Raw genomic sequence first — 56,071 nt, 5'->3', positions numbered from 1 at the left:
TCCCGTGGGAGCACGAGCCCAACAGGGGCTTCCTGCGCTGCCTGTACGCGTTGTCCCGTGCCGCGCAGGCGATCGGTGAGAAGGACGAGGCCGAACGGTGTCTGCAGTTCCTCAAGGACAGCACGGAAACGGGGTACGACGCGCTGACCAAGGGATAGCTCTTGGGACGAATAGACACGTTCGGGTAGTCTCTCTACGCAAGAGCCCCTGCCGCGCTTGCGTCAGGGGTTTTCGTTTTGTGCTCGGGAGACTGAACCATGCCGGCTGCCGTTCTCGTTGGTGCCCAGTGGGGCGATGAGGGCAAGGGCAAGGCCACCGACCTGCTCGGTGGCGACGTCGACTACGTCGTCCGCTATCAGGGTGGCAACAACGCGGGACACACCGTGGTCATCGGTGACCAGAAGTACGCGCTGCACCTGCTGCCCACCGGGATCCTGTCGCCGGAGGTGGTCCCCGTCATCGGCAACGGGGTGGTGATCGACCCGGGCGTGCTGCTGGGCGAGATCGACGGGCTGGCCGAGCGGGGCATCTCCGCCGAGCGGCTGCTGATCTCGTCGAACGCGCACCTGATCATGCCGCACCACAAGGCCCTCGACAAGGTCACCGAGCGCTACCTCGGCAAGGCCAAGATCGGCACCACCGGGCGCGGCATCGGTCCCGCGTACGGTGACAAGATCGCCCGCATGGGTGTGCGCGTGCAGGACCTGCTCGACCCGGGCATCCTGGCCAAGAAGATCGAGGTCGCCCTGACCGAGAAGAACCAGGTGCTGACCAAGGTCTACAACCGGCGCGGCATCGAGCCGGCCGCCGTCCTCGACGAATACCTCGCCTACGCCGAGCGGCTCAAGCCACACATCGCCGACACCTCGCTGGTGCTGTCCAAGGCGCTGGACGACGGGAAGTTCGTGCTGCTGGAGGGCGGGCAGGGCACGCTGCTCGACATCGACCACGGCACGTACCCGTTCGTCACGTCGTCCTCGCCCACCTCGGGCGGCGCGTGCGCGGGCGCCGGCATCCCGCCGAACCGGCTGACGAAGATCATCGGCATCCTGAAGGCGTACACCACCCGCGTCGGCTCCGGCCCGTTCCCGACCGAACTGACCGACGAGATGGGCGACTGGCTGCGCCAGACCGGCGGCGAGTACGGCGTCACGACCGGCCGCAACCGCCGCTGCGGCTGGTTCGACGCGGTGATCGCCCGGTACGCGACCCGCATCAACGGCGTCACCGACTACTTCCTGACCAAGCTCGACGTGCTGTCGGGCCTGGAGCGGATTCCGGTGTGCGTGGCCTACGAGGTGGACGGGGTCCGGCACGACGAGATCCCGATGACGCAGACCGACTTCCACCACGCCAAGCCGATCTACGAGGAGTTCCCCGGCTGGCAGGAGGACATCACCAGCGCCAAGGCGTTCGACGACCTGCCGCCGAACGCGCAGGCGTACGTGCGGACGCTGGAGGAGATGAGCGGCGCCCCGATCTCCGCCATCGGCGTCGGCCCCGGCCGCGACCAGACCGTCGTGGTCCGCCCCCTGGTCTGAGCTCCCTCCGAGGGACCGCGCGTCGTTCAGGCGGAGGTCAGGACGGCGGCGGTCACCGGGGTGTGCAGGCGCCAGCCGAGGGTTTCGTACAGGGCCTGGCCCTGGGCGGTGGCGACCAGGACGCCGGTGCGGGCGCCTCGCAGGGCCGCCGTGGCCGCGATCGTCTTCATGACGATCGTGCCGAGGCCGCGGCGGCGGTGGCCGGCCGCCGTCTCCACCCGGTCCACGACCGCCGTCGTGCCCGCCACCGCGAACTGGCCCCGCGCCGCGACCTCGCCCGCCGCCGTGAGCAGGCGGGCGACGGTGACGCCCGATCGGGTGGTGACGGCCAGGGTGTAGCCGGGGGGAGCGGCGGGGGCGTCACGGACGAGCGGGGTGGTCATCATGTACTCGGGCTCCTGCACGGCCCAGCCGGGCGGCAGGTGCGGGGCGACGGACTCGACCGGGGCGCACAGCTTGAGCCAGGTGCCGGGGACGGTGAGGGTGCGGGTCAGGTGGCGGAGGATCTCGGGCGTCGGGGTGGCCAGGACGTGGCGGGCCACATGACCGGGCAGGCCGACGTCCACGCGCAGACCCCACGGCTCGCGTACGGGCCGGGGGACGCTGCGGGAGATGACCCATCCTTCAACCCATGCCCGAACTACGGGGGAATGGGCTTGTTTGAGAACCTCCGTCATGGAGAACAGCCTATTGTCTGCCCAGATTCATCCGACCGGGCGTAGCAGGATAAAAAGGACACGGCGTGGCGGCGCCTGGTCGTGCCCCGCGCCAGGTAGGGTCCCGGTTGTGCACGTTGAGATACATGGCCACCGGGGGGCTCGCGGCCTCTGGCCGGAGAACACCCTGCCGGGGATGAGCCGGACGATGGAGCTGGGCGTGCATGCGCTCGAGCTCGACGTCGCGCTCACCGCCGATCGGCGCCTCGTGCTCACGCACGACCTCACGGTGTCGGCCGTGACCAGTGCCGACCGGCGTCCGGTCTACGCCGGCGACCCGCTCTACCCGTACGTCGGCAAGCCCATCAACGCACTCACCCTGGCCCAGCTGCGCATGCTCGACGTCGGCGTACGGCTGCCGCGCCACCCCGACGACCCGTTCGCGCTGACGCAGGTCCCCATGCCCGAGACCCGCATGCCGACGCTCGGCGCGGTGCTGGGGCTGGTCAACGCCTACGAGGCGGAGAGCGTACGGCTGCACGTCGAGCTCAAGTCCGACCCGACGCGGCCTGAGGTCACCCCCGACCCCGAGCTGTTCACCGCGCTGGTCGTCGAGGAGCTCGACCGGCACGGCCGGCTCGACAACGTTGCCATCCTCAGCTTCGACTGGCGGATCATCACGCACGCCGCCGAGCTGGCGCCGGGCACGCGGCGCTTCGCGCTGATCGAGCTGGACACCCTGCACTGGAACGACGGCGTGGGCGACGACGTGCCCGCCGCCGCGCGTGCGGCCGGGGCCACCACGCTCTCGCCCGAGCACATCATGGTGGACGAGAGCCTGATGGCGCAGGCCGAGGCGGCCGGGCTCGACGTGGCGGTCTGGACGGTCAACGAGCCCGAGCTGGCGGCCAGGATGCTGGACCTGGGAGCGGCCGGGATCGTCACCGACTATCCCGACCGGATGCGGGAGCTGTGGCGGGAGCGGGGGCTTCCGCTGCCCCTGCCGGTCGCCCCGCTCCGGCCTGTGAGCGTCTGAGCCGACCGGCGGGTTCCGCCTGTCAGAGCCAGCCGTTGCGGCGGAAGCCGCGGTGCAGCAGGACGCAGGCCGTGATCATGACCGCGAGCACGGCCGGATAGCCCCAGACCTGCTTGGTCTCCGGCATGAAGTCGAAGTTCATGCCATAAATTCCGGCGATCATCGTGGGCACGGCCAGGATGGCCACCCAGGAGGAGATCTTGCGCATGTCCTCGTTGGCCAGCGCGTTGGAGCGGGCCAGCGCGGCCTGGAGGATCGAGCTGCACAGCTCGTTCGACGCCTCGACCTGCTCGCACACGCGCGACAGGTGGTCGCCGACGTCGCGGAAGTATTCACGCATGGCGGAGGGGACGACCCGGCGCTGGGGCAGCGCCGACAAGGGGGCCTGGAGCGGGGTGACGGCCCGCTTCATCTCCAGCATCTCGCGCTTGAGCTGGTAGATCCGGTTGATGTCACGGGAGCTGACGTCGGCGAAGACGGTCGCCTCGACCTCTTCGAGCTCCAGCTGCATCAGGTCGGCCACCTGGAGGTACTGGTCGACCACGTGGTCGGCGATGGCGTGCAGGACGCCGGCCGGACCCCGGTCCATCAGCTTGGGCTCGTCTTCGAGGCGCTCGCGGACGCCGGTGAGCGGGCAGTGCTCGCCGTGCCGCACCGTGACCACGAAGTCCACGCCGAGGAACACCATGATCTCGCCGGTGGCGATGATCTCGCTGTTGGCGGTCAGCTCGTCGTGGTCGAGGTAGGCGATGGTCTTGAGCACCATGAACAGCGACTCGCCGTAACGCTCGACCTTGGGCCGCTGGTGGGCCTTGACGGCGTCCTCGACGGCCAGCGGGTGCAGCCCGAAGACCTCGGCCAGCCACTCCACCTCGGGGGCGGCGGGCTCGTGCAGCCCGACCCAGACGAACGCGTTGACGCCGTCGGAGCTCTTGTTGTGCTCACGGACGAGGTCGAGCGCCTCGACGATGCCGGAGGCGTCGACCTTCTCGCCCTGTACGTAGGCGCCGAACTCGACTATCGAGTCGACGGGCGGCACGCACACCTCGCGTACGGGCTTGACGAGCTGGTGCGGAACCCGCGTGGGCACGGGGTGCCGGTTGATGCGACGGAAAAGGGTGGACGAGCGCATGGCAGTCCCTTTCCGCCCGACCAGGGACGCTCCACGCGCGATGAAGTCACCTCAATCAACACAGATTGCGTGGAGGCACGATCAGGCTGCCGAATTGGAGTGGTCGGGGGTATTCAGGTCGTACGTGTGCGAGCACGTACTGCTGGGATCACCAGGATTCATCCCGGACCACCTCCAATCGCATGGGGACGCCGCGAAGCCGCCTCAAGCTACCACAGGCGGGTGAACCTCAATGACGATACCCGCCCGCAGTCCTTCCGCTCAGGTAGAACTCCACAAAGTTTCTTGCCTATTCCGGCAGATGCCGTCCCAACCCGTCCGGCGGACGCTGATCGTGCCGTCCAGCGGGCGCCGTCCTCGGTGACCGGAGGGCGCGTCAGGCGGCGGGCCTGCGACAATGGAGCGCGTGCGCGTTCTAGTCATTGGATCCGGTGGGCGTGAGCACGCCCTGTGCCGTTCACTCAAGCTCGATCCCCAGGTCAGCGAGCTTCACTGTGCGCCAGGCAATCCTGGCATCGAGGAGGTCGCGACCGTCCATCCGGTCGATCCGCTCGACCCCGGGCAGGTGGCCGAGCTGGCGGCGCGGCTGCGGGTCGACCTCGTCGTGGTGGGGCCGGAGGCTCCGCTCGTGGCGGGCGTGAGCGACGCGGTGCGCGAGGCGGGCTTCGCCTGCTTCGGGCCCTCACGTGACGCGGCCATGATCGAGGGGTCGAAGGCGTTCGCCAAGGAGATCATGCGGGCGGCCGACGTGCCGACCGCGCGGGCCAGGACGTGCGAGACCGAGGAGGAGGCCGCCGCGGCGCTCGACGAGTTCGGCGCCCCCTACGTGGTCAAGGAGGACGGGCTGGCCGCGGGCAAGGGCGTGGTCGTCACCGACGACCGCGACAAGGCGCTCGCCCACGCGCGGGCCTGCGAGCGGGTGGTGATCGAGGAGTTCCTCGACGGGCCCGAGGTGTCGCTGTTCGCGCTGTGCGACGGGAGCACGGCCGTGCCGCTGCAACTGGCGCAGGACTTCAAGCGGGCCTACGACGGCGACGAGGGTCCCAACACCGGCGGCATGGGCGCCTACACGCCGCTGCCGTGGGCGCCGGAGGGGCTGACCGAGCAGGTCATGCGGGAGGTCGTGCATCCGACGATCGGCGAGCTGGCCCGGCGCGGGCTGCCGTACCAGGGGGTGCTCTACGTGGGCCTGGCGCTGACCGCGAAGGGGCCGAAGGTGGTCGAGTTCAACGCCCGCTTCGGCGACCCGGAGACGCAGGTGCTGCTCGACCGGCTGGAGACGCCGCTGGGCGGGCTGCTGATGGCCAGCGCGACCGGTGAGCTCGGGCTCGACCCGGTCTTCCGCGACGGCGCGGCCGTGACCGTGGTGATCGCGGCCGAGGGCTACCCGGAGTCGCCGGCCAAGGGCGACGTGATCACGGGGCTGCGCGAGACCGCGAACGCGTACGTCATCCACGCCGGCACGAAACGGGCGGGCGACGACATCGTCTCCAACGGCGGGCGGGTGCTCAACGTGGTCGGCCACGGGCCCGACCAGGAGAGCGCGCGTCGGGCGGCCTACGACCTGGTCGCCGGGATCGGCCTGCGCGGCTCCTTCCACAGAACGGACATCGCCCGATGAAGCGTGTGCACTCCGGCAAGGTACGCGACCTCTACGAGACCGACGAGGGCCTGCTGCTCATGGTCGCCTCCGACCGGATCTCGGCCTTCGACTATGTCATGGAGCCCGACATCCCCGACAAGGGGGCCATCCTCACGCAGATGTCGCTGTGGTGGTTCGACCAGCTCAAGGACGTCGTGCCCAACCACGTCGCGGGCCGCGGCGACGACTCCCGCAGCGTGCTATGCCGGCCGCTGAAGATGGTCCAGGTCGAGTGCGTGGCCAGGGGCTATCTGGCGGGCGGCGGGCTGAACGAATACCGCGCGAGCGGCACGGTGTCCGGGGTGGCGCTGCCGCCCGGGCTGGAGGACGGCTCGCGGCTGCCCGAGCCGATCTTCACGCCGTCCACCAAGGCGCCCCAGGGCGAGCACGACGAGCCGATCTCGTACGAGCAGGTCGTGGCGCTGGTCGGCGCGGAGACGGCCGCGAAGCTGCGGCGGATCACGCTGGCGGTCTACACGCGCGGCGCGGAGATCGCCAGCGAGCGGGGCATCATCGTGGCCGACACGAAGATCGAGCTGGGCTGGGACGCAGACGGCGTGCTGACGCTGGGCGACGAGGTGCTGACGCCCGACTCTTCGCGGTTCTGGCCGGCCGACGAATGGAAACCCGGCCGTTCCCAAACGTCGTTTGACAAGCAATTTGTACGTGATTGGCTACTATCGCCCGAATCTGGATGGGACAAAGACTCAGGAAACCCCCCACCTCGGCTCCCCGACCACATCGTCGAGCTGACCAGGCAGCGATACCTAGAAGCGTATGAGCGCATCACGGGGGCTTCCTTTAGCGGATGATTCGGCTGGGTCATGTGGTGTGAGCGACTACTGTTGGCCCGATCGAGCCTCACCGCCAGAATCAAGGAGCCGCACGAATGGTCCGTTACCGCGTGCGCGGTGGCAACGCACTGCGTGGAACCGCGTTCATCCAGGGCGCGAAAAACGCCGTGCTTCCCATGATCGGCGCGGCTCTGCTCGCCCCGACGGGCCGCACCGTCCTGCGCAACGTGCCGATCATCGAGGACGTCCGCCGCGCGGTCGAGCTGGCCGAGGCGATCGGCGCGTACGTCGAGCTGCACGAGTCCGAGCGCACGCTGGTCATCGACGCCTCCAAGGTGAACAGCCCGGTCCTGCCCGCCGAGATCGCCCGGCGCTTCCGCGGCTCCGTGCTGTTCACCCCCGCCCTGCTCCACCGCCTCGGCGAGGCGATCGTGGAGGGGGTCGGCGGCTGCAACCTGGGCAGCCGTAACCTCGACTTCCACTATCTCGGCTACAAGCGGCTGGGCGCGATCGTGGACGAGGGCGAGACCGTCATCCACGTCAAGGCCTCCGGCCTGACCGGCGCCACCCTCTACCTCGACACCCCCTCCCACACCGGCACCGAGAACCTCATCATGGCCGCCGCCCTGGCCAAGGGCACCACCGTGATCGAGAACGCGGCGCTGGAGCCCGAGGTGCTCGACGTCATCGACATGCTCACCAAAATGGGCGCGCGCATCAGCGGCGGCGGCACCGGCTTCATCACCGTCGAGGGCGTCGAGGAACTGCACGCGGTCGAGCACACGGTCATGCCCGACCGCCTCGACGCCGGCGTCTTCGCGATGGCGGCGGCGATCACCGGCGGTGAGGTCAGCCTCGTGGGCACCGACCTCGACCTCGGCGTCGTGCGCTACAAGCTGGAGCAGATGGGCGTGGAGTTCCACCGCCAGGGGGCTGTTCTACACGTACGCTGCGGCGGCCCGCTGCGGCCGATCAACATCATCACCGACACCTATCCGGGCTTCGCCACCGACCTGCAGTCCCCGATGATGACGGTCGCGGCGCTCGCCGACGGCACCAGCTACATCCATGAGCGCATCTTCGACGGTCGCTTCGCACTGGCCGGCGAGCTGAACAAGATGGGCGCCAACGTGGAGGTCGAGGGGAGCAGGGCCGTCGTCCGCGGCCGCACCCCGCTCACCGGCACCCAGGTGACGGCGCACGACCTGCGTTCGGGGATCGCGCTCGTTCTCGCCGGCCTGGCCGCCGAAGGGGAGACCCAGATCGACTCGGGATACCTGATCGATCGCGGCCACGCGCATCTCGCCGCGCGAATGCGCGCACTCGGCGCGGACATTACACGAGAGATTTCAGAGCGCTAAAAAACGGTAGAAAATCCGCTTTGAGCTGCCAGAACATCATGTCGGGCGGTCAACCAGAACGGCTTTCCGGAAAAGTCGGGCGTGACATTACGGCCCCCGCGAGCGATCGTTCCAAAAGAGAGCACTGCAACGGACGGCAGGATGGGACGAACATTGGTCGAGAGGGCCGAAGAAACTCCCCGAGTGTCACGCCCGGGCGCTATGACACCGGACCTCACCATCGGCGTGGTCGGACCCCACGACCTGGTCGAGCGAGTCATGCTGATGGGTCACGCCGCGGCGCCGCTGCCGTGTCGCCTGGTCGCGGCCGCGTACCGCGACGAACAGGAGGCGCCCGACAAGGTGACGCGGCTCGGTCCCGGTGTCGACGCATGTCTGTTCGCCAGCCCGGTCCCCTATGACCTGGCCAGGCGATCCGGCGTGCTGACGATGCCCGCGACGTACGTGCAACTCGGCGGAGCCGCACTGGTGGCGGCGTTGGCCAAGGCCGCGCTGGACACCCGGATGGATCCCCAGAAGGTCAGCATCGACGTGGTCAGCAGGGCCGATGTCGAGGAGGCGTACACCGACCTCGGCATCCCCGCCGCGGACGTGCACAGCCGCGACGAGCCGGGAGCCACCGGCACGATCGCGGCCTACCACGAACGCCTGGCCCGTCAGGGAGCCACCACGGGAGCGCTGACGTGCCTGCCCGCGGTGGCCGAGCGCCTGCACGCGGCGGGCGTACCGGTCATCAGGATCAGGCCGACGTCGGCTGCGGTCCGAACGGCGCTGCACACCGCGGCGCTGCTCGGGGCGCATCACCGGCTGGAGGAGTCACAGCTCACGGTCGTGCTGGTGGAGGTGCCGACGCTGCGCGAACCCGTGCGCCGCGCCGCCCCCCGCTACTGGCGCGACGAGCTGCGGCTGTCGCTGCACCGGCTCCTGGTCCAGGAGGCGAACCGGATCAACGCCACCGTCTGGCCCATCGACGATCACAGCTATCTGGTGACCGCCACCAGGGGCTCGATCGCCGCTGCGACGGACGGATTCAGGGTGTTGCCCTTCGCCGCCAGGATCAGGGACGAACTGGGGCTGGCGGTCGAGGTCGGCGTGGGCATGGGGCGTACGACGCATGACGCGGAGTCGCACGCCAGGGCCGCGCTCGCGCGGACCCAGGCGGGTAAACAAGCACAGGGATTCGCGGTGGATCGCGAGGGGCGGGCGCTCATCCCGGCCCCCCGGATGCCCCCTACCGGGGCCACCGCACTCAAGCCCAAGGGGGTGGAGGTACTGGCCAGGCTGGCGGCGAAGCTCGAAGGCGGCGACACCGTGGTCGATGCCGAGGGCGCGGGCAAGATGCTCGGCGTCACGCCCCGTACGGCCCGGCGGTTGCTGCGCACGTTGGTTGACGAGGGACTCGCGTGGCCGCTTCCGCCGAACCGTACGCCGCAACCCGGGCGTCCCAGGCAGCTGTACCGGCTGATCGTGGAGAAGCTGGGGCCCCGCTGAACCTGGGGCTGACCCTGGGGCTGACCTGGGGTGGAAGTATGGCCCGCCGTGTCGCGGCACGGCGGGCCCGCACCCTCGCGTGACCACTGCATTGACGGAGGGTGTCAGGACAGCCAACAAGAACGTTGACTCTTGTGAACTAATTGGTTGACGAGGGTGAATGGAGGGTATGTTCTCCCACGCCCCCGATCGACGCGATTCGGACGGGGGCACCAAATCCCCTCTTCCTGCCGCCACGACGCAGCCTTACGGCCGCCTTTGGCGGCATTTCGGGCCTTTCGGACCACCTCCCCCCGCGTGAAGGGCTGCTGCGCGGGGCTGTGGGGTAGCTGGGAGCGCTTCCGTGGCGACAGTGGCTCCAGGTTCTGCGGGCGCGCACAAGGCCCGCCATCGAGGCCGTCAGCGCTTGCGGAGAACGCGCGCCGTCGGCCCGGCGCATGCCGAGTCCGATACCCGCTGGGATTCTGTCGGAGACACTCGGTAGAGTCACGAGCCATGAGTTCAAACGCTACTGACAGCCGGTCTCCACTGCTTGTCTGGGGCGCCCTGGCGATCGTCTACGTGGTGTGGGGCTCGACCTACCTCGGCATCAGGATCTCCATCGAGACCCTGCCGCCGATGCTCCAGGGCACACTGCGGTTCGTGACGGCCGGGCTGCTGCTCGGCGGGTTCCTGATGATCAGGAAGGGCCGGGGGGCGTTCAGGATGTCCTGGCGCCAGGCCGGCGGCGCCGCGCTCGTCGGAGTGCTGCTGCTCACCGGCGGCAACGGCATGGTCGCCGTGGCCGAGCAGCACATCTCCTCGGGCCTGGCCGCGCTGCTCGTGGCCGCGGTGCCGCTCTGGCTGGTAGTCCTCAGACTCGCCTTCAGAGACCGGCCCGCCGTGCTGACCCTGGCCGGGGTGCTGGTCGGGTTCTGCGGGGTCGCGGCCCTGTCGCTGAACGGCGGCGGCGAGGCGGCCGACACCAGCGGGATCGTGGTGATCCTGCTGGCGTCGGTGTCGTGGTCGGTCGGCTCGTTCCTGGCCGGCCGGATCCCGATGCCCCGCGACGCCTGGACCGCCAGCACGATCGAGATGCTGGCCGGCGGCCTCGGGCTGGCCGTGGCCGGCCTGTCGCTCGGCGAGCGGCTCGACCTGACCGCCGTCTCCGGGCGGTCGTGGCTGGCGCTGGCCTACCTGGTGCTGGTGGGCTCGCTGGTCGGCTTCACCGCCTACACCTGGCTGCTCGGCAACGCGCCGATCTCACTCGTCTCGACGTACGCCTACGTCAACCCGATCGTGGCCGTCGTCCTCGGCGTGCTCGTGGTCGACGAGCACGTGACGCCCCAGATCCTGGTCGGCGGGCTGGTGATCCTGGTCGGCGTCGCCCTAGTGGTCTCCACCGAGCGACGCGGACGATCCAGGACTCCCGCCGTCACCACCGAGCCCGCGCCCGTGAGCAGCCCGACCTCCCCTTGAGCGGCGAGCGGCCGTGACCGGCACCGTCACCAGGCGGCGAGCGGCCGTGACGGCCGCCGCCGCCTGACGGCCAACAGCTCGCGGCTAACGCCGGAATGCCTGGGCGGCGGCGAGGAAGGCGTCGTTCGCCTCGGGCGTGCCGATCGACACCCGCACCCCCTCCGGCTGGAACGGTCGCACCGCCACGCCCTCGGCCGCGCAGGCCGCGGCGAAGTCGAGCGTGCGCTCGCCGAGGCGCAGCCAGACGAAGTTCGCCTCGGTGGGCGGCACCGTCCAGCCCTGCGCGATGAGCGCCTCACGCACACGCGTGCGCTCCTTGACCACTCGCTCCACCCGTTCGAGCAGCTCGTCCTCGGCCTTGAGCGAGGCGATGGCGGCGACCTGCGCGAGGGCGTTGACCGCGAACGGGATGATCGTCTTGCGCACCGCCGTGGCCACCGGCTCGGGCGCGATCAGGTAGCCGACGCGCAGCCCGGCCAGCCCGTACGCCTTGGAGAACGTGCGCAGCACGCAGACGTTGGGCCGGTCGCGGTAGAGAGTGAGCCCGTCGGGCACGTCCTCGTCGCGCACGTATTCGTGATACGCCTCGTCGATGACCACCAGCACGTCCTCGGGCACCCGGGCGAGGAACGACTCCAGCCCGTCGCGGCGGATGGCGGTGCTGGTCGGGTTGTTGGGGTTGCACAGGAACACCATGCGGGTGCGCTCGTTGATCGCCGCGGCCATGGCGTCGAGGTCGTGATCCTCACCCGCCAGCGGCACGGTGACCGAGGTGACCCCGGCCAGGTCGGCGAGGAGCGGGTAGGCCTCGAACGAGCGCCACGCGTAGACGACCTCGGCCCCGGGCTCGCCCACCGCCTCGAACAGCTGCTGCGCCACGGTGACCGACCCCGCGCCCAGCGCGATGTGGTCGAAGGGCACGCCGAACCGCTCCGCGATGGCCTCGGTCAGCTTGACCGAGCCGGGGTCGGGGTAGCGGTTGATCTCCCGCGCCGCCTCGGCGATGGCCTCGACCACGGAGGGCAGCGGATCGTAGGGAGATTCGTTGGAGGACAGCTTGTAGGAGCGCCCGTCGGGAGCGACGACCGCTTTGCCCGCCTTGTAGGCAGCCATGGTGTCCAGGATCTGGCGGAAACGAGGCATGCCCTCACCTTAGAAGGCAAGGGGCGATGAGGCATCCTCCGGGCCCGCCGCTCACTCCTTGAGGCTGCGCAGCATGGGCGGATGCAGCAGCTCGGCGGGGCCGCGGCGGTAGAGCTTGGCCGGCCGGCCGCCGTCTCTGGTCGTCGTGTCGCCGGTCTCCAGCAGGAAGTCCTTCGCCTTGGTGACCTTGCGGTGGAAGTTGCGCGGGTCGAGCGGACGGCCCCAGACGATCTCGTAGACCCGCCGCAGGTCGGCCACGGTGAACTCCGGCGGGCAGAACGCCGCCCCCAGCGAGGTGTACTCCAGCTTCGCCCGGGCCCGCTCGATCCCGTCGAGCATGATGCGCCGGTGGTCGAAGGCCATGACCGTGAGCGAGCCGACCGGCTGCCAGCTCATGTGGGCCTTCTCCGAGGCCGGCAGGTCGGGGGCGAGGCCCAGGTAGGCGACGCTCAGCACGCGCTGGCGGGGGTCGCGGTCGGGGTAACCGTAGGTCTGGAGCTGCTCCAGGTGCACCGGCGCGCCGGGGAGGCCGGCCCGCTCGGCGAGCACGCGGTGGGCGGCGGCGGGCAGGTCTTCGTCGAGCTGGATGAAGCCGCCGGGCAGCGACCAGCGGCGCAGGAACGGCGGATTATCGCGGCGCCACACGAGGGCGCTCAACGCCTGGTTACGCACAGTGAGCACGACCAGGTCGACACTGACCGGGATGCTCGGGACCATGGCAGGCACGTTACACGCAGTCGTGGGCGGGCAGCGAACCGTGCGCCCCGGCCTGCTGGGCCACCGATCCGGACCCGCGCCCCTGAGCGCCCCGCCCCCGGCTAGGTGACGATGCGTACGTGCAGGGGCTCGGTGGCCGACTGCCCCGACGGCACCTTGACCCCGATCCTGACCCACTCCCCGCCCGGCACCTGGCTCCAGTCGAACGGCACCCACGCCGTCGCCATGCCCTCCGGCAGTTCCTCCTCGAACGGGTCCTCGTTCAGCCAGCCCACGGCCGAGACCGCCATCTCCTTGGTGCCGCCCGACCAGGTGAGGGTGATCGTGCTGTTCTTGAGGTTGTAGCCGCGCACCTCCACGCCGTCCTGGACGTCGCGCGGGCGCCTGATCGCGTCCACGGCGATCGGCCTGCCCCAGTCCTTGGCGATCTCCTCTTCCAGCGACGGCCGGCCGCAGGTCATGAAATCGCTCCACATGTAGGAGACGATCTTCTGCACGTACCGTCCGGCCATCGTGACCGCCTGGTCCAGGCGTTTCTTGTCGGTCTTGCCGCGCGTGCCCTGCGGGGCGCAGGGTGGGTCGCCGGAGGGCTCGAACGCCTCCACGTTCGCCCAGAGCTGCACGTGGTAGCCGGAGTCGATCATCTCCTGGCGGGCCGCCGCCATCTCGCGGTAGTAGTCGCGGGTGGACCCGTGGTACGCGTCGCCGTACGTCGCCTCCTCGCCCACCCCGCGGACCGACCGCAGCCGCTCGTCCACCTCGTCGTCGCGCTCGTCGGGCCAGAACAGCCCCACCTTGCCCGTGCCCCGACTGTCCTGCGGCGCGATGATGCCGACCCCGGCCTTCACCAGCGCCTTGAAGCCCTCGGCCACCTGCTTGGGCGTCTGCCCGAAGGCGACCTCCTTGCGCGCGTCGAGATAGGGACTGATCAAGATGGGTTTGCCGGACAACTCCTGCTCGACGATCATGTGCTGGTCGGCGTACACCTCAAGCGTCGGGTTCGTGGCCAGCGTGGCCGACATCTGCACCTCGAACGGCTGGTAGACGCCGCCCAGCGCGTCGCGCTCGCCGAAGCGCGCGCCGTAGTCCTGGAGGATGCGCCGGGTCAGCGTGGTGAGCGTGCCGAGGTGCCGCTTCTCGGCCCTGATCTGCGACTTCGCGTCGCGCGGGGCCAGCGGCAGTGCGGGGAAGACACGCATGCCGAACTGGTCGGCCAGGTCGAGCAGCTTGGTCAGGCTGTCGGTCTCGGAGCCGGCGACCAGGATCATGTCGTACGAGCCGGGCTTGCCGCTGAAGTCGCAGGTGGCGTCGTCGGAGCCGTCGGCCTGGGTGATGAGCCGGTAGTAGATGCGCTTGCCTGCCACGATCGGGTGCTCGATCTGGGGGCAGCGGAACAGGTCGGGGCCGAACGACTCGTCGGTGCGGTAGACGTACATGCGGCCGATCCGGTTGTCCGGATGGGCCTGCTGGAGGTCGTGCAGCGCGGCGTCGTAGCAGGTCATGCCGTTCTCGACGCAGCCCTTGTAGAGCGAGTCGACGGAGCCGTCCTTGGCCTTGATCTGCCCGGTGTCGGTGACGGTGCGGAACTGCAGGCCGTAGCCGATCCTGATGATCGTGTCGCCGCCGACGCGGTGGATCTCCTGCAGCTGCTTGCGCCACGTGCAGGGGTTCGACTTGGGGGTGATCCAGTAGCCGGTGACGGCGTAGGGGGCCTTCTCGCCGGTGTCGAACGTTCCACAGTCGTCGGTGAACTCACTCACCGCCGGCGTCGGCGCGGCCGTCGTCTTGACCGGCGTCGAGGCGACGGCCGTGGGGACCGTCTTCTCCGCGGAGTCCGGCAGCACGATGATCACGGCCGCGATCACGGCCAGGACGGCGGCGCCCACGACCAGGAAGAGCCAGCGCACGTTCAGGAACCTACCCGCCCTCGTCAGTTCTCGTGAGTTACGGCTTGACCCCGGCCCAGGACTCCAGCTGTGTCACGAACCGCTTGGCGGAGTTGGGCCAGTGGTGGTTGGCCCGGGCCGCCGCGTAGCCTCGCGCGCCCTGCGCCCGCCGCTCCCTGACGTCGTCGCGCAGGGTCAGCACGGCCTGCGCGACCGCCTTGGGGTCCTCCCACGGCACCACGACGCCGCTGTCATAGCGCTCGACCAGCTCGACCGCCCGCGGTGACGGGGTCGTGATGACCGGGATGCCGTGCGCCATGTACTCCACGATCTTCGTGGGCATCGAGTGCCGGTAGTTGGGCTCGTCGTGCAGTAACGACAGCCCGGCCAGTGCCCCGTCGAGCCGCTTGAGCGCCTCGTCGTTGGGCATGAAGTCACGCCATTCGAGCAGGCCCTCGGTGACGGCCTGGTTGAGCACGGGGCGGCTCTGCGGGTCGGCGTACCCGATCAGCTCCACCGTCACCCGGTACGGCTGCAGCAGCTTGGCCACCTCGATGGCCTCGAACACGCCGCGCGCCCTGGACAGCCAGCCGAGGTAGACCACACGGTCGTCGCCCGGCGGCGTCACGGAGTCGGGCACCCAGGTCTCGTTCGGGACGATCAGGTGGGCGTCCTTGAACCTGCCCGCGTAGGCCGTCTCGGCCAGCAGCAGGTGCATGTGCCGCTCCGCGGTACCCTCCAGCATGCGCGCCAGGAAGCGCACCGGCGGCCGCAGCGGCGCCGGCAGCCACGGCTTGAGCGAGAGCGTTGCGGGGGTGTCCTCGTGCACGTCCCACACCACGGGCGGGCTGTGCCGCATCCCCCACACCGCGAACAGCAGCTCGGGGTCGTGGATGAGGACGAGGTCGACCTTGTCGCGCATGCGCTTGAACAGCCGCCGCGCGGCCCACACCGCGGCCATCCGCTTGCGCTGGGCGGCCCTGGGCAGATCCACACCGGTGACCCACGGCCGGGGCACGACGCCGTGCGCCGTGAACGACGCCGCATACGTGACCTCATGACCGGCATCCACAAGGGCACGGATCTGCCGATGCAGAATTCTCGCGTCCTCGGGGTTATGCACCACCGTCATGACGAGCACGTGCACTGCGCGCAACCCTCCGTCGCTACAGCCGCTCGACGCGTTCACCCTCGGCGAGGACGCCGCGGGTGTCCAGCACGAGCCTGGCCTTGGCCTCGACCATGTCGAGGTCGAACGCGGCGTGCTGCTGAAGCAGCAGCGTCACGTCCGCGTTGATCACGGCCTCGGCCAGATCCTCCTCACGCGGCACCGGGGTGCCGTCCACCGACCACTCCTTGACGTACGGGTCCGCGAACGAGAGCTCGGCGCCCAGCTCCAGCAGCGCACGCGCTACGGGGAGGGCCGGGGTCTCACGCTCGTCGGCGATATCCGGTTTGTAGGTGACGCCGAGCATAACGACTTTGGCGCCGTTGACGGCCTTTTTATGCCTGTTGAGCAACCGTTGTGCGCGAGCGACCACGTACGAGGGCATCCGCTCGTTGATCTCCTGCGCCAGCTCCACGAACCGGAACGGGTAGCCGAGCTTGCGCACCGTGTACGACAGGTACGACGGGTCCACCGGGATGCAGTGCCCGCCGACCCCCGGCCCCGGCAGGAACTTGTGGAAGCCGAACGGCTTGGTGGCCGCCGCCTCGATGGACTCCCACAGGTCGATGCCGAGCTCGTCGCAGAAGATCGCCATCTCGTTGACGAGGGCGATGTTGACGTGCCGGTAGGTGTTCTCCAGCAGCTTGGCCATCTCGGCCTCGCGGGTGCCGCTGACCGGCACCACCTGCTCGATGAACTGCCCGTAGAACGCCGTGGCCCGGTCGCGGCAGGCCGGAGTGAAGCCGCCGACGACCTTGGGTGTGTTGCGCAGGCCGAACTTGGGGTTGCCCGGGTCGATGCGCTCGGGCGAGAACGCCAGCGAGAAGTCCTCACCGGCGACGAGCCCCGACTTCTCCAGCAGCGGCCTGGCCACCTCGTCGGTGGTGCCGGGCCACGTGGTGGATTCGAGCACGACGAGCGTGCCCTTGCTCAGGTTGCGGCCGACGGCCCTGGTCGCACCCTCCACCGCGGACAGGTCCGGGCGGTGGTCCTCGTCGAGCGGGGTCGGGACGCAGATGACGATCGTGTTGCTTCTGGCCAGCACGCCCTCGTCGAGCGTGGCGCTGAACCCGCTGGCCAGCATGTGCTCAAGGTCGGCGTCGGTCAGGTCATCGATGTAGGACTGCCCGGCGTTGAGCGCGTCGACCTTGGCCGGGTCCACGTCCACGCCGACGACCCGCAGGCCGGCGGCCACTGCCTCCTTGGCGAGAGGCATGCCGACGTAGCCCAGACCGATGACAGCCAAGTCGATTTCTGTCACAGCTGTGCCTTTGGGAGCCGGAAACAACACTTCATGGTCGCAAAGGTTATCTCAAGTCCACCTAGCTCACGCCTAATGCGACCGAACCTGTCGTAAGAGACAGCCAACGCGAAGGTCATCATTCGGCAAGGGACCGGTATAGAGCTTGATAAGTCTCGGCAACGCGGCTCCAAGTCCGCTTCGCCGCCACTTCCGCACGTCCCGCCTCACCCATCTCAGCCCGCCGCGCCGGGTCCTCACGGAGCCCGGCGATGGCCTTGGCCAGCTCGGCGGGATCACCGGGCGGGACCAGCAGGCCGGCTCCGTCGGAGCCGACGAGCTCGGACAGCGCGGGCAGATCGCTGAGCACGACGGGCTTCCCGAGCGCCATCGCCTCGACGGGTTTCAATGGCGTAACAAGTCGGCAGACGCGCAGATCCTCACGCGGGCAGGCGAAGATGTCGATGGCGTCCTGCGCCTGGAGCGCCTCGTCCGGGCCGACCCGGCCGGGCAGGATGGCGTCGCGCAGGCCCAGCTCCTCGACGAGTTCGAGGAGGTTGTCGCGCTCGGTGCCGTCGCCGACGATCAGCACCCGCACGGGGGTGTTCTGGTCGCGCAGCAGCGCGGCGGCGCGCAGCAGGGTCGCGAAGCCCTCGTAGGCCACGATGCTGGACACCGAGCCGACCACGATCTCGCCGTCGGCGATGCCGTACGCGCTCCTGAACGACGCCCCGTCGTAGTGGGCCGACAGCAGCTCGTCGTCCACGGCGTTGGGCGCCAGGTGGATCCGCTCGCGCGGCACGCCGCGCTCGACGATCTCGGTGGCCATCGTCTCGGCCAGCGTGACGACGGCGTCGGCCTCGCGCATGAGGAACGCCTCGCGCTCGCGCTGGAGCACGTGCCGCTGGCTGCCGACCCTGATCGGGTCGCGCGAGGCCCAGGTCTCCTCAAGGAAGCCGCGCACCTCGTAGACGTACGGCGTGCCCGTCCTGTCGCGCACGGCGTGGGCGACGGAGCCGTTGCGGTGGTCGGTGGCGGCGTGCAGGACCTGCGGGCGCAGCTCGGTGACCAGCTTGGTGACCCGGTCGGCGCCCTTGATCATGCGCCCCTGCATCTCGAACGGCATCTCGCCGTGAGCGCCCGGCAGCAGTCGGTAGTAGGGGATGCCGTCGATCTCGTCGTACGGCGTCGCGTCCGCGTGCCCCTGCAACATGGGCCAGCCCCAGCTGGTGACCACGTGCGGGTCGATGCCCGCGGCCTTCTGCGCGGTGACGATGCGGTGGGTCCTGACCGTGTAGCCGGCCTGCGTGTACGGCAGCGCGTTGGTGACCAGGTGCAGCACGCGCCCCTTGACCCGCTCCAGGATGGCCACCTTGGGCCCCGGCGGGATCGGGTCGGGACTGATCGCGGCCAGCTCGCCCCGGTAGTAGGCGGCCCTGCGCTTGACGAACGGGTATTTGGCGTGGGCGTCCAGCACGACGGAGGCCTCACTGACCCGGCCGGCGTCCCAGAGTTCCTTGGCCTCGTTCCACGGTCCCTTGACCACGCGCATGCCGAACTTGCGCACGATGCGCCTGGCCCGGCGGGCGGCCGGCCAGGCGACGCTGCCGACGATGGGGCGCAGGCCCTTGGGCAGCGCGTCGGCGGCGGCCTGCGCCACGCGGACGGGGTCGGACTTGACCTTCGTCACGACCACGCGAGAGACGATGATCGGGTGCTGGACGAAGCCCTTGAGAAGTCCACCGACGCCGGCACGGGCGGACTTCGCGGAGACCCCGTCAGATCTGCGGGAGGAGTCTTGACGACTGGCGTCGGATGCCACGCTGGGACCGTACCATAGGCAGCGTTTTTTCCCTTCCGCTATGAAAGGCGAGGTCAATGAGGGAAAACCCCCTGGTCCTGCACGTTTTGGGCGCTCGTCCCAATTTCGTGAAAGCGGCCCCGGTGGTGCGGGCACTCGGCGAGCTCGGCGTGCGGCAGGGCATCATCCACACTGGTCAGCACTACGACGCGCTGATGTCCGACGTCTTCTTCGCCGATCTCGGCCTGCCCGAGCCGGTGGCCAACCTCGGGGTCGGCTCAGGCAGCCACGCCAAGCAGACCGCCGCCCTGCTCGTCGGCCTTGAGGAGGTCGTCCAGGAGCACGAGCCCGACCTGGTCGTCGTCTACGGCGACGTGAACTCCACGCTGGCCGCGATCCTGGTCTGCGCCAAGCTGGGCGTACGGACCGCGCACGTCGAGGCGGGGCTGCGCTCCTACGACCGCGGCATGCCGGAGGAGGTCAACCGGGTCGTCACCGACGCACTGGCCGACCTGCTGTTCGCCACCTCGCCGGAGGCGCTGTCGTACCTGGCGGGCGAGGGCGTGCCCGCCTCGAAGGTGCACCTGGTGGGCAACCCCATGATCGACAGCCTGTACGCGGCGCTGCCGTCGCTGGACCCGGCGCCCGTGGTGGCGCGGCTGGCGCTGCCCGCACGTTACGCGGTGGCCACCCTGCACCGCCCGGCCAACGTGGACACCCCGGAGGCCGCCAAGGAGCTGGTGGACGCGGTGCTGGAGGTCTCGCGGCAGATCCCGATCGTGGTGCCGATCCACCCGCGCGGCAAGGCGCGACTGGCCGAGGCGGGCCTGGTGGACGGCGAGTCGATCAAGGTGGTCGACCCGCTGGGCTATGTGGACTTCCTCTCACTCGTCCGCGGCGCCGCGCTGGTCGTCACCGACTCCGGCGGCGTCCAGGAGGAGACGACCATGCTCGGCGTCCCCTGCCTGACCGTCCGGCCCAACACCGAGCGGCCGATCACGATCACCCACGGGACGAACCGCCTGGTCACCCCCGCGCTGCTGCCCGCGGCGGCGGAGAAGGCGCTGGCCGACGGCGCGGCCACGCCGGCCGGTGAGCTGCCGGTGCTGTGGGACGGCAAGGCCGGGCCGCGCATCGCCACGGTGATCGCCGCCTGGTTGGAGGGCGACAACCTCGCCCCTGCCTCTCAGGGCAAACGCCGCGAATAGCGGCAATGTCCGCCGTACTATGAGTTCCCTCCGCTAAGCGATAGGCGTACCACCATGGCCGATACTCCAGAACAGCCCACCTACCAGCGACTCGGCCCCGTCAACTGGCTGCCGGAAGAGCGCAAGCTCGTCGAGCGGTACGAGGCGGAGGTCACGGAGCTGCGCAGGCGGCTGGAGATCGCCGAGGCGAAGGCGGCGTACGCGACCTGGAAGCTGGAGGCGACCCAGGCCAAGCGGACGTTCAAGCTGGGTGAGGCGCTGGGCTCGAAGAGCCCGGGGCGGATCGTCGAGGCGGTCCGCTCGAAGGAACGGGCGCCCAAGCCGCCGCTGCCGGTCAGCGAGGCCGCCGCACTGGCCGGCAACCGTCCTCCCCTGGTCGAGGTGCCCGCGGTGAAGTGGCCGAACGGCCCGGTGGCCCGGCCTGACCTCAAGGTCGCGGTGATCCTCGACGACTTCTCCAGGGCGGCCTTCCGCTACGAGTGGGACCAGATCGAGTTCGGGCTCAAGGACTGGCCGGAGATCTTCGCCGACAAGCGGCCCGACCTGCTGTTCTGCGAGTCGGCCTGGCACGGGAACCAGGGCCGCTGGCGCTACCAGATGACCGGCACGAACGCTCCGAAGGAGCCGCTGCGCGAGCTGGTGGCGTGGTGCAAGCAGGAGGGCATCCCCACGGTCTTCTGGAACAAGGAGGACCCGCCCAACTTCGACTTCTTCATCGACACGGCCAAGCTGTTCGACTACGTGTTCACCTGCGACGGTGACATGCTGCCGAAATATCGGGAAATTTTGGGACATGATCGGGTGGACGTGCTGCAGTTCGCCGCCCAGCCCCGCGTGCACAACCCGATCCAGCAGAACAAGGGCCGCCTACACGACGTGGTCTTCGCCGGGATGTACTTCAGGGACAAGCATCCCGAGCGCCGCGAGCAGATGGAGACCGTGCTCGACCCGGTCAGGGAGCTGGGCCTGCACATCTTCGCGCGCAACGGCGAGGTGGACGAGAAGTACGCCTGGCCGGAGAAGTACCGGCCGCACATCGTGGGCGAGCTGCCCTATGACCAGATGCTGGCCGCGTACCGGATGTACAAGGTCTTCCTCAACGTCAACTCCGTGCTCGACTCCCCGACCATGTGCGCCAGGCGCGTCTTCGAGCTGTCGGCCTGCTCGACCCCCGTCGTGTCGGGCTGGTCGCGGGCGATCGAGGAGACCTTCGGCGACCTGGTGCCGATCGCGCGCGAGCCGATCGAGTCCTACAACCAGGTCCTGCACCTGATGAACAGCCCCGAGTTGCGGGCCAGGATGGGCCACCTGGCGATGCGCGAGGTGTTCGACAAGCACCTGTTCTCGCACCGGGTGGACCAGATCCTCCAGGACCTCGGGCACCACGTGGAGCCCAGGTCGCGCTCGATCTCGGTCGTGCTGCCCACCAACCGCGCCGCGCAGATCGAGCACGCGATCTCGTCGGTCGCCAAGCAGCGGCACCGCCCGCTCCAGCTGATCATGGTGCTGCACGGCCTGGACATCGACCCGGTCGTGGTGGCCGACAAGGCTCGCATGGCGGGCATCTCTGACGTCGTGGTGCTGCCCGCCGCCGCCGAACTGTCGCTCGGCGCCTGCATGAACCTGGGCATCGACGCCGCCGAGGGCGAGCTGATCGCCAAGATGGACGACGACAACCTCTACGGCGAGCACTACCTGTCGGACCTGGTCAGGGCCTTCGACTACTCCGACGCGGAGCTGACGGGCAAGGGCGCGCACTACGCGTACTTCGAGGGCAGCAACACCACGATGTTGCGCCTGCCCGGCCTGGAGCACCGCTACTCGTGGCTGGTGCAGGGCGGCACGTTCCTCGGCAAGGCGGACCTGTTCCGCTCGTACCGCTTCGCCGACATCACCAGGGGCGAGGACACCCACCTCGTACGGCGCCTCAAGGAGGACTCCGTCAAGATCTACTCGGCGGACCGCTTCAACTTCGTCTACTGGCGCAGCGCCGACACCGCGATGCACACCTGGCAGGCCGACCACATCAAGCTGACCAGGAACGCCCAGTTCTCCTTCGTCGGCCGCCCGGACGATCACGTGCTGATCTGAGTCCATGGGCGTCCCGGCCACGTCCGGCACGCCCTCGACGTATGCCCGCTACCTGGTGACTCTCGCCAGGTTCTGGTCGGCGAGGTCGGCCAGCTCGTACAGGCCCTGCGGCTTGACCCGCTGGCCGACCACGAGCATCGACATGATCATCGTCCCGCGTCTGATCATGACGGAGCCGATCTGCGCGTTCTTCTTGTCCCCCGTCGCCGTGGTGAGGTAGGCGCGCGACTGGTCGCCCTTGGCCGGCATGCCGAGCGTGCGCGTCTTGTAGCTGACCTTCGTGCCGGCGACGTCGGCGGTGTAGTCGACGCACTGCTTGGGCAGCGGCTCGGGGAAGGCCGCCGCGGGCAGCGACACGACCGCCTGCGTGATCGAGCCACGGTCGGCCGAGAACGCGATCACCGCGGCGGGCGACTTGGCGACGTCGGGCCGGTCGGCGTCGAGCTGGGCGGCTCCGGCGCACTCGGGGTGCTGCAGCTTGGCCTGGCGCAGGGCGGCCAGCCCCTGCTGGGTGGACTTGAGCGAGCCGAACGCGCCCAGCTCGGGCCCGTAGGCGATGCGCATGCCCTTGGGCACCGGCAGCAGGGCTGCCCGCAGCCTGGCATCGGCCGCGGACGACGGCGTCGTGGCGGCGGGCGCGGGGGCGGCGGCCTTCGGGCTCGCCTCCGTGGATGAGCATCCGGCGATGACCAGTGTGCTCAGAAATATGCCGGGAATCGCTTTGTGCATGGGGTCTCCATTTCACTCCGTCAGCATTTCTGGAAACGCTAGAGGAAGCGGAGAGTAAGGGGCCGAGTAACGTCGCTATTCGCGGTAATCGGTGGCTTCACGAATGATTTCCGATTCGCCCGCGGCGGGATTCCGCCGTCCAGCGCCTGACCGGCTGGACGGAGCGGCTCGTACCCGCCCGGATACCCATGAGCCGCCCGGCGATGATCTTGACTCTCGTTCGCGCAGCTTGAGCCGCTCCTCCAGGACGGACGAGAGCTTCGGGCCGCCGCGGGACGCGAGGTCGCAAACGGGCATTCGCCGTAATAGGGCACGCAAAATGTTTCTCGAGGCGCTGCGCGCCTGAGCGCGGCTTTTCTCCTGACCTGCCGATGATCGCGCCATGAGCTTGACTCCGCGCGATCTCGGGATGGATGTCACCATTTCCCGCAGGGACCTCTTCGACGGCGTGGCCCTCGGATGCGTGATCTCGGGCGGCGCGCCGGGGCGGGCGGAGGCGGCCCAGAAGGCCCTGAGACAGCCGGTGGGCTTCGTCATGCGCGGGGACACGAGTGCGGCGCTCAGCGTGCCGCACGCGCTGCGGGACGGGCGGTTCTGGGAGCATGCGGGCCCGTTCGTCCCCACGGGCGAGCGGCACGACCTGGTGGTGGTCGGCGGCGGGCGCGGCGGGCTGAGCGCGGCCTCCGAGTGGCTGCGCCGCCGTCCGCACGACCGGGTGCTCGTCCTCGACAACCACGACGGCTCCGGCGGGCACGCGCCGCTGTGCCGGCGGGCCGGGGCCGACGCGGTGATGTGCGACGAGGAGAGCTTCGGCACGGACACCCTGGTCAAGCTCACCTCCCCCGGCTGGATCGGCCGGCTGCCGATCGCCGTGCGGGCGCGGCGGGACCTGCTCATGCTGCACGACGACCCGCCCGACTGGCTGCCGGGGCTGCCCGCACAGGCCAAGCAGGAGCGGCTGGCCGGGCTGACGTACGCGCAGTTCCTGCGCGAGGTGTGCGGGGTGCACCGGGACGTGGAGCGCTTCTCGCGGACGATGCCCAGCTCAGGCTGGGGGTACGACACCCGGGCGTTCGGGGCGATCGACGCCTGGGGGACCGGGTATCCGGGGTTCGCCGGGCTCGGGCTCGACCGGGGCGAGCCCTCCCGGTTCAACTCGCCCACCGTGCGGCGGGAGTGGCACGGGCCCGCACCCGCAGGCGCGCTCCCGCGCGACGAGCGGATCGACGAGCGGATCTCGGTGCGGACGTCCAGCCCCGTGGTGTCGGTGCGTGACGGGGTCGTGGGCTACTTCGACGGCCACCAGGTGCTCACCGTCGAGGCCGGGGCGGTGATCCTCGCGTGCCCGAGCGCGGTCGTCCCCTACCTGGTGCCCGACCTGCCCGCGGGGCGGCGGGCCGCGCTCAGCAGGGCCGTACGGGTACCGCTCCTGGAGGCCGTGGTACGCCTGCGCGATCCAGGGGCGTGGCGGCGGCTGGGCGTCGGGCGGGTGCGGTGGACCGGCGCGTACTGGAACGAGTCGGCGTTCGTGCCGCCTGACGGCGTCCGGCTGCTGGCCACGCCGTGCCGGTCGGAGCTGGGCCCCGGCGCCGGGTCGGCGGCGGGGCGGCGCGAACTGTTCGCGACGCCGTACGAGGTGCTGGAGCGGACCGTACGCGACCAGCTGGCCCGGCTGCTCGGCCCGGTCGGCTTCGACCCGGGCCAGGGCATCGAGGCGATCGAGGTACGCCGGTGGGGGCACGCGCTGTCGCCCGAGTACTGCCGCCCGTGGGACGCGTTCTACCCCGACGGCCCCTTCCCCTCCGACGCGGCGCGGGGCCCGTTCGGCCGGATCGCCATCGCGGGGTCCGACAGCGAGCCGGCCGCGCGCGGCGAGGCCGCCGTGGTGGCCGCGATCAGGGCTGTGGAGGAACTGACGTGATCAGGACACTCTGGCTGCGGATCTTCGTGACCGGGTTCGCGCTCTGGCTGGCCACCGTGGCCGTCACCGCCTGGACCGGGAACTCCAACCTGGTCCCGACCGTGGTGCTGTTCGGCAGCTTCCTGGTGCCGGTGACGTTCGTGGTCTGGGCGTACGGGCGGGGCCGCTCGCCGGGGGTGACGGTCGAGCTGCTGTTCCAGGCGTTCGTGGTGGGCGGCGTGCTGGGCGTGCTCGGCGCCTCGCTGCTGGAGAGCTGGCTGCTGCGCCCGTCGATCCTCATGTACGTGCTGGTCGGCCTGATCGAGGAGGGCGTCAAGCTGGCCGCCCTGATCGTCGTCACCAGGCACATGACCAGGCGTTTCACCAGGGACGGCCTGGTGCTTGGCGCGACCGTCGGCTTCGGCTTCGCCGCCTTCGAGAGCGCGGGCTACGCCTTCAACGCCCTGTTCACCGCCTCGGGGTTGTCGCTGGCCCAGCTCGTGGAGACCGAGGTGCTGCGCGGCATCCTGACGCCCGTCGGCCACGGCCTGTGGACGGCCATCGCCGGTGGCGCGCTGTTCGCGGCGCGCGGGCGGCTCACCGGCCCGGTGCTGCTGACCTACCTGGGCGTCTCGCTGCTGCACGCGCTGTGGGACTCGATGAGCGCCATCGCCATCGCGATCACGCTGGTGCTGACCGGGCGACGGTGGCAGTTCGAGCTGCTGCGGATCGGGCGTGTGCCAAACGTGACGCAGTGGCAGGTACACGTCTACACCGTGCTCAACTGGGCGGGACTTCTCGTGATTTCGCTGGTAGCGCTCCTGTGGCTGTGGACGATAGCCGTCTCGTCCCGCCGCGAGCGCGAGATCTTGTCCCAATAATCACGGTAATGAACGCCTTGCTCCCACTGCGCCGGAAGCATAATCGGTGCTAGTCTCCTGTGCGATCTTCCGGAGGTGTATTTACACAAGGTGTGGAAATGCCCCCGACTCGAGGTTGGGACATGGGCTCGCGAAACCGGTCAATTCGGTTCAAGATCTTCTTATTGCTACTGCTACCCCTCCTGTCTCTGAGCGCGCTCTGGGGTTTCGTCCTCAACCTCACCATGGGCGACGCTCGATCACTACTCCGCGCGAACACCCTCTACCGGACCATCGGCATCACCTCCACCGACCTGGGCCTTCAGCTGCAGGCCGAACGTGCGCGCTCCTCCGAGTCGCTCACTACGCGTGAGCTGACCGAGGCGCTCAGCTCGCAGCGCGCCCGCACCGACAGGTCCGTGACCGAGTTCCGCCAGGCCGTCACCGAGGCCGGCGACTCCGCCGACGGCAACCTGCGCCAGCCGCTGCGCGGCCTTCAGGGGGCGCTCGACCGCCTCGGCACGATCCGCTCCGACATCGACGGCGGCGTCAGCTCGCGCCTGACCGGGCTGAACGAGTACAACCGCATCCTCGACTCGATCTTCCTCGTCTACGACCACCTGGTCTCCGTCCCCGACCTGACGATCTTCCAGCAGGCGTCGTCGTTGCAGGCCATGGGCATGGCCAGGGAGTACGTCGCCAGGGAGCACGCCCTCGTCCTCGGCGCCCTGGCCGACAAGCAGCTCACCGCGCCCGAGACGGCCGCCTTCACCGAGTACGCGGCCTCCAGGCGGTTCCTGCACTCGCGCGGCATGGCCGGGCTCGACGTGTCGGTGCGCAGGCCGTACGAGCAGATCTTCGCCACCGAGCCGTTCCTGACCTTCGCCACCATGGAGGCGCGGGTCATCAAGACGGGCACGCCGCCCCCCGACGCCGAAGCCTGGCACGAGGCCGTCGACCGGCTCACCGCGCGGCTCGACGTCCTCGGCGCGAGCGCCACCAGCACCCTGGCGACCCGCACGTCCGAGGCCGCCACCTCCACCGTGGTCAAGATCTCCGCCGCGGGCGGCGTCGGGTTGATCGCCGTGCTCGCGTCGATCATCATCTCTGTACGCTTCGGTCGTCGCCTGGCCGGAGAGCTGGCCGGGCTGCGTACCGCCGCGGTCGAGCTGTCGCAGCGCCGGTTGCCCGACATCGTGGCCCGGCTGCGCAGAGGCGACGAGGTCGACGTACGGAAGGAGACCAAGGCCATCAAGGTGAGCGGTTCCGCGGAGATCACCGACGTGGCCAGGGCGTTCGGATCCCTGCAGCGCACGGCCGTACGGGCCGCCGTCGGCCAGGCCGCGCTGCGCCACGGGGTCGGCCAGGTCTTCCTCAATCTCGCCCGGCGCAAGCAGGGCCTGCTGCACCGCCAGCTCGCGCTGCTCGACGGCATGCAGCGGCGTACGCACGACCCCGACAGGCTGGAGGAGCTCTTCCGCCTGGACCACCTGACCACCCGCATGCGGCGGCACGCCGAGAGCCTCATCGTGCTGTCGGGCGCCGCCCCTGGACGCGCCTGGCGCAAGCCGGTGCCCGTGATCGACATCGTCCGGGCCGCCGTCGCCGAGGTCGAGGACTACACCAGGATCGCCGTGGAGGCGATACCGGTCAGCGCCATCGACGGGACCGTCGCGGCCGACCTGACCCACCTCGTGGCCGAACTGGTCGAGAACGCCACCATCTACTCGCCCCCCGACACCATCGTGCAGGTGCGCGGCGACCTGGTGAGCAACGGCTACGCCATCGAGGTCGAGGACAAGGGGCTCGGGCTGCCGCCCGCCGACTACGCCCGCGTCAACGCGCTGCTGGCCGATCCGCCCGAGTTCGACCTGGCCGACAGCGACCGGCTCGGCCTGTTCGTGGTGGCCAAGCTGGCTCAGCGGCACGGGATCCAGGTGCTGCTGCGCCGCTCGCCGTTCGGCGGCACCACGGCCATCGTGCTCGCGCCCCGCTCGATCGTGACCGAGCAGAGCGCGCTGGAGGCGGCGGGCGGGGACGGCCGGGCCGACCTGCCCAGCCGTACGCGCAAGAAGGCGCTCGCGGTCGTGTCGTCGGGGACGCACGCCGGGCTGCCCAGGCGGGTGCGCCAGGCCCACCTGGCGCCGCAGCTCAAAGAGGCGCCGTCAGAGCCCCAGTCTGAGCCACAGCCCGAACGCTCTCCCGACGAGGTACGCGACCTGTTCTCCGCGTTCCAGCGGGGAACGCAACGCGCCCGAGAAGAAGCCTCTGAGGAGGGGCCATGAGTAAGGGGGAAGCATGAGTGCGCCGACCACCAACACCGGTGAGCTGAACTGGCTGCTGGACGACCTTGCCACCAGGGTCGCCGCCGTGCGCCAGGCGGTCATCCTGTCGACCGACGGCCTGGCCGTGGGTTACTCCAAGGGATTGATCCGCGAGGACGCCGAGCACCTGTCAGCGGTGGCGGCCGGCTTCCAGAGCCTGGCCCGCGGCACCGGCCGTCATTTCGGCGGCGGCGACGTGCGTCAGACCATCGTGGAGATGGAGTCGGCGTTCCTGTTCGTGACCGCGGCCGGCCAGGGCACCTGCCTGGCCGTGATCGCGGAGGCGAACGTGGACGTCGGCCAGATCGCCTATGAGATGGCGATGCTGGTCAAGCGGGTGGGCCAGCACATCACCACCAACCCGCGCGCTGGAGCGTCATGAGCGATAGCCCGCAGTGGTTCGATGAGGAGGCGGGTCCGGTCGTCCGGCCCTACGCTCTCATCCGCGGTCGCACCCGCTCCTCCGGAGACGGGTTCGACCTCGTGGCCACCGTGCGCGCCGTGGGCGATGCCCCCGGCGAGCTCGGGCCGGAACAGCAGCTCATCCTGCGGGCAGCCCGTAGTCCGATCTCGGTGGCCGATCTGGCCGTCGAGCTCGATCTGCCCGTAGGCGTCATCCGGGTGTTGCTCGGTGACATGCGTGACCACGGCCTCATCTCGGTGACGTCGCCCTCCGCCGGAGGGTCGCGGTCGAATGAGCGCATTCTCAAGGAAGTGATCAATGGACTCCGTGCTCTCTGACGACCCTGTCGCGCTCAAGATCCTGATCGCGGGGGGGTTCGGCGTCGGCAAGACCACCCTGGTCGGGTCGATCAGCGAGATCAGGCCGCTACGCACGGAAGAGGTGCTCTCCGACCGCGGCATCGGCGTGGACGATCTCGACGGCGTCGAGGCCAAGACCACCACCACCGTGGCGATGGACTTCGGCCGGATCACGATCCGCGAGGGGCTGGTCGTCTACCTGTTCGGCACGCCCGGGCAGGAGCGGTTCTGGTTCATGTGGGACGAGCTGTCCTACGGCGCGCTGGGCGCGGTCGTGATCGCCGACACCCGGCGGCTCACCGACTGCTTCCCGTCCGTCGACTACTTCGAGCAGCGCGGCACGCCGTTCGTGGTGGCCGTCAACTGCTTCGACGGCGCGGACCGGCACAGCGTGGACGACGTGCGCATCGCGCTCGACCTGGACGACGACGTGCCGGTCATGCTGTGCGACGTACGGCGCAGGACCTCCGCCAAGGAAGTCATGATCACGCTGGTGGAGCACTCCCTGAGGACGCTCACCTCGGCGAACTAACCTCTGCCGAGTGCCCCGCTCAGAGGGCGCGCAGGCCGTTGATCACCTCGCGGAGCAGGCTCTCCGACGGGGTGGCGGCCTTGTCGCGCGGCGGCCTGATCGTCACCAGGCCGTGCTCGACCAGGTCCCCCAGCAGCACGCGCACGACGCCGACGGGCAGGCCGAGATCCGAGGCGACCTCGACGACCGGGCTGTTCTGTCCCGACACCAGGCCCAGCAGTCGGCGATGCTGCGTGCTCAGCTCGGCCTTGGACGGGGCGGGCAGCCCTGTGGAGACGACCGTCGCCAGCAGGTCGATTTCGGAGGAGGCGGCGGACCTGGTGCGCCCGCGCGCGATCGCGTAAGGCCGCACGACCGGCCCCGCCTCCTCGTCGACCCACTCGTGCTCGCGACTCACGATTCAGCTCCCCCATCCTGCTCACTCTCCTGCCGTCCGCGCTGCCAGCCGGACTGGAGCGAGGAGAGCAGCGCCCTGGCCTCCTCGGGCGAGCGCTCCTCGGCCGGCGGCACGGGCGGCGGCGCCTGCTTGAGCCGCTGCGGCAGACCGGCCTGCCGCTCCCGTTGCGGCAATCCCCCTGGCCGCTCGCGCTGGGGCAGCCCGTCGCTCCTGTCGCGCTGAGGCTGCCCGTCAAGCTGCCCGTCCCGCTGCCCGGTCCTGTCACGCTGCTGGGGCAGCTCTGTGGGCCGCTGGGGGGCGTCCTGGGTGCGCTCACGGCGCGGCAGCTGCTGCGGCGGCGTGATCGGGTCGTCCTGCGGCGCGGTCTGCTGCGGAACGGAGTGGGTGGCGGCGGCCCGCTTGCTCGTGCGCACGCGCCGCGGCAGCTCGCCTGGCCCGGTGTCCTCCCTGACGACCGACACGGACACGGGCTCGAACTCCAGCGGCCGCACCGGGGCCGTCATGGGCTCGACGAGCGCGGCGGGGATGAGCACGATGGCGGTGGTGCCGCCGTACGGGGAGGGCTTGACCGTGACCTTCACCCCGTGCCGGTTCGCGAGCATGCCCACCACCGCGAACCCCAGCCGCTCGGTCTGCGAGGGGTCGAACTCGGGCGGGCTGGCCAGGCGGTCGTTGATGGCCTTGCGGGTGCCCTCGTCCATGCCCAGGCCGCGGTCCTCCACCTCGACGGCGAAGCCCCTGCCGACCATCTCGCCGCGTACGGAGACCTCGTTGCCGGGCGAGGAGAACGTGGTGGCGTTCTCGATCAGCTCGGCGAACAGGTGCATGAGGTCGGCCACGGCCGCGCCGGAGACGCCGCACTCGGGCATCGGATAGACGCGGACCCGCGTGTACTCCTCCACCTGCGCCGCCGCGCCGCTCAGCACGTCCTCGACCGGGATGACCCCGCGCCACCTGCGGCCCGCGGTGCCGCCGGAGAGCAGCACCAGGCCCTCGGCGTGACGGCGCATGCGGGTGGTGAGGTGGTCGAGCCGGAACAGCCGCTCCAGGGCCTCCGGCTCCTCCGTCTGACGCTGCATCTCGTCGAGCAGCCGCAACTGGCGCTGCAGCAGCGACTGGCTGCGCCGGGCCAGGTTGCGCAGCGCCTCGGAGACGCCCTCCCGCATCCTGGCCTGCTCGACGGCCGCGTCCACGGCCGTGCTCTGCACGCTGTCGAACGCCGAGGCCAGGTCCCTGACCTCGCTGGTGGACTTCTGGTCGACGGGGATGCGCGGCGCCTCGGTGGCCAGGTCCACGCTCTGGCCCTTGCGCAGCTTGTCCACGACGTCAGGCAGCCTGATCTCCGCCAGGTCCAGCGTCGTACGGCGCAGCGCCCCCAGCTCGCGGGTGAGCTTGCGGCCCACCCGGACCGAGATGAAGATCGAGAACACGACCGCGATCAGGCCGAGCGCGCCGGCGACGCCGGCCCGCACGACGACGGCGACACCCTCCGGCTCCATCCTGGCCAGCAGCTTGTCACCGGTGCGCGAGACGGCCTCGCGGTACTGCTGCTGCACCTGGTCGTAGACGCCCCGCCACAGGTCCACGTCGAGCGGCCGGCCGCCGATGTAACTCTCGACCAGGTTCTCCATCGTGATGTAGCGCGGCGAGTAGAACAGCTTCTCGAACGGGGCCCGCAGCTCGGTGTCGAGGTTGGCCAGGGCTTTGGGGAACAGGTACGTCCTGGATCCGTCAATCGCGGACAGCATGTGAACGTCGTGCATGTTCGCCCGGCCGTTCGAGGCGATGATCAGGGCGTGCTCGCGGGCCAGCAGCTCGCGTACCTCGTCGGCGGCGATCAGGCCCTGTGCCTGGAGCGCCAGTTCGAGGTCGGTGCTGATGGTCAGGCGGGAGTAGAGGAGATGGACCTCGTCGGCGACCTTGGCGTACTCGGTGATGAGGGCGCTGGGGGTGAGCCGGCGGCCGTCCACCTTGCCGCGGATGTCCGGCAGCCGGTCGATGGTCTCGAACACCGTCTGGAGCTGCGTCTTCATGTCCTGCGTCAGCGCGGCCTGGGTGTCCTCGGCCAGCGCGTGCGTACGCAGCAGCTTGACGCTGTCGTCCACCTTGGCCCGGGCCTTGGTCAGCGCCTCGGGGTCGCTCACGTCGCCGGCCAGCCGCTCGGCGGAGGCCAGGCGCTCGGTCTGGACGTCGGAGACCAGGCGGTCGGTGTTGTTGATGACCCCGGTCCAGATGGTCTCGACCTTGAGCAGGCTGAGCGCCTCTCCCGACGTGGTGCCCGCGGCGAAGCCCCACAGCGCGATCAGGGAGACCAAGGGGATGACGAGCAGCGTCGAGATCTTGAATCTGATGGATCTGCCCGATGCCATGACACCTGCTCCCGGATAGAAGATCGCGGGAGAGAATAGCATCGAAACAGATGGTTTTAAGATCGATTAGCGATAAATCTGTGATATGTCGGGAAATTGAGCGCCGCTGAGATGGCCCGTCCCCACGTCAGCCACATGAGCCAACCGGCCAGCACCGCCAGCAACGTCACCTCGGCGCCGAGGAGCAACCGCTCGACGAGCCCGATCAGCACCCGCTCGCCCGGCATCGCCACGTACGTGATCGCCAGCAGCCCGAACCCGCCGGCCAGGGCCACCCACTCCACGGTACGCGCCACAGGCTTCCAGGCGGCGTCGGCGGTCAGTCTGGGGACCAGCAGCGCGCCCGCGGCGGGCAGGCTCACGAAGGCGGCGACGGAGACGTAGCGGTGGATCTGGGCGGCGAGATCCAGGTCGTGGCCGATGGGCGTGGTCGGGATCACCGCGGCCACCACCAGGGCGCCCGACCACACCATCAGCAACCGCTCCGGCATCCCCCGCACCGGAGCCCCCGCCGACCGCAGCCCCAGGAGCAGCGCCAGGGACCCGATCCCGAGCACCGCCATCGCGATCTCCGTGACGCCCCCGCGGTCGGACACGGCGTACTCGCTGACGGTGACGTTCATGGGGTCGAGGTAGGGGTCGGGGCCGAGCTGGCCCGCCACCACGGCGACCACCGAGAACAGGATCGAGGCACAGGCGATCAGGGGGTAGAGCCTCTTCGCTGCGGTCATGGGGCCTACTCTCCCCGTGCGGGGGAGGTCTCACATCCGGCTCCTGCCCCGATACGTCCCTGACCCGACCCCTACGAAACGCACCCCTGAGAGTCAGGGCTCTCAGGGGTGCGTCAGGGGCCGGGATCAGTCGAGGATGTGCCCGGTGGCGCGGGCGTAGCGCTCGCGGATGGCCGGGACGGCCTCGCCCTCGTAGGTGGCCGTGTCGCCGGAGCGCCAGTCGGGCGCGCTCGTCACCAGCGTCGCGGCCTGGTAGGCGGCCCCGTCGGCGACGTACTCGGCCGGCGGCGGGACCGTGATCGGCACGCCGAAGATCGTGGGGGCGATCCGCCGCACCGCCTCCGAGCGCGCGGCGCCGCCGATCAGCAGCACCCGCTCCGGCCGCATGGCCAGCGCGTCGAGCGCGTCGGCCAGCCCGCAGAGCATGCCCTCGACCGCCGCCCTGGCCAGGTGGGCCGGGGTCGAGGTGGCCAGGGTCAGCCCGTGGATGGAGCCGGTGGCCGTGGGCCGGTTGGGCGTGCGCTCGCCCTCCAGGTACGGCACCAGCGTGAGCCCGCCTGCCCCCGCGGGAGCCTCCAGGGCCAGGGCGCCGAGCTCGTCCAGCCCGACCCCGGCGATGCGCGCGGCGGCGTCCATGACGCGGGCGGCGTTGAGCGTGCACACCAGCGGCAGGAAACGCCCGGTCGCGTCGGCGAACCCGGCGACCGCGCCCGTGGGGTCGGCGCTGGGCCGCTCGGCGACCGCGAACACGGTGCCCGACGTGCCGAGCGAGACCACGACGTCGCCGGAGCGGGCCCCCACGCCGAGCGCGGCGGCCATGTTGTCGCCGGTGCCCGGCCCGATCAGCACAGGCCCCGCGACGTCGGGGACGGCCTGCGCGGGCTCCAGCACCCTGGGCAGCAGCGGGAGCGCGCCGATGGCCGCCTTGAGCAGGTCGGGACGGTACGCGCCGGTCGCCGGCGACCAGTAGCCGGTGCCCGAGGCGTCGCCCCGGTCGGTGACCAGCCGGTCGAGGGGCGGCAGAGGCGCGTTCTCCCAGGCCGCGACGCCGAAGGGCACGCCGGACCCGAGCGCGCCTGCCAGGCGCCAGGTCAGCCAGTCGTGCGGCAGGCAGACGGCGGCCGTGCGCCGCGCGTTGTCCGGCTCATGCTCGGCCAGCCAGCGCAGCTTGGTGACGGTGAAGGAGGCGACGGGCACCGAGCCCACGGCGTCGGCCCACGCCTGCGGCCCGCCCAGCTCGGCGATCAGGTCGGCGGCGGCCTGGGCGGAACGGGTGTCGTTCCACAGCAGGGCGTCGCGTACGACATTTCCGGATTCGTCGAGGCAGACCATGCCGTGCTGCTGCCCGCCCACGCTGATGGCGGCCACGCCGTCCAGCCCGCCCGCCTCTTCAAGGGCCCGCAGCAGCGCGCTCCACCAGTGGGACGGATGCACCTCGGTGCCGTCGGGATGCGCGGCGCGGCCCTGCCGTACCAGCTCTCCCGTCTCCGCTTCTCGAATGACGACCTTGCAACTCTGCGTGGAGGAATCGACCCCAGCGACCAGCGTCACCCACGAACTCCTAACAAGTGCTCCAGCGCAAGCTGGTTCAGATGGGTGAAATGGTATCCGCGCCGTGAGGCCACGTCAGGGTCGAAGTCGTCGGAGGCGAGGTCGGCCAGCGTCTCGCCGCGGTTGAGGGTGGGCAGGCCCAGCTCGTCGACGCGGGCGGCCCGCAGCGCCTCGCGCACTTCCGGATCAGCCCTGAAATTTCGGGCTTTTTCGCGAAGGATCAGATATGTACGCATATTGGCGGCGGCTGAGACCCAGACGTCGCCGGAGTCCTCCGTGCGCAGGGGCTTGTAGTCGAAGTGCCGCGGCCCGTCGTAGCCCCCGTGTTCCAGCAGGTCCACCAGGAAGAACGCGCTCATCACGTCGCCGTGGCCGAAGACGAGGTCCTGGTCGAACCTGGGCCCGTGCTGGCCGTTGAGATCGATGTGGAACAGCTTGCCGTGCCACAGCGCCTGCGCGATGCCGTGCACGAAGTTGAGCCCGGCCATCTGCTCGTGACCGACCTCCGGGTTGAGGCCCACCATCTCCGGATGCTCCAGCTCGCCGATGAACGCCAGCGCGTGGCCGATCGTCGGCAGCAGGATGTCGCCCCTGGGCTCGTTCGGCTTGGGCTCAAGGGCGAAGCGGATGTCGTAGTTGCGCTCGCGTACGTAGCCGCAGAGCAGGTCGATGGCCTCTTTGTAACGACCGAGCGCGGCCCGCACGTCCTTGGCCGCGTCCGACTCGGCCCCCTCGCGGCCGCCCCAGCACACGTAGGTGGAGGCGCCCAGCGAGGCGGCCAGGTCGAGGTTGCGCGTGACCTTGCGCAGCGCGTAACGCCGCACGTCGCGGTCGTTGCTGGTGAAGGCCCCGTCGCGGAAGACGGGGTGCGTGAACAGGTTCGTGGTGGCCATGGGCACTTTCAGCCCGGTCTCGGCGAGTGCTTTCCTGAACGACGCGATCGCCCGTTCGCGATCGGGTTCGACGGCGAGCAGGTCGTCATCGTGGAAAGTGACACCGTAGGCCCCCAGCTCGGCCAGACGGTGCACGCTCTCGACGGGATCGAGGGGCGCCCTGGCGGCATCCCCGAACGGATCGCGCGCCTGCCAGCCGACCGTCCACAGACCGAACGTGAATCGATCGTCAGGGGTTGGCTCGTACATGATTCGATGCTCCCCTGGCGATCGGTTGTTCACAAGCACTTGTTCACAAGCGCTCGTCTCACAACCCTGAGGGATCACGCCCCACGCTGATCTCCTCCGCGATCTTGCGGAGCTCCGTCACCTCGAGGCCGGGAGCCTTGGGCAGGTTGCGCAGCAACGCCTCCATCACCACCGGAACGGGCTGGCCGGCCAACCTGCCGGCGATGCCGTGGACCGCCCTGAACAGCGCCTCTTCGGTGTCGTGCATCGGCCTCTCCTCGGTCGGGGTCAGATACCCGGAGAACGCTACGGCCTGGGCCCGACACTTCGCTCGATCCCCCTCCAGCGTGTTGCCCGGCGGGCCGGTTGGAGCAGCCGCAATTTAGTTGAAGGCTCATATACTTACCCTGGGACACCGCTGAAAGGGGCTGCCCATGCCGGTCCAGCGACTCAACCACGCCGTCCTTTACGTCCGCGACGTGGAGCGCAGCGTCGCCTTTTACCGGGAGGCCCTCGGCTTCGAGGTCGTCATGGGCATGCGCGGAGCCGCGTTCCTCCAGGCCCCCGGCTCATCGAACGATCACGACCTGGGCCTGTTCCAGATCGGCGAGAACGCGGCCCCCTCTCCGGCCGGGCGCACCTCCGTCGGCCTCTACCACCTGGCGTGGGAGGTCGACACGCTCGACGAGCTCGAACGCGTCCAGGCCAAGCTCGCCGAGCTGAACGCGCTCGTCGGCGCCTCCGACCACAGCACCACCAAGGCCCTCTACGCCCGCGACCCCGACGGCCTGGAGTTCGAGGTGTCCTGGCTCGTCCCCGCCGCGCTGCTGACCGAGGAGCTGCTGGCCGGCCGAGCGAGCATCCGTCCCCTCGATCTGGACGCCGAGAAGCGGCGTTTCGGCGCACAGACTCGCGGCGGTGTGGGCGTGTCCGTCCCGGTCTGAAGTACCGTGGAGGTATCGACCCCTCCCGCGGCGGAGGACCTCCACGGCTGACTCCACGGAGAACGGTCATGTCAAGCGATCCTGATCACGTGCTCGACGCCATCGACGGCGTCGTCGACGAGTGGGAGACGCTGAGCGCGGACGCCATGCGCTGGGCTCCTCCCGAGAGCAAGACCCCTGATCTGCTGACCGAGGTGAGCGAGATCTTCGGTCCGCTCGTCAACGCGTTCTCCCAGGCGCTGCGCCCGATCGGCGACGCACTCGAACGCGTACTGGACTCCCTGGAAGAGCGCGACGGCCCCCGCGACTGAAGCCCTTCGGGGTCAGGTGGCGCGGCGGCGGCGGGCCCTGCGGGGGTAGGCCTTGGCCGTCTCGGCCAGGCGCACGGCGTGCTCGGCCTGCTTGCGCCAGTGTCCGTAGGCGTCGCCGCGCTGGGCCAGCCGGTCGAGCTCGGTCATCGTGGCCAGCGGGATGAAGGCGGGCTCGGCGTCGCGCCACGGCGTGCCGGGCAGCGGCATGAACGTGTGGGTGTGGATGCGCGCCCCCAGCTCGGCCAGGTCGGCGGCGAGCGCCAGCGACTGCTCCTGGTCCTCCTCCGACTCGCCGGGCATCCCGAAGATGAAGTCGACGTTGGGCCGGAACCCGTGCTCGACGGCGATCCTGACCGCGTCGCGCACGGGCGAGGTGTCGTGGCCGCGCCCCGAGGCCGCCAGCACCCGGTCGGAGCCCGACTGGGCGCCGATGATCAGGTTGTCGTTGGCCACGTAGCGCTTGAGCAGCCGCATCGCCTCGGGGCTGACGTGCTCGGGCCGCACCTCCGAGGGAAAGCTGCCGAAGAAGACCCGGCCGTGCGGCGGCAGCTCCTCCTTGACCCCGGCCAGCAGCTCCTCCACCGCGCCGAGGTCGGGATCGGGGCCGGGGGAGCCGTAGGACAGCGAGGTCGGCGTGATGAAGCGCACGTCGCGCAGCCCCCGCCCGGCCATCTCGCGCACGTGCTCACGCACGCTCGCCACCGACCGGTGCCGGAACTGCCCGCCGAACATGAACGGCGTCTGGCAGAAGCGGCAGGTGTAGCGGCAACCTCTGGTGATCTCGATGGGCCCGTTGCGGCCGGTGAACGAGGGGAAGGCGTCGAGCGGCAGCTGCGGCGCCGACCCCGTGCGCAGGGCGACGCCGTCGGCGTCCCTGACCGCCAGCCCGGGGACCGAGGTGAGCGGCCGGTCCTCCCGCAGCGCCCGGACCAGGGCGATGATCGTGCTCTCGCCCTCGCCGATGCCCGCCAGGTCCCAGCCGGCGTCGATGACCTGCTGCGGCTCGGCGGTGGCGTGCACGCCGCCCGCGATGTGCAGCCCCCTGCCGCCGCTCAGCGACCTGACCGTGGCCAGCTCGGCCGCCATGGCCTCGGCGTCGGGGGAGTAGAACGACCAGAGCACCAGCACCCGATCCGCCTCGCTGTCGCGGATGTGCCGGGCGGTCTCCTCGGGCGTGGTGCCGAGCCGCAGGTCGTGCTCGACCCGCGCGCTGTCGAGGGCGGCGAGCAGCGCGTGCACGCCGTAGGTCACCGCCTTGCGGTATCGGACCACCACGCTCACTGCCAGTGCCACGTCCGGCAGCGTAGCTCAGGCCCCCGACATCATGCCCCCGCCGTCATGACTCCGAGATCATGACTTCGGCATCACGACTCCGACAGCCGCATCGCGCGCAGCGGGCCGGTGAGCTTGGCCAGCTCGGCCAGCATCTCGGCGGCGGCCGCCTCGGAGATCTCGTTCGGCCGCAGCACGCCGTCCTCGATCGGAAGCTGCATCACGAACGGGATGTTCACCGCCTCCAGCACCGGGACCATCTTCAGCGTGCTGACCACCTGACGCAGCCCCTGCACGGCGCGGGTACCGCCGGACAGGCCGCCGTAGCTGACGAACCCGGCAGGCTTGTGGTTCCACTCGTGGTGCAGGTAGTCCAGGGCGTTCTTCAGCGGGGCGGAGAAGCTGTGGTTGTACTCGGGGGTCACGAACACGAACGCGTCCGAGCGGTCCACGATCGCGCTCCACTCCTTGGTGTGCGCGTTCTCGTACTGCCGCAGCCTGGGGTGGTGCGGCTCGTCCATGAACGGCAGGTCCAGCTCGGCCAGGTCGGTGAACTCCACCTTGAACGCGCCGTACGCCTCGGCGCTGCCGCGGAACCAGTCGGCGACCGCTCGTCCGACGCGCCCCTTCCTGGTGCTTCCGACGATGATCTGCAGAACGGGTTCGGTCATGACTGCTCCCAGCGTTGTGCAAGCGGTTGAACGCTCAACAGTATTGAGTAACTACACATTATTTAGCAAACGCTAGGATGTCCTCATGAGCCTCGACTCGGTCTGCACCCGCTTCCACATCGCCTTAGAGCTGATCGGCGCCCGCTGGTCGGGGGCCGTGATCCACATGATCTTCAAGGGCGCTCACCGCTACGCCGACCTCAAGGCGGCCATCCCCGGCATCAACGACACGATGTTGGCCAGGCGCCTGCGCGAGCTCGAAGCGGCCGGCCTCGTCGAGCGGCGGGTGCTGCCCACCTCGCCGGTGCGGGTCGAATACCACCTGACCCAGATGGGCCAGGAGCTCCGGCCCGCGCTCGACCAGTTGCTTGCCTGGTCGCACAAGTGGATCCCGGTGCCTGAGGCGGCCGAGTCCGCCTGACCACGCCGAGCCGCGCCGCCCGTTCGCTGGAGCAGTTGATGACGGCGGCTTCGCGGGCGGTGGAGCGGCGCGATTTTGGCGCGCGCATCGGGGACGTCTCCCCGTAGAATTCATCGCATGACCTGGCGACATTGATCCATAACCAGGGGCCGGCGCGGGACGCGCGGGCCTCCGGGGCGAAACGCCCCCGGAGTCCCTGCTCGTCCCTGGAAGGCCCCATGCTTGTCATCTCGCTCTACGTCTACGCGTTCCTCAGCGAATTCGTCCTGCTCTATCCGGTGTACGCGCTGCTGTTCGCCGACACCGGGCTCTCCGTCGCCCAGTCCTCCACCCTGTTCGTCATCTGGTCGGTGACCGGCATGGTGCTGGAGATCCCGTCCGGCGCCTGGGCCGACACCTTCTCCCGGCGGCTGCTGCTGTGCCTCGGGCCGCTGCTGATCGGCCTCGGCTTCGCGTCGTGGACCCTCTTCCCCTCCCCCTGGGTGTTCGCCGCCGGGTTCGTGGTGTGGGGGGCAGGGGAGGCGCTCATCTCGGGCTCGTACGAAGCGCTCGCGTACGAGGAGCTGGCCCGGCGCGGCCAGGAGGGCCGCTACGCCGGCGTGATGGGCCGGGCCACCTCGCTCGGCCTGGTCGCCAGCGCCACCGCGATCGGCCTGGCCTCCCCCGCCCTCGCGGCCGGCGGCTACCCCCTCGTGGGCGCGGCCAGCGTGCTGGCCTGCGTCCTGTGCGCCGCCACGGCGCTGACGCTGCCCGAGCACAGGACGCGCGGCGAGGCGCCCGGTTACCTGGCGGTCCTGCGGGAAGGGCTGGCCCTGGCCCGTGGTGATCGCCGCGTGCTGCACGCGATCCTGCTGGTCGCGTTCGTGACGGCGGTGTGGGGCGCGCTGGAGGAGTACGTGCCGTACCTGGCGGTCGAGAAGGGCGTGGCCTGGACCGCCGTGCCGCTGGTCATCCTCCTGGTCTGGGTCGGCGCCACCGCGGGCGGCCTGCTGGCGGGCCCTGCCGAGCGCCTGCCGGGCCGCTTGTACGGCCCGCTGCTCGGCCTGGCGGCGCTGGCCATGGCCGGCGGCGCGCTCAGCGGTCATCCCGCCGGGTTCGTCGCCGTCGCGCTGGCGTTCGGGGCGTTCCAGCTCGCCCAGGTGCTGGCCGACGTGCGGTTGCAGGCGCGCATCAGCGGCCCGGCGCGGGCCACCGTCACCTCGGTCGCGGGGCTGGGCACGAACGTGGTGACGGTCGGGGTCTTCACCGCGTACGGGGCGGCGTCGTCGTACGTGTCGAACGGGGTGACGTTCGCCCTGCTGACCCTGCCGTACGTGCTCGTCGCGGTGCTGAGCGGCCGGGCCGGTCAGTAACGGGACGGGATCCGCTTGGGCAACGGCGGCGGCTCCTCTTCTGAGGCGGGCGGCTCGGGCTGCGCGGGCGGCTCGACCGGCTCGACCAGTTCGACCGGGCGTGGGGCGCCCCGCCAGCGGGAGGGGAAGAGCGAGGCGACCACCAGCACGCACGCCACCGGCAGGGCCCAGTCGGCGAGCAGCGCCCGGTACCCCGCCTCGTACGCGAGCGGCACCACCCCCTGCGGCGTCACCCAGGGCGCGCCGGCCAGGAAGGCCCCGGCCAGCACCCCGAGCGCGAGTCCCGGCAGCAGCGAGGCGAGCGGCGAGATCCTGGACCCCGCCAGCGCGCCGACGACGACCATGAGCCCCGCGAGCAGGCTCGTGGCGAGCCAGCCGTCCAGGCCGGCGTGGGAGACGAAACCCGCCGCGATCAGCGGCGTGGCCAGCAGTCCTGCGCCGGCGCCGAGCAGATGACGAACACCATTACGCACAGAGAACACCTCCAGCCTCGGGACACTACTCACCTCTCCCCGCCTTCGCCTTATAGGCGGCGAATCCCGCATCAAGGACTAGGGCCAAAACGACCCCATAACACCGAAATAGGGCCTTATTGGTATCTGAGCAGGATCCCCAGCAACCGTTAGCTTGACAGCACCCCCACCCGAGGAGTGCACATGTTGAGTAAACGCTGTGCGCTGACAGGCGCGATCATCCTCGCCGTCTGTGTGGCCACCCCCCTCAGCCCAGCAGCAGCAGACCCCACACCCAAGGCGCCACCCGCCATGGTGGACGCGCTCGAACGCGACCTCGGCCTCTCCGAGGAGCAGGTGCACACCCGCCTGGCCAACGAGGAGCGCGCCACCGCCGTCGAAGCGAACCTGACCACCGCACTGGGCGGGTCGTTCGGCGGCGCCTGGCTGAACGACGACGCCTCCAAGCTCATGGTCGCCACCACCGACCCGGCGGCCACGAAGACCATCGAGGCTCAGGGAGCGCAGCCCGTCGTCGTCGCCCGCTCCATGGACCAGCTCAACGGCGTCATGCGTCAGCTCGACCAGGCTCCGCAGAGTGTCAAGTCCGGCGCCGCTCTCTGGTTCGTCGACGTGACGACCAACCTCGTCTCCGTCCAGGCGCCGACCGTGGAGGCCGCGCAGGCCCTCGTCGCCGCCGCCGACGTGGACAAGAGCGCCGTCACCGTCTCGGCCACGGCCGAGCGTCCGACGACGTTCATCAACATCATCGGCGGCGCGGCCTACTACATCGGCGGCAGCCGGTGCAGCGTCGGCTTCGCCGTCACCAGGGGCAGCACTCCCGGCTTCACCACGGCGGGACACTGCGGCCGGGCCGGCTCCAGGACCACGAGCCCGACGGGCACCTTCCAGGGCTCGTCCTTCCCTGGCAACGACTACGCCTGGGTCGCCGCGCCGAACAACACTGCCACGCCGTACGTACGCGGCTCCGGCGGCGCGAACGTGACCGTCCGCGGCTCCACCCAGGCCGCCGTCGGCGCGTCCATCTGCCGCTCCGGCTCGACCACCGGATGGCGCTGCGGCGTCATCAGGCAGCACGGCGCCAGCGTCACCTACGCGCAGGGCACCGTCTCCGGCCTGACCCGCACCACCGCGTGCGCCGAGCCCGGCGACTCCGGCGGCTCGTTCATCTCGGGCAACCAGGCCCAGGGCATGACGTCCGGCGGCTCCGGCAACTGCTCGGTCGGCGGCACGACGTACCACCAGCCGGTCAACGAGGCTTTGAGCGTGTACGGCCTCACGCTCAGGACCGGCTGACCCCTCGCACCCCCCGCGGCGCCTCTCCCTCCGGGGAGGGGCGCCGCGCCGTCGTACACCCTCTGCGAATAATCGAAAAAAGCAGCCCTAACAGGTAAAGATTCGCCAGCGCCTCGCTAAGACATGACCATTCCACCCGGTCATTCTTGATTGTGTATCCACACAAATACAGTTGAGCTATGCACGCTCCGAGGCGACCATGCGAATAACCGTGTCCGATCCCCTGCACGAATGCGTCAAGGTGTGGGCCACCCGCGAGGTGGGACCGGAACGCGTGCCCTCGCTCGCCCGCAAGGAACTCGCGAAGTGGCTGGGCCCCGACCACAAGGCCCTGCCCGACCTCCAGGAGATCGCCTCGGAGCTGATCACCAACGCGATCCTGCACGCCGACGCCGACTGGGTGCGCCTGAGCCTGAAGCGCGAGCCGTACTCCTGGCGGCTCACCGTGACGGACCCGGGCCCTTCGGGCAAGACCCAGCCCCCGCGCCATTCCCGGTCGAGCGACGAACGGGGCCGCGGCCTGCTGATCGTGGACGCGCTGACCGAGGGCCGCTGGGACACGACCGTCAACGCTGAGGGCGAACGCGTCGTCTGGGCCCAGGTCCGCCGCTGACTTTCCGCTGTCAAAGCATTACCGTCCGCACCCGAAGATGCGGCATCCTTGGTGCGTGCGAAGCCGACGTGACCGTTCTCCGCTCACCGTGGCGGCGGTGGCCGTCATGGCCGGCGCCGGGCTGCTCGGCCTCGGGGTGGTGCTCCTGCTGGACGGAGCCGGGGCGGCCGACGAGTGGGCGGGCGTGATGTCGGCGTGCGTCGCCGTCCTGGGCGGCTCGGCGACGCTGATCGGCCGGCTGCGCCGCGACGACGACACCGGCGACGAGACAGAACGGGCGCGCCGGCTGGACTGGCTGGCCGCCAGGATGGGCGATCACTGCACCACCGAGGAGGAGCAGCGCCGGCTCCTCGATCCCTATCCGCTGCCGGTCACCTGGCACACCCTCGGCCCGCCGCACTCCGACCACTGGTCGGTCATCCGCCAGGGGGCCGGCGACACGCCGCTGCGGCTCGACGGCACCCTCGACGACCTGCACCGCGTCGTGAGCGCGACGGTGCCGACCGGGCGGCTGGTCGTGCTCGGCGGGCCGGGGTCCGGCAAGACCAGCCTGGTCGTCAGGCTGGCCCGCGCCTGCCTGGCCGCCCGTGCGTCCGAGGCCGGGCCCGTACCGGTGATCCTGCGGTTGTCCACGTGGGACCCGGCCGCCCGCACGCTGCGGCGGTGGATCACCGAGCAGGTGGAGCTCGACTACGGCGTCGGCGGCGTCACGTGGGACGCCGAGCTGCTGCCGGTGCTCGACGGGCTCGACGAGATGCCGCCCGCGGCGCGCGGCGCGGCCCTGCGGGCCGTCAACAGCACGTTCGCGCCCGGCCTGTCGCTCGTGGTGACCAGCCGCGGCGCGGAATACCACGAGGCCGTACGCGACGCCGACGTGCTCACCGGCGCCGCCGTGATCGAGCTCGACCCGCTCACCCCCGGCGTGATCCGCGACTACCTGGCCACCGCCACCCGCTCCGACCGGGGCGCGGCCTGGGACGAGGTCTTCGACCGGATGAGCGGCGAGCCGGAGGGCCTGCTGGCGCGGACACTCTCGACCCCGCTCAACCTGTCGCTGACCCGCCTCACCTACGCCGACGGCCCCGGCGACCCCGGCCTGCTGCTGCGCCTGTCCGGCACCGCCGCGCTGCGCGGCCACCTGCTCGACCAGCTCATCAGCGTCCTCTATCCCGACGTGCCCGATCCTGCCGCCGGCACGCGCGCCTGGACCCTGCGCGACGCGCACCGCTGGCTCTCCTTCCTCGCCCGCCACCTGCACCGCCGCGACGCCTACGACCTGCCCTGGTGGGAGCTGGCCAGGGCGGTGCCGCTGCGGGCCAGGATGCCGATCTGGGCCGTCGTGGCCGCCGTCGTCTTCGCCGCCGCGAACGTCCTCGTCGGCCTGCCGTGGCAGCTCACCGGGCCGGACCCGGCCGCCGGCGTGCTCTCCGACCTGCGCTGGGGAGCCGGCGGCGGGCTGCTGATGGGCGCGGTCAACAGCCTGTGGACACCGCTGTTCCCCAGGGCGCCGAGGCTCTACCGCTGCACCGTCCGCCGGACCGGCAGGCCGCTGTGGTGGCGCCTGTGCCGCGCGCTGGGCAGCGGGCTGTGGCGCGGAGCGACGGACGGGGCGCGGAGCGGGGTGCCCGTCACGTTCATCGTCCTCGCGATCGTCGCGCTGGCCGCGCCTGAGCCCGGCCCGGCCGGACACGCCGAACTCTTCGCCGTCGCCGCCCTGCACGCCTTCCTGTTCGGCTTCACCTGCGGCTTCGTGTACGGGCTCGCCGTAGGCTTCGCCGCCGAGTTCGTCACGATGTTCCACGACGTCGAGGTGGGGCAGGGCCGGCTGCCCGACGAGGTGCTGCGCGCGGACCGGGTCTGGACCCTCGTCACCGCGCTGGCAGGCGGCCTCGTCACCGCGGCCGTCACCCTGCTGTTCCTGGCGGTCGTCTTCAGCTTCGGTGAGACCCGCGACTGGCGGCTGATCACGTCCGCCGCGGCCCGCCTGGGCGTCGCGGGCGGCCTCGCCGCGTGCCTGGCCACCGCGTCCACCCAGTTCCTGCTGGCCCGCATGGCGCTGTCGGTGGCCGGCCGGATGCCGTGGCACGCGATGGCGTTCCTCCAGGACGGCGTACGGCGGGGCGCGTTGCGTCAGGTGGGCGGCGCGTTCCAGTTCCGCCACGCGCTGCTGCGCGACCGCCTGGCCGGAGTCCCGGCTCCCGCGGCCATGGAAAACAGCCAATCATTTCTCAAATGACCGCCCAAGAATGGCCGGAGAATTGTTTGACCCGGCCGAAACCCGTTCCGTCCGGAAAAGAAAACCCGGCACGACGCCTTGACGACTCCCGAGCGCGAAGCGCGACGATGAGAAACACAGAGGGAGGAACTCCAGCGGGAGGATCCATGCTGAAAGAAGCATGCGCGGCCGCCGTTCTCGCGGCCGCCATATTCGCTCCGACGTCCGCCTCCTCGGCCCGGGCCACGGCCCCGGCCACCCACGCCAAGGCCGCCTCCGTCACCGGAACCTGCACCTCCGCCGTCTGCAAGTGGATGCAGGACGGCAACAAGCGCTGCTTCTACTGCAAGCAGAAGAAGAAGCGGGGCGGCGGCTGGAAGCGCCAGTACTGCGAGAAGAAGGCCAAGGAGAGGCGCCCGGTGGAGCTCGAGTGCACCTCGACCCCGGCACCGAGCACGACCAACCCGAAGCGCGTCTGCGAGAAGTGCGTGGACCAGCGGACCGGCCGGCTGGTGTCGACCAAGTGCGGCTAGCACCGCGGTGACGTGACTCATCGCCGCTCTCGTGACATTCGCAGCTGTTCGCTCCGGGCGCTCACGCGGAGGATCGGGTACTCCACCTCAGAGGGAGCATTCATGACCGTCTCACCCGAGACCAAGAGCGTCCGGATCGAACGCACCTACCCGACCGCTGGCGAACACGTGTGGCGCCTGTGGACCACCGGATATTCTAGCTTCGACAGAATCACAAGCAGCGCTAGAGTGTCCTCATGTCCGCCATCAGCGAGCGCCGCGAACGTGAACGCGCCAACCGTCACCAGCTGATCATCACAGCCGCGCGCGAACTGGCGGAGTCGGAGGGCTGGGAGGCGGTGACGACGCGCCGGCTGGCCGAACGCGTCGAATACAGCCAGCCGGTGCTCTACAGCCACTTCAACGGCAAGGACGCCATCGTGAGCGCGGTCGCCCTCGACGGCTTCACCGAACTCGCCACTCACCTGCGCCGCGCCCGCCAGTCCGCCTCCGACCCCGCCTCTGACCCCGGCCAGGCGTTGCGCCCCGGGCAGTCCGTCGCCGACACCGGCCAGGCGTTGCGTGCCGTCTGCCGCGCCTACCTCGACTTCGCCACCGACCGCCCCGCCCTGTACCAGGCCATGTTCATCATGCCCACCGACCTCAAGTTCGCCAGCGCCGAGACCCCGCCCCCGCTCCGGGCCTGCTTCGACGAGTTCGTCAACTGCTTCCCGCCGGCCAACGAGCGCCGCGAACTCTTCGCCGAGGTCACGTGGAGCGCGCTGCACGGCATGGCGGTCCTGTCCGACAGCGGCCGTATCCCGTCCGAGCCCCAGGACGAACGCCTCGACTTCCTCGTCACCCAGATCATTCGCTGACCGGCCTCAGAGCAGCCGCATCGGCCGGGCGAGGGGATCCCACTCGACGACCACGAGCCGGCTCCCGTACTCCCTGGCCAGCCTGTGACGCAGACCCTGGTCGAAGGCGTTCGTACTGATGACGACCCGATTGAGCTCCGGCTCGATCCCCATGCCGAGAACCGCTGGCTCGTGGAACACCCAGCCCCTCATCAGCACCAGCGCCCGCAGCTCAGCCTGACTGTTCACCACTGGCCGCACCTGAGGCACGACCGCGTAAGGGGTGGCCACCCCTTCGGGCCAGTCCATTCCTGAGATCAGCGGCGAGGCCAGCTCACGTCCCCGCTCGGTGACGTAGGGGGCGACCAGCCGGTACGGCTCATGCAGGATGTACGGCGGAGCGAGATCGTACGGGTGCGCCTCGACCCGCCGCTCAGCCTCCTCCAGAGCACGCTGGAACGGCCGGATGCCTTCGTACGACCTGAACCTCTCGGGGGACACAGGCTGGTAGTAGACCTCGACCGCGTCCTCCGTAGCGGGCTGTACGATCACGCGCCACCCACTGGGCAGGAACGCGGGCGCGGCCGCGACGGCGTAGACAGCGACCAACGCGAAGATCATCTTCACCCGCATGCGCGCCGAGTCTAGAACACTGGCGACACCAGCAGGCACCGATGACTTCCGGCCACCAGGCCCGTCTACAACCTCGGCGCCAAACCACGCCATCACCCCGGCACCGGAACCCGTACTTCCCCTGCCGAGCACGATTCCAACGACGCCCCCAGACCCCGGAGCCCCTATCATGCGGAAACTGATAGCGACAGTGTTCAACTACTCCCTCGACGGCCTGCTCGCCGACGAGGGCACCGACTTCTGGAAGTTCTGCTTCGACCTGCCCGAGAACCGCGAGCCCGCCGACCAGGCCCACCTCGACTTCCTCCGCAACGCGTACGCCCACGTCATGGGCCGCACCGCCTACGAGGGCATCTCCGCGGGCATGCGGGCATCCGCCGACCACCCGTTCGCCGACATCCTGAACCCCGGGCGCAAGATCGTCTTCTCCCGCACCCTCAAGACCGCCGACTGGACCAACACCACCATCGCCGCCGGCGACACGACAGAAGAGATCGACAAGCTCAGACTGGACGGCGACGGCCACATCATCGTCTGGGGTGGCGTCACCCTCTGGCGCTCACTCATGCGGCTCGACCTGATCGACGAACTCCGGCTGAGCATGTTCCCCTACATCTCAGGCGCCGGCACCCGCCTGTTCGACGGCGTCCCCGAGTCGTACCAGCTCGACCTGGTCTCCAGCACCCCCTCCAGCAACGGCATCGTCTACCTCCGCTACCAGCGCCCCCGCGACCTCTGAAGCCGGACCGCTCACAGAGAACTCCAGCAATAGATCAACTGACCTTCGTCACGGGCCCGCCGGGCCAGCCCACGCAACTCGGCGATCAACTCGGCCAACTGAGCGGGCTCGGCGCCGAACATGGAGTCCTCGTCACTCTCCGCCCACCGCTCACCCAGCTCGACCAGCCTCTCATCGGGAACGTCAGCGAGCGTGTCGCGCACGTCCACCGGCAACTCCTCGATGCCCGGCCCGATGAAGTACGGCGAATCCTCGGCAAGGGCGCCCCACTCCTCATCGGTTTGGGGCGCACCTTGTGGAGGTGGATAAAGAACGACGGTCCGTACCAGGTCACCAGTGGGGGGCACGTCCCTGACCAGCGCGACCAACTGCGCCAACGCCTCCCACGGACTGATCCACTTGGTCTCCACAGCATCGAAGACAGGCCGGCCAGGAGGGGGATCGTCGACCGCGCGGGGCTGCTCCGGCATGATCACCGCGGCCTGCCGATCCGCGGCGCGGTAGTACTCGTACGCGTTGCCCACCCGGGTCCTCCGTGTTGAGTAGGTCATCCCGAACGGCGACAGACTAGAGGGGTGCGGGCGTACAGGAAAGCGGCGTTCACAGGGGCTTGACGGCCCGGGTCGCGAAATAACCAGGCATATACCGCGCGGTGGCATCCGCGTGGTGCGGGGCCTCGTCGAAGTGGGTCAGGGTGAAGCCGGCCGCGAGCTGACCACCGATCTGCCCGGCGAGTGAGTGGCTGTATTCGATCGGCCCGGTCCCGTACGAGCGCTGCCGCTCGGCATCCGGAAGATCGAGGCTGCTGAACGGGAGCGAATGGCGCACTACAAGCTCACCCCGCTCCTCCATCGCCGTGACATCGAAAATGAAGACGTCAGGATTCAGGAACCCGGCCATCAAGATCCCGCCCGGACGCAGCACACGAAACGACTCCCGCCAGACCGGTGCGAGATCGGGACAGAACACATTGGACACCGGATTGAAGACGACATCGAAACTGCCATCGGGAAACGCGCTCAGGTCGCGCATGTCGCCGAGCACCGTACGGACGGCCAATCCCTCGCGGGCGGCCACCTCCTGGTCGCGGGCCAGTTGCTGCGGCGAGTTGTCCAGCACCGTCACGACCGCACCCGCTGCCGACAGCACCGGCCCCTGCTGCCCTCCCCCGGAAGCCAGGCACAACACCTCGGCACCGCCCAGTTCAGCCGGAAACCAGTCGCGCGGCACCGCCTCGTGACCGATCAGAATGACGGCCCAATCGCCGCCCCGCGCCCGAGCGATGACCTCCGGCCCGACCGGCCGGGTCCATTCGTTACCGCTCTCCACCTCGCGATCCCAGGCAGCACGGTTATAGGCCACGGGGTCCAATTCGTCCGTCACAACGGCAAAGCCTAGGGGCTGACGCAAGGGCGCCCGGCAAGCAGGCTTTAGCGGGTCGGATCTCCTGCTTTCCACCACCGTGTGCGCCATCAAGACGATGAGAGGAAAGCACGTAAGCCCACCGGCAAAGAACCTAGGCTTCGTGCCACGTCGTCGAGTACGCGACCGACCACGCCTGTGATGCCGCCGATGCCTGGAGGAAAGACGAATGGGTCACCTGGACAACATAGAGCCGTCCCTCACGACACTGATGGAGAGCCGCAGTATCTCTCTCCGCGAGTTACACGAGGACACCATCCTCGTGTGCTGGGACGACCGCGATGGCGATGGCGGACTTCCCGTCGGCCGGGTGGAGCGAGAGAGCTTCCGTCGCAGCGGGATGTTCGGCCGCACGGTCGAGGGGTGGACAGCCTACTGTGATGACCGTGATCATCCCGGGCACGACCCCATCCTGGCCGGCGACATGCTCCCTGACATCAACCAAGCCGTCCGCGCGGTCCTCCGCCATCTCCCTTCCCGCTACTCCTGATTCCCGTACGACTGCGACTAGGGAACGGTCGCCACGGGCGGCACTACCTCGACGATGCGGGCCGTTCCGCTGGGTGGTCGCATCTCGTGCATGGTGATCACGTCACCCGGTGTGAGGTGTCGCCAGTGTTCAGGGCTCAAAGGAAGAAGTCGCACAGGTGCGCACTCTCCCGGTTCCAGCGGAGTACGACCCTCCACCCAGAGAAGGGCGATACTGACCGACAGCTCCCCCTCAGGCGTGCGCTGTCCGACGTCCCACATGGGTCGAAGCCCTTTTCCGGGAAGTATCGGCACCTTGCGGCCTCCCTCCTCGGTGGGCACGAGGCAAAGCTCAGCCCGAAGAGCACCGTTCCGGGCCTCGCTGCCCCGCCACTCGTACCAGGCGACATGCGACTCGAGCCACATCACTCGGGCGGCATCAGCCAGCAGATCCCAGAACTCGGGCGGCTGGGGGTGCGCGTCGCCGAGCTCCTCGAGCGCAAGAAGGACCATCTCCCATTCGCCGTGTTCCAGGTACTCCAGCCCATCGGAGAGGCTGGCACCGGCCTCGGTCCGGATGTGGGGGGAGCAGAACTGAGCGGCCTTCAACAGCGAGGAGTCCAGGTCCACATCCTGATTGTGGCAGGCGCTCGAAATCTGAACCTACGGCTTGAAAGATCCACTTCCGGCCGTTCCAGGTAGTTCAATGCAGGTCCAAGGGCACGGGAGGGTCCATGCTGAACGGCCTTGAACGGCCTTGCATGGCAACTCGACCTGCAACTCTGACGGCTCGCCGACGCGAGGCTGTGCGAGTTCATCGGCGACGTGCTCAGCGAGGCTGGGATCTTGATGGACTCACCGCTCGTCGGGAATCAAGCGATTTGAGATCACAGACGAATGGCGTGAGTGGTGAACTATTCTGCGTGCCCGAAGGAATCCGTGTCCCTACTCTGTCACCGTGGGAACCGACATCTACGGCTTCATCGAAACTCGTCACCCGTGTGCTGACGAGGACTGGTACGACGGAGAGCCCTGGTCGGTATCGACGCCCCTTTATCCCCTCTATGACGGCCGCGATTACGACGCCTTCGGTTGTCTCTTCGGCGTCCGCAACCGGCTCGGCTGGACTCCCGTCGCGGCCGGCCGAGGCCTACCGGCCGACGCTTCGGAAGCGATCCGTCATGACTACGAGAAGTCGGCGAACATCGATACCGCCGTGCACGGCTGCACATGGGTTGCGTGGGCGGAGCTTCGCGACCTGGACCTGAGTGTCCGACCCGCCGCTCGCGGAGTACTGCAGATCCGCTCGGCGAAATCGGTGATCCATCAGTATCGAATCGACGATCAGTGGCCGGAAGAGCTCGTGGACCTCTATTCCATACCGCCCTTCGGCGTCTCGCCTGATCAAGCCTTGGCTGGTCGATGGGACCTTCCCGATGTGACGCTCGAGTATGGCCCGTTGACACGGCAGGCCGTGCTGGGCCCCGGAACAGGCTGGGAACACGTCTTCGGGGTGATGGAGGCGTTGGGGCGGCGCTTCAGGCCCGATGGCGTGCGGTTGGTGGTCTGGTTCGACTAAGAGAAGAGGCATCTGAGCTGCACTACTGCTCGTGGCAGGCGCAAGGTTCGCACTTGCGTAGGCTGAGCCGACGGTTTTACAGCGCGTGACCGCGCTCCTGACATCCATGACCACGCCGTCGCCTTCCGGGCTGAGGACGGTGGGCGTGCCGCAGAAGTCGCACAGCCATTAAGACTGTCGGCAAACCAAAGCGGCTCCCCGACGAGCACGAGCTTGTGCGTCGAGGGGGACGAAGCCGAGCAGTGGGATACCGTCTCCCAGGCCGACGCCGAGTCCAGCGCGGAAACCCCAGAGCCATGAAATCCCGGCAGCGAGATCGCTACAGGTCGTTTGCGTTGCTCGCAGGGGTCGTTAACGGCCGCTCAAGGTCGCCCGGATATGGCGCGGTTGCTGCCCCCGGCCCGCCGCCGCGCCAGGGGCCAGATTCTCGGAATCATGGCATATCTGCGCGAATCGGAATTTTCGGGAGCTACGCGTCAGGATAACATCCATTCTAATGGCGGATATTCAGACATCAAGGACACTCCCCCTTTTCGCTCCTTGCTGATTATTTGCCCGCTTATAAGCGTGCGCGCGTCTTTCATGCTTGACGCTGGGGTATCTCCCTTGTCGCACTATCGCAGCGGTGTGGGCGGATACGAAAAAACGGCTCCGGCATCCGCGCTACCGCGACACCATTCACGAGCTCGATCTGACACAGGTCAACGAGCCTCAGGAAATCGCCTGACGTTCTCGCGGGGAATGCTCACCACGGAAAGGAATACCCTATGCCATTCATCATGCGCAACACACTCCCCAAGCTGGCCGCACGTACACTCGCCGCCGCCGTCCTCACCGCAGTGGTCATGACGCCCGCGGTCGCGGCATCCTCTGCCCCCAACCCGGCCGAGACATACATCTCGAGCGTCAGTGCGAACGGAAACGGGTGCCCGCCCGGGACATGGGAGGCGGCGATCAGCCCCGACGGGAAGTCGTTCACCGTTACATTCAGCTCATACGAGACGCTCATCGAACCCGGTACTGATGCTTCGAATAAGGAATGCACGCTCTCGCTGAACGTGCATACGCCGCCGGGGACCTCGCTTTCCACCGCCGAGTTCTCCTACCAGGGCTACGCGCTCATGGACCAAGCAGGGATGAGCGCGACACAGAGCGCAAACTACAACTTCCGCGGTGCTCCCGTCCCGGCTCAGTCGGTTCGCTCGCAGATCTCGGGGCCCCACGACGACGCGTACGTCTTCTCCGACCGGATCTTGCTTCACGACGTGGCGTCGGCGCAGGGCGCAACCCGCGCGCTGAACGGGGTGACGAGCCTAGTCCTCACCAACAACCCCGCAGAGACCGGCAGCGGCTACTTCAACACCAGCAGTGTCGACGGGACGCTCCAGAACGGACCGGGCTGCACCATCGACCGGCGCACCGCCACCTCGGGGCAGACCATCGTCGGCACATCAGGCGCCGATGTCATCTGCGGGTCACCGTTCGCCGACCGTATCGCCGCGCTGGGCGGCAACGACGTCATCCTCTCCTTTGCGGGCAACGACCGGGTCTCCGCCGGTTCTGGCAACGACACCGTCTTCGGCGGCAACGGCAACGACGACATCAGCGGCGACGACGGCAACGACACCCTCGACGGCGAAGCCGGCAACGACCGGATCCTGGGCGGGCCGGGCACCGACACCGCTAACGGCGGGCCGGGCACCGATTCCTGCATAGCCGAGACGACCACTTCCTGCTGAGTCAGGTCGACGCTCCGGTGGTGTGGCTTCGGGACGAAGCAGTCGAGGTCGGAGCGGGCCGGCCTGCTTTACCCACCTTGGCCGCGCCGGGTCCCGAAGCGAGGGGATCCAGGGGACACGTATCCACACCCCTGATGCGCGGGAGCGGCTCGCCTCCGCGCTCTGGGGAAATCCCTAGCCATTGCAACTACGACGCTTCCGAGGATCAAAAAGGCCCTCTCCCCGATCAAGGGAGAGGGCCTTTCAGCTGCGGCATGACCATGTCTCACCACGATGCGAACCATGATCATTGCACGTATATTGCACAGGAAGTGCACCGTACCGACCTTGTCCTGATCGCTTGCCTATGCTTATGTGTTCGGAGTGAGTCGTGATTCCGATATAGGCGGGCGTCTCGAACCTGTTCCGGCGAAGGTGAACCCGGCAGGTGGGAGGATGAACTACATCCCACTGCTCTTTGTCCTGAGCGCGGTCCCCCTTCTGCTTGCCAACTGGTTCATCGCTGCCATGATCCTTGGACGCGACTGCGCCTTCTTATACGAGGGCGGCAACATTACGGAATGTGCTGGCGGGCTTTCAGAGGAAGAGATGACCGCCACATCGGGACTGATCGCGCTGGTGCTACTTGTCATTCAGATGGGGCTGATCGTCCTAGTGCGCCGGCGCACCCACGGATCTTAGCGAGGCCGCATGGTCGGCGACAGAGCGCCTTGGGACGGTAAGTACGCGTCAGTGCGACGAATGCTTAGTACGGCGGACGGCTTCCAGCGACCTGCGACTGCCTACGGGGACAGGCCACCCGACGGCGAGGTGGAGGTGCGCTCGCGGATCTCCACCATGCTGGAATGCTTCATACCGTGATGATGCCGCACGGCTCTGAACGTCCGCATCTCGGTCGGCAATGCATCTGCTCCTTCCTCGTGCTCGCGCCCGCGGCTTCCCACCGTCTGGCGATCACCGCCCGCACACCGGCATTCGGACTGCCAAGACGAAGAGGAATGGCGCGCGCTGGTCGGTCGCCCTCGCTCTCGGCATTCGTCAGGGCGAGGCTATCGGACTCCGCTGGTCGTACATCGAACACCGGCATGAGAACGACTGCCAGCCCACCTGTAAGCGTGCTCACCGCTGCTGCAAGCGCCCGTGCCCGAAGGACTGCACGAGCCACGCCGACAAGTGCCAGAAGCGCGCGGGCGGAGGTCTCGTCTTTCGGCAACGCAAGGGCAAGAGCAAGCTCACCCTGCAATGCCCTCCGGCGCTCCTGGCCCTCCTGCGGGCCCACAAGGAGGTCCAGGCCGCCGAACGGCTGAAGGCGGGGGACAGGTGGACCGATCATGACTTGGTCTTCACGACGAAGCTCGGCGGCCCGATCGAGCGTACGGAGGACTGGAAGCAATGGAAGGCCATCCTCAAGCAGGCCGGCGTCCGGGACGCCCGGGTGCACGATGCGAGGCACACCGCAGCGACCCTGTTGATAGAGCAGGGTGTCCACATCCGCGTCGTGCAGGAGATCCTCGGCCACACCCGCGTCACCACCACGGAGCGCTACACCCACGTGGCGACCCTCCAGATGAAGGACGCCAGTGAGCGTATGGGTGCCGCCCTCTGGGAGCGCCCTGAGGGCAACTGCAACCCGAACTGCAACCCTGATGTCCACAGAGATCAAAAAGGCCCTCTCCCCAACCAAGGGAGAGGGCCTTTCAGCTGCGGAGGATCGGGGATTTGAACCCCGGATGGTGTTGCCACCAAACCGCATTAGCAGTGCGGCGCCATAGACCTGACTAGGCGAATCCTCCTGGAAGCCATCGCGGCAAGCACAGCGTACCGGCCTTCTGGCGAGGCGGCAAAGCGATTGCGCCGCACGCCTTCACCAAGAGTTATCAACAGCCTGTGGGTAACTATCTGTGGATGAAGCCCGCCCAGAGCTAGGGCGGGCTTCCAGGCTGTGGATAACGTCAGGCGGCCGGGTTGGCCTCGCCCTCGATCTCGATCTTAACCTTCTTGCCCACCAGCACCCCGCCGGTCTCCAGCGCCTGGTTCCAGGTCAGGCCGAAGTCCTCGCGGTCGAACTCCGTGGTGATCGTGTAGCCCCAGACGGCCTGGCCCCACGGGTTGGTGCCGGCGCCGCCGTACTCGACCTTGAGCTCGACCTCCCGGGTCACGTCACGGATGGTCAGGTCGCCGACGACGGTGAACTCGTCGCCCTTGTGGCCGGCCACGCGGGTGCTCTTGAAGGTGATGGTCGGGAACTTCTCGACGGACAGGAAGTCGTCGCTGCGCAGGTGGCCGTCGCGGTCGGCGACGCCCGTCGTGATGCTCTCCGTCTGGATGGTGAGTTCGGCGGTCGACTCCAGCGGGTTCTCGGCGATCGTGACCGCGCCTTCGAACTTCTCGAAACGGCCGCGGACCTTGCTGACCATCATGTGCTTGACGACGAAGCCGATGCTGGTGTGCGCTACGTCCAGGTTGTACGTTCCGGCGGCCGGGATGGTCAGGGATTCCCAGGTGCGGGTGGTCATCGGAGGCTCCTAGTAGAAGGTTGCTGTGCGGATGTCTGCGGCAACAACTTTCTACATGAGGAATATTCCGCACGTCAACTATCGTCGTCTAAGGTATGAGTGTGATGAAGTACGACAACCCCCGGGTGGACGCCCACCGGCTGTACGACGACTCCCGGCTGACGGCCATCGGGCTGTTCGCCGAGGTGCACGCGGGCCTGACGAGCAGGTTCGCACCGGCGCTGAGCGCCGCGGGGCTGTCGGAGATCGACTTCGAGACGCTCATTCGTTTGGCACGTTCCCCCGGGCAGAGGCTGCGGATGAGCGATCTCGCCGGCCAGACCGGGTTGTCCACGAGCGGGGTGACCCGGGTGGTGGACCGGCTGGAGCGCGAGGAGCTGGTGCAGCGGGAGGCCTG

Annotated in this window: 55 protein-coding genes and 1 tRNA gene (2 of these 56 running past the window's edge); 32 read left to right on the top strand and 24 right to left on the bottom strand. The window is 69.3% G+C overall.

The genetic code is table 11. From position 1 onward, the window contains the following. Together AB0C28_RS03800 and AB0C28_RS03795 are read left to right on the top strand one after the other, a co-directional pair. A protein-coding gene (locus tag AB0C28_RS03800; RefSeq protein WP_357838966.1) for a DUF3151 domain-containing protein crosses the window boundary here: on the top strand, positions 1-158 show its final stretch. It extends 253 nt beyond the left edge of the window; 158 of the gene's 411 nt are visible here — the last part of the coding sequence; its start codon lies beyond the left edge, outside the window; its stop codon occupies positions 156-158. Between the two features lie 99 nt (positions 159-257). Then, positions 258-1,541 (top strand): adenylosuccinate synthase, encoded by a 1,284-nt coding sequence (locus AB0C28_RS03795; protein WP_357838969.1) that lies wholly within the window; start codon positions 258-260, stop codon positions 1,539-1,541. Between the two features lie 26 nt (positions 1,542-1,567). On the opposite strand, the gene AB0C28_RS03790 is transcribed toward AB0C28_RS03795, so the two are convergent. Continuing rightward, on the bottom strand, positions 1,568-2,218 hold the full coding sequence (locus tag AB0C28_RS03790) for a GNAT family N-acetyltransferase (RefSeq protein ID WP_358073012.1): 651 nt from the start codon (positions 2,216-2,218) through the stop codon (positions 1,568-1,570). Between the two features lie 109 nt (positions 2,219-2,327). Here AB0C28_RS03790 and AB0C28_RS03785 point away from each other — a divergent pair, with 109 nt between their 5' ends. Beyond that, positions 2,328-3,233, top strand: a complete 906-nt coding sequence (locus tag AB0C28_RS03785; RefSeq protein ID WP_357838975.1) for a glycerophosphodiester phosphodiesterase family protein — start codon at positions 2,328-2,330, stop codon at positions 3,231-3,233. A gap of 22 nt (positions 3,234-3,255) precedes the next feature. Here the strand turns inward: AB0C28_RS03785 and corA are convergent, their stop codons facing one another. Beyond that, the gene (gene corA / locus AB0C28_RS03780) at positions 3,256-4,365 is read right to left on the bottom strand and encodes a magnesium/cobalt transporter CorA (protein ID WP_346102349.1); all 1,110 of its coding nucleotides are present in this window, start codon (positions 4,363-4,365) and stop codon (positions 3,256-3,258) included. A 406-nt stretch (positions 4,366-4,771) separates the two neighbouring features. Here corA and purD point away from each other — a divergent pair, with 406 nt between their 5' ends. The 5 genes from purD (at position 4,772) to AB0C28_RS03755 (ending at position 11,111) form a co-directional block, all read left to right on the top strand. Further along, on the top strand, positions 4,772-5,986 hold the full coding sequence (gene purD / locus AB0C28_RS03775; protein ID WP_358073011.1) for a phosphoribosylamine--glycine ligase: 1,215 nt from the start codon (positions 4,772-4,774) through the stop codon (positions 5,984-5,986). Further along, positions 5,983-6,819 (top strand): phosphoribosylaminoimidazolesuccinocarboxamide synthase, encoded by an 837-nt coding sequence (locus AB0C28_RS03770; RefSeq protein WP_358073010.1) that lies wholly within the window; start codon positions 5,983-5,985, stop codon positions 6,817-6,819. The genes purD and AB0C28_RS03770 overlap by 4 nt, the downstream gene beginning before the upstream one ends. Before the next feature lie 77 nt (positions 6,820-6,896). Further along, positions 6,897-8,162 carry a UDP-N-acetylglucosamine 1-carboxyvinyltransferase gene (gene murA, locus AB0C28_RS03765; RefSeq protein ID WP_358073009.1) on the top strand — a complete coding sequence of 422 codons (1,266 nt, stop codon included), beginning with the start codon at positions 6,897-6,899 and terminating at the stop codon, positions 8,160-8,162. A gap of 201 nt (positions 8,163-8,363) precedes the next feature. Continuing rightward, the gene (locus AB0C28_RS03760) at positions 8,364-9,653 is read left to right on the top strand and encodes a GTP cyclohydrolase IIa (RefSeq protein WP_106247572.1); all 1,290 of its coding nucleotides are present in this window, start codon (positions 8,364-8,366) and stop codon (positions 9,651-9,653) included. A 495-nt stretch (positions 9,654-10,148) separates the two neighbouring features. Then, positions 10,149-11,111, top strand: a complete 963-nt coding sequence (locus AB0C28_RS03755) for an EamA family transporter (RefSeq protein WP_357838985.1) — start codon at positions 10,149-10,151, stop codon at positions 11,109-11,111. An 84-nt stretch (positions 11,112-11,195) separates the two neighbouring features. Here the strand turns inward: AB0C28_RS03755 and hisC are convergent, their stop codons facing one another. The 6 genes from hisC to AB0C28_RS03725 form a co-directional block, all read right to left on the bottom strand. Further along, entirely contained in the window at positions 11,196-12,254 is a 1,059-nt protein-coding gene (gene hisC / locus AB0C28_RS03750) for a histidinol-phosphate transaminase (protein ID WP_357838989.1), read from the bottom strand. A 51-nt stretch (positions 12,255-12,305) separates the two neighbouring features. Continuing rightward, on the bottom strand, positions 12,306-12,971 hold the full coding sequence (locus AB0C28_RS03745; RefSeq protein WP_346102338.1) for an NUDIX domain-containing protein: 666 nt from the start codon (positions 12,969-12,971) through the stop codon (positions 12,306-12,308). Positions 12,972-13,072: 101 nt separating this feature from the next. Next, entirely contained in the window at positions 13,073-14,878 is a 1,806-nt protein-coding gene (locus AB0C28_RS03740; RefSeq protein ID WP_358073008.1) for a DUF4434 domain-containing protein, read from the bottom strand. Between the two features lie 37 nt (positions 14,879-14,915). Continuing rightward, complete coding sequence (locus AB0C28_RS03735; RefSeq protein ID WP_346102372.1) at positions 14,916-16,004, bottom strand: glycosyltransferase; 1,089 nt, start codon at positions 16,002-16,004, stop codon at positions 14,916-14,918. A gap of 19 nt (positions 16,005-16,023) precedes the next feature. After that, positions 16,024-17,271, bottom strand: coding sequence for a nucleotide sugar dehydrogenase (locus tag AB0C28_RS03730; RefSeq protein ID WP_357838995.1), 1,248 nt, complete (start codon positions 17,269-17,271; stop codon positions 16,024-16,026). 133 nt (positions 17,272-17,404) lie between these two features. Continuing rightward, positions 17,405-18,961 carry a glycosyltransferase family 4 protein gene (locus AB0C28_RS03725; protein WP_358073007.1) on the bottom strand — a complete coding sequence of 519 codons (1,557 nt, stop codon included), beginning with the start codon at positions 18,959-18,961 and terminating at the stop codon, positions 17,405-17,407. 182 nt (positions 18,962-19,143) lie between these two features. Here AB0C28_RS03725 and wecB point away from each other — a divergent pair, with 182 nt between their 5' ends. Continuing rightward, on the top strand, positions 19,144-20,274 hold the full coding sequence (gene wecB, locus AB0C28_RS03720; protein WP_357839000.1) for a UDP-N-acetylglucosamine 2-epimerase (non-hydrolyzing): 1,131 nt from the start codon (positions 19,144-19,146) through the stop codon (positions 20,272-20,274). Between the two features lie 54 nt (positions 20,275-20,328). After that, positions 20,329-22,365, top strand: coding sequence for a glycosyltransferase (locus AB0C28_RS03715; RefSeq protein WP_357839003.1), 2,037 nt, complete (start codon positions 20,329-20,331; stop codon positions 22,363-22,365). Between the two features lie 48 nt (positions 22,366-22,413). Here AB0C28_RS03715 and AB0C28_RS03710 read toward each other — a convergent pair whose 3' ends face one another. Next, the gene (locus AB0C28_RS03710; protein ID WP_357839006.1) at positions 22,414-23,094 is read right to left on the bottom strand and encodes a hypothetical protein; all 681 of its coding nucleotides are present in this window, start codon (positions 23,092-23,094) and stop codon (positions 22,414-22,416) included. Between the two features lie 382 nt (positions 23,095-23,476). On the opposite strand from AB0C28_RS03710, the gene AB0C28_RS03705 reads away from it, so the two are divergent. From AB0C28_RS03705 to AB0C28_RS03680, 6 genes are all read left to right on the top strand, one after another. Continuing rightward, on the top strand, positions 23,477-25,015 hold the full coding sequence (locus tag AB0C28_RS03705; RefSeq protein ID WP_357839009.1) for an FAD-dependent oxidoreductase: 1,539 nt from the start codon (positions 23,477-23,479) through the stop codon (positions 25,013-25,015). Continuing rightward, positions 25,012-25,875, top strand: a complete 864-nt coding sequence (locus AB0C28_RS03700) for a PrsW family glutamic-type intramembrane protease (protein ID WP_357839012.1) — start codon at positions 25,012-25,014, stop codon at positions 25,873-25,875. Before AB0C28_RS03705 ends, AB0C28_RS03700 begins: the two co-directional genes overlap by 4 nt. 164 nt (positions 25,876-26,039) lie before the next feature. Further along, a complete protein-coding gene (locus AB0C28_RS03695; protein ID WP_358073006.1) occupies positions 26,040-28,139 on the top strand; it encodes a nitrate- and nitrite sensing domain-containing protein in 2,100 nt (699 codons plus the stop codon). 13 nt (positions 28,140-28,152) lie between these two features. Next, a complete protein-coding gene (locus tag AB0C28_RS03690; protein WP_357839018.1) occupies positions 28,153-28,560 on the top strand; it encodes a roadblock/LC7 domain-containing protein in 408 nt (135 codons plus the stop codon). After that, positions 28,557-28,919, top strand: coding sequence for a DUF742 domain-containing protein (locus tag AB0C28_RS03685; protein WP_346102317.1), 363 nt, complete (start codon positions 28,557-28,559; stop codon positions 28,917-28,919). The genes AB0C28_RS03690 and AB0C28_RS03685 overlap by 4 nt, the downstream gene beginning before the upstream one ends. Then, positions 28,900-29,472, top strand: a complete 573-nt coding sequence (locus AB0C28_RS03680; protein ID WP_346102315.1) for an ATP/GTP-binding protein — start codon at positions 28,900-28,902, stop codon at positions 29,470-29,472. The genes AB0C28_RS03685 and AB0C28_RS03680 overlap by 20 nt, the downstream gene beginning before the upstream one ends. A 19-nt stretch (positions 29,473-29,491) precedes the next feature. Here AB0C28_RS03680 and AB0C28_RS03675 read toward each other — a convergent pair whose 3' ends face one another. The 6 genes from AB0C28_RS03675 to AB0C28_RS03650 form a co-directional block, all read right to left on the bottom strand. Beyond that, a complete protein-coding gene (locus tag AB0C28_RS03675; protein ID WP_357839021.1) occupies positions 29,492-29,869 on the bottom strand; it encodes a DUF742 domain-containing protein in 378 nt (125 codons plus the stop codon). Further along, positions 29,866-32,238: a nitrate- and nitrite sensing domain-containing protein gene (locus AB0C28_RS03670; RefSeq protein ID WP_358073005.1), complete on the bottom strand. Its 2,373-nt coding sequence runs from the start codon at positions 32,236-32,238 to the stop codon at positions 29,866-29,868. The genes AB0C28_RS03675 and AB0C28_RS03670 overlap by 4 nt, the downstream gene beginning before the upstream one ends. A gap of 56 nt (positions 32,239-32,294) precedes the next feature. Then, positions 32,295-32,969, bottom strand: coding sequence for a DUF998 domain-containing protein (locus tag AB0C28_RS03665; protein ID WP_358073004.1), 675 nt, complete (start codon positions 32,967-32,969; stop codon positions 32,295-32,297). 126 nt (positions 32,970-33,095) lie between these two features. After that, the gene (locus tag AB0C28_RS03660) at positions 33,096-34,520 is read right to left on the bottom strand and encodes an FGGY family carbohydrate kinase (RefSeq protein ID WP_357839029.1); all 1,425 of its coding nucleotides are present in this window, start codon (positions 34,518-34,520) and stop codon (positions 33,096-33,098) included. Further along, positions 34,517-35,662 (bottom strand): xylose isomerase, encoded by a 1,146-nt coding sequence (xylA, locus tag AB0C28_RS03655; protein WP_357839032.1) that lies wholly within the window; start codon positions 35,660-35,662, stop codon positions 34,517-34,519. Before xylA ends, AB0C28_RS03660 begins: the two co-directional genes overlap by 4 nt. A 58-nt stretch (positions 35,663-35,720) precedes the next feature. Next, positions 35,721-35,909: a hypothetical protein gene (locus AB0C28_RS03650; protein ID WP_346102303.1), complete on the bottom strand. Its 189-nt coding sequence runs from the start codon at positions 35,907-35,909 to the stop codon at positions 35,721-35,723. A gap of 166 nt (positions 35,910-36,075) precedes the next feature. Here AB0C28_RS03650 and AB0C28_RS03645 point away from each other — a divergent pair, with 166 nt between their 5' ends. Both AB0C28_RS03645 and AB0C28_RS03640 read left to right on the top strand, forming a co-directional pair. Continuing rightward, positions 36,076-36,585 (top strand): VOC family protein, encoded by a 510-nt coding sequence (locus AB0C28_RS03645; protein WP_357839035.1) that lies wholly within the window; start codon positions 36,076-36,078, stop codon positions 36,583-36,585. Between the two features lie 68 nt (positions 36,586-36,653). Then, positions 36,654-36,896 carry a hypothetical protein gene (locus tag AB0C28_RS03640; RefSeq protein ID WP_357839037.1) on the top strand — a complete coding sequence of 81 codons (243 nt, stop codon included), beginning with the start codon at positions 36,654-36,656 and terminating at the stop codon, positions 36,894-36,896. 12 nt (positions 36,897-36,908) lie between these two features. Here the strand turns inward: AB0C28_RS03640 and AB0C28_RS03635 are convergent, their stop codons facing one another. After that, the gene (locus AB0C28_RS03635) at positions 36,909-38,189 is read right to left on the bottom strand and encodes a TIGR04013 family B12-binding domain/radical SAM domain-containing protein (protein ID WP_358073003.1); all 1,281 of its coding nucleotides are present in this window, start codon (positions 38,187-38,189) and stop codon (positions 36,909-36,911) included. Positions 38,190-38,260: 71 nt separating this feature from the next. After that, complete coding sequence (locus tag AB0C28_RS03630) at positions 38,261-38,839, bottom strand: NAD(P)H-dependent oxidoreductase (protein ID WP_357839043.1); 579 nt, start codon at positions 38,837-38,839, stop codon at positions 38,261-38,263. Positions 38,840-38,924: 85 nt separating this feature from the next. Here AB0C28_RS03630 and AB0C28_RS03625 point away from each other — a divergent pair, with 85 nt between their 5' ends. Both AB0C28_RS03625 and AB0C28_RS03620 read left to right on the top strand, forming a co-directional pair. Further along, entirely contained in the window at positions 38,925-39,260 is a 336-nt protein-coding gene (locus tag AB0C28_RS03625; protein ID WP_357839046.1) for a helix-turn-helix domain-containing protein, read from the top strand. Positions 39,261-39,478: 218 nt separating this feature from the next. Beyond that, positions 39,479-40,612: an MFS transporter gene (locus tag AB0C28_RS03620; RefSeq protein WP_358073002.1), complete on the top strand. Its 1,134-nt coding sequence runs from the start codon at positions 39,479-39,481 to the stop codon at positions 40,610-40,612. On the opposite strand, the gene AB0C28_RS03615 is transcribed toward AB0C28_RS03620, so the two are convergent. Next, positions 40,606-41,085, bottom strand: coding sequence for a hypothetical protein (locus AB0C28_RS03615; RefSeq protein WP_357839051.1), 480 nt, complete (start codon positions 41,083-41,085; stop codon positions 40,606-40,608). The genes AB0C28_RS03620 and AB0C28_RS03615 overlap by 7 nt on opposite strands. A gap of 183 nt (positions 41,086-41,268) precedes the next feature. Here AB0C28_RS03615 and AB0C28_RS03610 point away from each other — a divergent pair, with 183 nt between their 5' ends. The 5 genes from AB0C28_RS03610 to AB0C28_RS03590 all read left to right on the top strand — a co-directional run bounded on the left by AB0C28_RS03610 (position 41,269) and on the right by AB0C28_RS03590 (position 46,599). Continuing rightward, entirely contained in the window at positions 41,269-42,381 is a 1,113-nt protein-coding gene (locus AB0C28_RS03610) for a S1 family peptidase (protein WP_357839053.1), read from the top strand. A 211-nt stretch (positions 42,382-42,592) separates the two neighbouring features. After that, complete coding sequence (locus AB0C28_RS03605) at positions 42,593-42,994, top strand: ATP-binding protein (RefSeq protein WP_357839056.1); 402 nt, start codon at positions 42,593-42,595, stop codon at positions 42,992-42,994. Between the two features lie 55 nt (positions 42,995-43,049). Further along, positions 43,050-45,230, top strand: a complete 2,181-nt coding sequence (locus AB0C28_RS03600) for a hypothetical protein (RefSeq protein ID WP_358073001.1) — start codon at positions 43,050-43,052, stop codon at positions 45,228-45,230. A gap of 146 nt (positions 45,231-45,376) precedes the next feature. Continuing rightward, on the top strand, positions 45,377-45,742 hold the full coding sequence (locus tag AB0C28_RS03595) for a hypothetical protein (protein WP_357839062.1): 366 nt from the start codon (positions 45,377-45,379) through the stop codon (positions 45,740-45,742). A gap of 236 nt (positions 45,743-45,978) precedes the next feature. Then, positions 45,979-46,599: a TetR/AcrR family transcriptional regulator gene (locus AB0C28_RS03590; RefSeq protein ID WP_358073000.1), complete on the top strand. Its 621-nt coding sequence runs from the start codon at positions 45,979-45,981 to the stop codon at positions 46,597-46,599. 6 nt (positions 46,600-46,605) lie between these two features. On the opposite strand, the gene AB0C28_RS03585 is transcribed toward AB0C28_RS03590, so the two are convergent. Next, positions 46,606-47,211, bottom strand: coding sequence for a hypothetical protein (locus tag AB0C28_RS03585; protein ID WP_358072999.1), 606 nt, complete (start codon positions 47,209-47,211; stop codon positions 46,606-46,608). A gap of 169 nt (positions 47,212-47,380) precedes the next feature. Here AB0C28_RS03585 and AB0C28_RS03580 point away from each other — a divergent pair, with 169 nt between their 5' ends. After that, positions 47,381-47,950, top strand: coding sequence for a dihydrofolate reductase family protein (locus AB0C28_RS03580; RefSeq protein ID WP_358072998.1), 570 nt, complete (start codon positions 47,381-47,383; stop codon positions 47,948-47,950). An 11-nt stretch (positions 47,951-47,961) separates the two neighbouring features. On the opposite strand, the gene AB0C28_RS03575 is transcribed toward AB0C28_RS03580, so the two are convergent. Together AB0C28_RS03575 and AB0C28_RS03570 are read right to left on the bottom strand one after the other, a co-directional pair. After that, positions 47,962-48,474 (bottom strand): hypothetical protein, encoded by a 513-nt coding sequence (locus AB0C28_RS03575; RefSeq protein ID WP_358072997.1) that lies wholly within the window; start codon positions 48,472-48,474, stop codon positions 47,962-47,964. A gap of 76 nt (positions 48,475-48,550) precedes the next feature. Next, positions 48,551-49,333, bottom strand: a complete 783-nt coding sequence (locus AB0C28_RS03570; protein ID WP_357839077.1) for a class I SAM-dependent methyltransferase — start codon at positions 49,331-49,333, stop codon at positions 48,551-48,553. A 208-nt stretch (positions 49,334-49,541) separates the two neighbouring features. Between AB0C28_RS03570 and AB0C28_RS03565 the strand changes: the two genes are divergently transcribed. Beyond that, positions 49,542-49,862: a hypothetical protein gene (locus AB0C28_RS03565; protein WP_357839080.1), complete on the top strand. Its 321-nt coding sequence runs from the start codon at positions 49,542-49,544 to the stop codon at positions 49,860-49,862. A 17-nt stretch (positions 49,863-49,879) separates the two neighbouring features. On the opposite strand, the gene AB0C28_RS03560 is transcribed toward AB0C28_RS03565, so the two are convergent. Next, positions 49,880-50,470 (bottom strand): hypothetical protein, encoded by a 591-nt coding sequence (locus AB0C28_RS03560; protein WP_358072996.1) that lies wholly within the window; start codon positions 50,468-50,470, stop codon positions 49,880-49,882. A 328-nt stretch (positions 50,471-50,798) separates the two neighbouring features. Here AB0C28_RS03560 and AB0C28_RS03555 point away from each other — a divergent pair, with 328 nt between their 5' ends. The 4 genes from AB0C28_RS03555 (at position 50,799) to AB0C28_RS03540 (ending at position 54,881) form a co-directional block, all read left to right on the top strand. Then, a complete protein-coding gene (locus AB0C28_RS03555) occupies positions 50,799-51,419 on the top strand; it encodes an ABC transporter permease (RefSeq protein ID WP_357839085.1) in 621 nt (206 codons plus the stop codon). Between the two features lie 767 nt (positions 51,420-52,186). After that, complete coding sequence (locus tag AB0C28_RS03550) at positions 52,187-53,158, top strand: DUF4360 domain-containing protein (RefSeq protein WP_358072995.1); 972 nt, start codon at positions 52,187-52,189, stop codon at positions 53,156-53,158. Positions 53,159-53,593: 435 nt separating this feature from the next. Continuing rightward, positions 53,594-53,839: a hypothetical protein gene (locus AB0C28_RS03545; protein WP_358072994.1), complete on the top strand. Its 246-nt coding sequence runs from the start codon at positions 53,594-53,596 to the stop codon at positions 53,837-53,839. Between the two features lie 220 nt (positions 53,840-54,059). Next, positions 54,060-54,881 (top strand): tyrosine-type recombinase/integrase, encoded by an 822-nt coding sequence (locus AB0C28_RS03540; RefSeq protein WP_358072993.1) that lies wholly within the window; start codon positions 54,060-54,062, stop codon positions 54,879-54,881. Here AB0C28_RS03540 and AB0C28_RS03535 read toward each other — a convergent pair. Beyond that, a tRNA-Ser gene (locus AB0C28_RS03535) sits at positions 54,863-54,951 on the bottom strand. The genes AB0C28_RS03540 and AB0C28_RS03535 overlap by 19 nt on opposite strands. 159 nt (positions 54,952-55,110) lie before the next feature. After that, positions 55,111-55,674: a YceI family protein gene (locus tag AB0C28_RS03530; protein ID WP_358072992.1), complete on the bottom strand. Its 564-nt coding sequence runs from the start codon at positions 55,672-55,674 to the stop codon at positions 55,111-55,113. A gap of 95 nt (positions 55,675-55,769) precedes the next feature. Between AB0C28_RS03530 and AB0C28_RS03525 the strand changes: the two genes are divergently transcribed. Continuing rightward, a protein-coding gene (locus AB0C28_RS03525; RefSeq protein ID WP_357839092.1) for a MarR family transcriptional regulator crosses the window boundary here: on the top strand, positions 55,770-56,071 show its 5' portion. 232 nt of this gene lie beyond the right edge of the window; the window shows 302 of its 534 coding nt (coding positions 1-302); its start codon is at positions 55,770-55,772; its stop codon lies off the right edge, out of view.

This window comes from Nonomuraea sp. NPDC048892, assembly GCF_040649735.1.
Taxonomy (GTDB): Bacteria; Actinomycetota; Actinomycetes; order Streptosporangiales; family Streptosporangiaceae; genus Nonomuraea; species Nonomuraea maheshkhaliensis.
This window is presented reverse-complemented; position numbering and strand designations above follow the sequence as displayed.

Excerpts from the sequence above, each read along its gene's own strand:
- AB0C28_RS03670 (WP_358073005.1), bottom strand. The coding sequence starts at position 32,238 with ATGGCATCGGGCAGATCCATCAGATTCAAGATCTCGACGCTGCTCGTC.
- AB0C28_RS03640 (WP_357839037.1), top strand. The coding sequence starts at position 36,654 with ATGTCAAGCGATCCTGATCACGTGCTCGACGCCATCGACGGCGTCGTC.
- AB0C28_RS03650 (WP_346102303.1), bottom strand. The coding sequence starts at position 35,909 with ATGCACGACACCGAAGAGGCGCTGTTCAGGGCGGTCCACGGCATCGCC.
- AB0C28_RS03590 (WP_358073000.1), top strand. The coding sequence starts at position 45,979 with ATGTCCGCCATCAGCGAGCGCCGCGAACGTGAACGCGCCAACCGTCAC.
- AB0C28_RS03710 (WP_357839006.1), bottom strand. The coding sequence starts at position 23,094 with ATGCACAAAGCGATTCCCGGCATATTTCTGAGCACACTGGTCATCGCC.
- AB0C28_RS03530 (WP_358072992.1), bottom strand. The coding sequence starts at position 55,674 with ATGACCACCCGCACCTGGGAATCCCTGACCATCCCGGCCGCCGGAACG.
- AB0C28_RS03550 (WP_358072995.1), top strand. The coding sequence starts at position 52,187 with ATGCCATTCATCATGCGCAACACACTCCCCAAGCTGGCCGCACGTACA.
- AB0C28_RS03795 (WP_357838969.1), top strand. The coding sequence starts at position 258 with ATGCCGGCTGCCGTTCTCGTTGGTGCCCAGTGGGGCGATGAGGGCAAG.
- AB0C28_RS03685 (WP_346102317.1), top strand. The coding sequence starts at position 28,557 with ATGAGCGATAGCCCGCAGTGGTTCGATGAGGAGGCGGGTCCGGTCGTC.
- xylA (WP_357839032.1), bottom strand. The coding sequence starts at position 35,662 with ATGTACGAGCCAACCCCTGACGATCGATTCACGTTCGGTCTGTGGACG.
- AB0C28_RS03760 (WP_106247572.1), top strand. The coding sequence starts at position 8,364 with ATGACACCGGACCTCACCATCGGCGTGGTCGGACCCCACGACCTGGTC.
- AB0C28_RS03790 (WP_358073012.1), bottom strand. The coding sequence starts at position 2,218 with ATGACGGAGGTTCTCAAACAAGCCCATTCCCCCGTAGTTCGGGCATGG.
- AB0C28_RS03610 (WP_357839053.1), top strand. The coding sequence starts at position 41,269 with ATGTTGAGTAAACGCTGTGCGCTGACAGGCGCGATCATCCTCGCCGTC.
- AB0C28_RS03680 (WP_346102315.1), top strand. The coding sequence starts at position 28,900 with ATGGACTCCGTGCTCTCTGACGACCCTGTCGCGCTCAAGATCCTGATC.
- AB0C28_RS03630 (WP_357839043.1), bottom strand. The coding sequence starts at position 38,839 with ATGACCGAACCCGTTCTGCAGATCATCGTCGGAAGCACCAGGAAGGGG.
- AB0C28_RS03665 (WP_358073004.1), bottom strand. The coding sequence starts at position 32,969 with ATGACCGCAGCGAAGAGGCTCTACCCCCTGATCGCCTGTGCCTCGATC.
- AB0C28_RS03580 (WP_358072998.1), top strand. The coding sequence starts at position 47,381 with ATGCGGAAACTGATAGCGACAGTGTTCAACTACTCCCTCGACGGCCTG.
- AB0C28_RS03585 (WP_358072999.1), bottom strand. The coding sequence starts at position 47,211 with ATGCGGGTGAAGATGATCTTCGCGTTGGTCGCTGTCTACGCCGTCGCG.
- AB0C28_RS03545 (WP_358072994.1), top strand. The coding sequence starts at position 53,594 with ATGAACTACATCCCACTGCTCTTTGTCCTGAGCGCGGTCCCCCTTCTG.
- AB0C28_RS03595 (WP_357839062.1), top strand. The coding sequence starts at position 45,377 with ATGCTGAAAGAAGCATGCGCGGCCGCCGTTCTCGCGGCCGCCATATTC.
- AB0C28_RS03540 (WP_358072993.1), top strand. The coding sequence starts at position 54,060 with ATGCATCTGCTCCTTCCTCGTGCTCGCGCCCGCGGCTTCCCACCGTCT.
- AB0C28_RS03690 (WP_357839018.1), top strand. The coding sequence starts at position 28,153 with ATGAGTGCGCCGACCACCAACACCGGTGAGCTGAACTGGCTGCTGGAC.
- murA (WP_358073009.1), top strand. The coding sequence starts at position 6,897 with ATGGTCCGTTACCGCGTGCGCGGTGGCAACGCACTGCGTGGAACCGCG.
- AB0C28_RS03770 (WP_358073010.1), top strand. The coding sequence starts at position 5,983 with ATGAAGCGTGTGCACTCCGGCAAGGTACGCGACCTCTACGAGACCGAC.
- AB0C28_RS03705 (WP_357839009.1), top strand. The coding sequence starts at position 23,477 with ATGAGCTTGACTCCGCGCGATCTCGGGATGGATGTCACCATTTCCCGC.
- wecB (WP_357839000.1), top strand. The coding sequence starts at position 19,144 with ATGAGGGAAAACCCCCTGGTCCTGCACGTTTTGGGCGCTCGTCCCAAT.
- AB0C28_RS03745 (WP_346102338.1), bottom strand. The coding sequence starts at position 12,971 with ATGGTCCCGAGCATCCCGGTCAGTGTCGACCTGGTCGTGCTCACTGTG.
- AB0C28_RS03755 (WP_357838985.1), top strand. The coding sequence starts at position 10,149 with ATGAGTTCAAACGCTACTGACAGCCGGTCTCCACTGCTTGTCTGGGGC.
- corA (WP_346102349.1), bottom strand. The coding sequence starts at position 4,365 with ATGCGCTCGTCCACCCTTTTCCGTCGCATCAACCGGCACCCCGTGCCC.
- AB0C28_RS03715 (WP_357839003.1), top strand. The coding sequence starts at position 20,329 with ATGGCCGATACTCCAGAACAGCCCACCTACCAGCGACTCGGCCCCGTC.
- AB0C28_RS03645 (WP_357839035.1), top strand. The coding sequence starts at position 36,076 with ATGCCGGTCCAGCGACTCAACCACGCCGTCCTTTACGTCCGCGACGTG.
- AB0C28_RS03565 (WP_357839080.1), top strand. The coding sequence starts at position 49,542 with ATGGGTCACCTGGACAACATAGAGCCGTCCCTCACGACACTGATGGAG.
- AB0C28_RS03620 (WP_358073002.1), top strand. The coding sequence starts at position 39,479 with ATGCTTGTCATCTCGCTCTACGTCTACGCGTTCCTCAGCGAATTCGTC.
- AB0C28_RS03625 (WP_357839046.1), top strand. The coding sequence starts at position 38,925 with ATGAGCCTCGACTCGGTCTGCACCCGCTTCCACATCGCCTTAGAGCTG.
- hisC (WP_357838989.1), bottom strand. The coding sequence starts at position 12,254 with ATGCCTCGTTTCCGCCAGATCCTGGACACCATGGCTGCCTACAAGGCG.